The organism is Agrobacterium sp. MS2, from assembly GCF_003261015.1.
Lineage (GTDB): Bacteria > Pseudomonadota > Alphaproteobacteria > Rhizobiales > Rhizobiaceae > Agrobacterium > Agrobacterium pusense.
The window spans coordinates 78359-136029 of record NZ_QLNF01000008.1 but is presented as its reverse complement, the minus strand read 5'-3'; the positions used below and the strand labels follow the sequence as shown (position 1 = coordinate 136029).

At 60.0% G+C, this 57671-nt stretch carries 49 protein-coding genes and 2 pseudogenes (1 of these 51 cut by a window edge); 14 read left to right on the top strand and 37 right to left on the bottom strand.

From position 1 onward, the window contains the following. The 3 genes in view from DOU54_RS03605 to DOU54_RS03595 are tightly spaced (at most 18 nt apart) and all read right to left on the bottom strand, a layout consistent with a single transcriptional unit that may run on beyond the window. Window positions 1-376, bottom strand: partial view of a cytochrome c oxidase subunit II gene (locus DOU54_RS03605; protein ID WP_193603291.1) — the 5' portion only. It extends 227 nt beyond the left edge of the window; only the first 376 of its 603 coding nucleotides appear in the window; it begins with the start codon at window positions 374-376; its stop codon lies beyond the left edge, outside the window. Further along, window positions 373-975, bottom strand: coding sequence for a c-type cytochrome (locus DOU54_RS03600; protein WP_193603290.1), 603 nt, complete (start codon window positions 973-975; stop codon window positions 373-375). The genes DOU54_RS03605 and DOU54_RS03600 overlap by 4 nt, the downstream gene beginning before the upstream one ends. An 18-nt stretch (window positions 976-993) precedes the next feature. Next, a complete protein-coding gene (locus DOU54_RS03595) occupies window positions 994-3396 on the bottom strand; it encodes an FdhF/YdeP family oxidoreductase (RefSeq protein ID WP_113730682.1) in 2403 nt (800 codons plus the stop codon). A gap of 204 nt (window positions 3397-3600) precedes the next feature. On the opposite strand from DOU54_RS03595, the gene DOU54_RS03590 reads away from it, so the two are divergent. Together DOU54_RS03590 and DOU54_RS03585 are read left to right on the top strand one after the other, a co-directional pair. Beyond that, a complete protein-coding gene (locus DOU54_RS03590) occupies window positions 3601-4770 on the top strand; it encodes a zinc-dependent alcohol dehydrogenase (protein WP_113730750.1) in 1170 nt (389 codons plus the stop codon). Between the two features lie 9 nt (window positions 4771-4779). Beyond that, on the top strand, window positions 4780-5574 hold the full coding sequence (locus DOU54_RS03585) for an SDR family NAD(P)-dependent oxidoreductase (protein WP_113730680.1): 795 nt from the start codon (window positions 4780-4782) through the stop codon (window positions 5572-5574). A 54-nt stretch (window positions 5575-5628) separates the two neighbouring features. Here the strand turns inward: DOU54_RS03585 and DOU54_RS27835 are convergent, their stop codons facing one another. The 6 genes and pseudogenes from DOU54_RS27835 to DOU54_RS03560 all read right to left on the bottom strand — a co-directional run bounded on the left by DOU54_RS27835 (window position 5629) and on the right by DOU54_RS03560 (window position 10386). Continuing rightward, window positions 5629-5760: a hypothetical protein gene (locus tag DOU54_RS27835; RefSeq protein ID WP_286079852.1), complete on the bottom strand. Its 132-nt coding sequence runs from the start codon at window positions 5758-5760 to the stop codon at window positions 5629-5631. Window positions 5761-5898: 138 nt separating this feature from the next. Continuing rightward, complete coding sequence (gene katE, locus DOU54_RS03580) at window positions 5899-8052, bottom strand: catalase (RefSeq protein ID WP_072493731.1); 2154 nt, start codon at window positions 8050-8052, stop codon at window positions 5899-5901. Window positions 8053-8124: 72 nt separating this feature from the next. Continuing rightward, the gene (locus DOU54_RS03575; protein ID WP_006700454.1) at window positions 8125-8727 is read right to left on the bottom strand and encodes a general stress protein; all 603 of its coding nucleotides are present in this window, start codon (window positions 8725-8727) and stop codon (window positions 8125-8127) included. A gap of 39 nt (window positions 8728-8766) precedes the next feature. Beyond that, complete coding sequence (locus DOU54_RS03570; RefSeq protein ID WP_113730678.1) at window positions 8767-9084, bottom strand: PepSY domain-containing protein; 318 nt, start codon at window positions 9082-9084, stop codon at window positions 8767-8769. Window positions 9085-9278: 194 nt separating this feature from the next. Continuing rightward, window positions 9279-9895: pseudogene (locus tag DOU54_RS03565) on the bottom strand (flavodoxin family protein). 83 nt (window positions 9896-9978) lie between these two features. Continuing rightward, window positions 9979-10386 carry a low affinity iron permease family protein gene (locus tag DOU54_RS03560; RefSeq protein WP_113730676.1) on the bottom strand — a complete coding sequence of 136 codons (408 nt, stop codon included), beginning with the start codon at window positions 10384-10386 and terminating at the stop codon, window positions 9979-9981. Window positions 10387-10630: 244 nt separating this feature from the next. Here DOU54_RS03560 and DOU54_RS03555 point away from each other — a divergent pair, with 244 nt between their 5' ends. From DOU54_RS03555 to DOU54_RS03525, 7 genes are all read left to right on the top strand, one after another. Continuing rightward, a complete protein-coding gene (locus DOU54_RS03555) occupies window positions 10631-10834 on the top strand; it encodes a CsbD family protein (RefSeq protein WP_004444538.1) in 204 nt (67 codons plus the stop codon). Between the two features lie 234 nt (window positions 10835-11068). After that, window positions 11069-12220, top strand: a complete 1152-nt coding sequence (locus tag DOU54_RS03550) for an extracellular solute-binding protein (RefSeq protein WP_034497849.1) — start codon at window positions 11069-11071, stop codon at window positions 12218-12220. 32 nt (window positions 12221-12252) lie between these two features. Further along, window positions 12253-13101, top strand: coding sequence for an ABC transporter permease (locus DOU54_RS03545; RefSeq protein WP_210274067.1), 849 nt, complete (start codon window positions 12253-12255; stop codon window positions 13099-13101). A 1-nt stretch (window position 13102) separates the two neighbouring features. Next, window positions 13103-13927: an ABC transporter permease gene (locus DOU54_RS03540; RefSeq protein WP_004444541.1), complete on the top strand. Its 825-nt coding sequence runs from the start codon at window positions 13103-13105 to the stop codon at window positions 13925-13927. Between the two features lie 9 nt (window positions 13928-13936). Next, the gene (locus tag DOU54_RS03535) at window positions 13937-14971 is read left to right on the top strand and encodes an ABC transporter ATP-binding protein (protein WP_113730674.1); all 1035 of its coding nucleotides are present in this window, start codon (window positions 13937-13939) and stop codon (window positions 14969-14971) included. 1 nt (window position 14972) lies between these two features. Next, on the top strand, window positions 14973-15809 hold the full coding sequence (locus tag DOU54_RS03530) for a glycerophosphodiester phosphodiesterase (protein ID WP_113730672.1): 837 nt from the start codon (window positions 14973-14975) through the stop codon (window positions 15807-15809). Next, window positions 15806-16615: an inositol monophosphatase family protein gene (locus DOU54_RS03525; RefSeq protein WP_113730670.1), complete on the top strand. Its 810-nt coding sequence runs from the start codon at window positions 15806-15808 to the stop codon at window positions 16613-16615. Before DOU54_RS03530 ends, DOU54_RS03525 begins: the two co-directional genes overlap by 4 nt. 39 nt (window positions 16616-16654) lie before the next feature. Here the strand turns inward: DOU54_RS03525 and DOU54_RS03520 are convergent, their stop codons facing one another. From DOU54_RS03520 to DOU54_RS03465, 12 genes are all read right to left on the bottom strand, one after another. Further along, on the bottom strand, window positions 16655-18466 hold the full coding sequence (locus tag DOU54_RS03520) for an ABC transporter ATP-binding protein (RefSeq protein ID WP_113730748.1): 1812 nt from the start codon (window positions 18464-18466) through the stop codon (window positions 16655-16657). 4 nt (window positions 18467-18470) lie between these two features. After that, a complete protein-coding gene (locus tag DOU54_RS03515) occupies window positions 18471-20255 on the bottom strand; it encodes a gamma-glutamyltransferase family protein (protein WP_113730668.1) in 1785 nt (594 codons plus the stop codon). A 21-nt stretch (window positions 20256-20276) separates the two neighbouring features. Beyond that, window positions 20277-21149, bottom strand: coding sequence for an ABC transporter permease (locus tag DOU54_RS03510; RefSeq protein ID WP_169692170.1), 873 nt, complete (start codon window positions 21147-21149; stop codon window positions 20277-20279). A gap of 12 nt (window positions 21150-21161) precedes the next feature. Further along, window positions 21162-22109, bottom strand: a complete 948-nt coding sequence (locus DOU54_RS03505) for an ABC transporter permease (protein ID WP_044458894.1) — start codon at window positions 22107-22109, stop codon at window positions 21162-21164. A 67-nt stretch (window positions 22110-22176) separates the two neighbouring features. Continuing rightward, complete coding sequence (locus tag DOU54_RS03500; protein ID WP_113730746.1) at window positions 22177-23685, bottom strand: ABC transporter substrate-binding protein; 1509 nt, start codon at window positions 23683-23685, stop codon at window positions 22177-22179. 78 nt (window positions 23686-23763) lie between these two features. Continuing rightward, window positions 23764-24525: a FadR/GntR family transcriptional regulator gene (locus tag DOU54_RS03495; RefSeq protein ID WP_113730666.1), complete on the bottom strand. Its 762-nt coding sequence runs from the start codon at window positions 24523-24525 to the stop codon at window positions 23764-23766. Window positions 24526-24671: 146 nt separating this feature from the next. After that, window positions 24672-25559 carry an aldose 1-epimerase gene (locus DOU54_RS03490; RefSeq protein ID WP_113730664.1) on the bottom strand — a complete coding sequence of 296 codons (888 nt, stop codon included), beginning with the start codon at window positions 25557-25559 and terminating at the stop codon, window positions 24672-24674. Then, window positions 25546-26733 (bottom strand): galactarate dehydratase, encoded by a 1188-nt coding sequence (locus DOU54_RS03485; protein ID WP_113730662.1) that lies wholly within the window; start codon window positions 26731-26733, stop codon window positions 25546-25548. The genes DOU54_RS03490 and DOU54_RS03485 overlap by 14 nt, the downstream gene beginning before the upstream one ends. 42 nt (window positions 26734-26775) lie before the next feature. Continuing rightward, entirely contained in the window at window positions 26776-28500 is a 1725-nt protein-coding gene (locus DOU54_RS03480) for an ABC transporter ATP-binding protein (protein ID WP_193603289.1), read from the bottom strand. A gap of 8 nt (window positions 28501-28508) precedes the next feature. Continuing rightward, a complete protein-coding gene (locus tag DOU54_RS03475; RefSeq protein WP_072493744.1) occupies window positions 28509-29633 on the bottom strand; it encodes an ABC transporter permease in 1125 nt (374 codons plus the stop codon). A 9-nt stretch (window positions 29634-29642) separates the two neighbouring features. Further along, window positions 29643-30629, bottom strand: coding sequence for an ABC transporter permease (locus DOU54_RS03470; protein WP_003521681.1), 987 nt, complete (start codon window positions 30627-30629; stop codon window positions 29643-29645). A gap of 121 nt (window positions 30630-30750) precedes the next feature. Further along, window positions 30751-32700: an ABC transporter substrate-binding protein gene (locus DOU54_RS03465; RefSeq protein ID WP_080823406.1), complete on the bottom strand. Its 1950-nt coding sequence runs from the start codon at window positions 32698-32700 to the stop codon at window positions 30751-30753. 302 nt (window positions 32701-33002) lie between these two features. Here DOU54_RS03465 and DOU54_RS03460 point away from each other — a divergent pair, with 302 nt between their 5' ends. Genes DOU54_RS03460 through DOU54_RS03450 form a run of 3 tightly spaced genes read left to right on the top strand, consistent with a single transcriptional unit; the run spans window position 33003 to window position 35590 of the window. Beyond that, window positions 33003-33722, top strand: coding sequence for a FadR/GntR family transcriptional regulator (locus DOU54_RS03460; protein WP_003521683.1), 720 nt, complete (start codon window positions 33003-33005; stop codon window positions 33720-33722). Between the two features lie 58 nt (window positions 33723-33780). Then, complete coding sequence (locus DOU54_RS03455) at window positions 33781-34662, top strand: SMP-30/gluconolactonase/LRE family protein (RefSeq protein ID WP_113730660.1); 882 nt, start codon at window positions 33781-33783, stop codon at window positions 34660-34662. Window positions 34663-34693: 31 nt separating this feature from the next. Beyond that, window positions 34694-35590, top strand: coding sequence for a dihydrodipicolinate synthase family protein (locus DOU54_RS03450; RefSeq protein ID WP_072493746.1), 897 nt, complete (start codon window positions 34694-34696; stop codon window positions 35588-35590). Window positions 35591-35725: 135 nt separating this feature from the next. Here DOU54_RS03450 and DOU54_RS03445 read toward each other — a convergent pair whose 3' ends face one another. The 8 genes from DOU54_RS03445 to DOU54_RS03410 form a co-directional block, all read right to left on the bottom strand. After that, a complete protein-coding gene (locus DOU54_RS03445) occupies window positions 35726-37378 on the bottom strand; it encodes an OFA family MFS transporter (protein ID WP_113730658.1) in 1653 nt (550 codons plus the stop codon). A gap of 115 nt (window positions 37379-37493) precedes the next feature. Continuing rightward, a complete protein-coding gene (locus tag DOU54_RS03440) occupies window positions 37494-37838 on the bottom strand; it encodes a formate dehydrogenase subunit delta (protein WP_004444566.1) in 345 nt (114 codons plus the stop codon). A gap of 71 nt (window positions 37839-37909) precedes the next feature. Continuing rightward, entirely contained in the window at window positions 37910-40792 is a 2883-nt protein-coding gene (gene fdhF / locus DOU54_RS03435) for a formate dehydrogenase subunit alpha (protein WP_113730656.1), read from the bottom strand. Between the two features lie 4 nt (window positions 40793-40796). After that, entirely contained in the window at window positions 40797-42353 is a 1557-nt protein-coding gene (locus tag DOU54_RS03430; protein ID WP_113730654.1) for a formate dehydrogenase beta subunit, read from the bottom strand. Further along, window positions 42350-42829 carry a formate dehydrogenase subunit gamma gene (locus DOU54_RS03425; RefSeq protein WP_037092937.1) on the bottom strand — a complete coding sequence of 160 codons (480 nt, stop codon included), beginning with the start codon at window positions 42827-42829 and terminating at the stop codon, window positions 42350-42352. The genes DOU54_RS03430 and DOU54_RS03425 overlap by 4 nt, the downstream gene beginning before the upstream one ends. Window positions 42830-42943: 114 nt before the next feature. Further along, window positions 42944-43867, bottom strand: a complete 924-nt coding sequence (locus DOU54_RS03420) for a LysR family transcriptional regulator (RefSeq protein ID WP_006700319.1) — start codon at window positions 43865-43867, stop codon at window positions 42944-42946. Between the two features lie 100 nt (window positions 43868-43967). After that, window positions 43968-44690, bottom strand: a complete 723-nt coding sequence (locus DOU54_RS03415) for an aspartate/glutamate racemase family protein (protein WP_113730652.1) — start codon at window positions 44688-44690, stop codon at window positions 43968-43970. Window positions 44691-44711: 21 nt separating this feature from the next. Then, complete coding sequence (locus tag DOU54_RS03410) at window positions 44712-45341, bottom strand: flavin reductase family protein (protein WP_113730742.1); 630 nt, start codon at window positions 45339-45341, stop codon at window positions 44712-44714. A gap of 129 nt (window positions 45342-45470) precedes the next feature. Here DOU54_RS03410 and DOU54_RS03405 point away from each other — a divergent pair, with 129 nt between their 5' ends. Further along, window positions 45471-46148 carry a GntR family transcriptional regulator gene (locus tag DOU54_RS03405; RefSeq protein ID WP_113730650.1) on the top strand — a complete coding sequence of 226 codons (678 nt, stop codon included), beginning with the start codon at window positions 45471-45473 and terminating at the stop codon, window positions 46146-46148. An 8-nt stretch (window positions 46149-46156) separates the two neighbouring features. Here the strand turns inward: DOU54_RS03405 and DOU54_RS03400 are convergent, their stop codons facing one another. From DOU54_RS03400 to DOU54_RS03370, 7 genes and pseudogenes are all read right to left on the bottom strand, one after another. Then, window positions 46157-47179, bottom strand: a complete 1023-nt coding sequence (locus DOU54_RS03400; RefSeq protein ID WP_113730648.1) for an ABC transporter ATP-binding protein — start codon at window positions 47177-47179, stop codon at window positions 46157-46159. Continuing rightward, window positions 47176-48159 carry an ABC transporter ATP-binding protein gene (locus DOU54_RS03395; protein ID WP_112552810.1) on the bottom strand — a complete coding sequence of 328 codons (984 nt, stop codon included), beginning with the start codon at window positions 48157-48159 and terminating at the stop codon, window positions 47176-47178. Before DOU54_RS03395 ends, DOU54_RS03400 begins: the two co-directional genes overlap by 4 nt. Then, on the bottom strand, window positions 48152-49645 hold the full coding sequence (locus DOU54_RS03390; RefSeq protein WP_113730646.1) for an amidohydrolase family protein: 1494 nt from the start codon (window positions 49643-49645) through the stop codon (window positions 48152-48154). The genes DOU54_RS03395 and DOU54_RS03390 overlap by 8 nt, the downstream gene beginning before the upstream one ends. Further along, complete coding sequence (locus DOU54_RS03385; protein WP_113730644.1) at window positions 49645-50838, bottom strand: amidohydrolase family protein; 1194 nt, start codon at window positions 50836-50838, stop codon at window positions 49645-49647. The genes DOU54_RS03390 and DOU54_RS03385 overlap by 1 nt, the downstream gene beginning before the upstream one ends. 5 nt (window positions 50839-50843) lie before the next feature. Beyond that, window positions 50844-51791, bottom strand: coding sequence for an ABC transporter permease (locus DOU54_RS03380; protein ID WP_113730642.1), 948 nt, complete (start codon window positions 51789-51791; stop codon window positions 50844-50846). A gap of 18 nt (window positions 51792-51809) precedes the next feature. Further along, on the bottom strand, window positions 51810-52778 hold the full coding sequence (locus DOU54_RS03375) for an ABC transporter permease (protein WP_004444583.1): 969 nt from the start codon (window positions 52776-52778) through the stop codon (window positions 51810-51812). A 241-nt stretch (window positions 52779-53019) separates the two neighbouring features. After that, window positions 53020-54573 (bottom strand): annotated as a pseudogene (locus tag DOU54_RS03370) (ABC transporter substrate-binding protein). A 160-nt stretch (window positions 54574-54733) separates the two neighbouring features. Here DOU54_RS03370 and DOU54_RS03365 point away from each other — a divergent pair. Then, the gene (locus tag DOU54_RS03365) at window positions 54734-56269 is read left to right on the top strand and encodes an amidohydrolase family protein (RefSeq protein ID WP_113730640.1); all 1536 of its coding nucleotides are present in this window, start codon (window positions 54734-54736) and stop codon (window positions 56267-56269) included. A 189-nt stretch (window positions 56270-56458) separates the two neighbouring features. Here the strand turns inward: DOU54_RS03365 and DOU54_RS03360 are convergent, their stop codons facing one another. Further along, window positions 56459-57523 (bottom strand): porin, encoded by a 1065-nt coding sequence (locus DOU54_RS03360; RefSeq protein ID WP_113730638.1) that lies wholly within the window; start codon window positions 57521-57523, stop codon window positions 56459-56461. Window positions 57524-57671 lie beyond the last annotated feature (148 nt).

Sequence of the window (57671 nt, the reverse complement as noted above, 5' to 3'; positions counted from 1 at the left end):
GCCACCACCATTGCTGGGCGCGAACACGTATCGTCAAGTCTGCCTCGCCGGTGAAGTTTATGGCCCGCGTTGCAAGAAAGCTCGCAAGCGTCAGGCCGGCGACAATGAAAACCGTCATCATCACCGCGCCCGTGACGAAAAGCTGCAATCGCTTGCCGCTTGCCGTCTCGTCCTGCGCCACCCGCCGGCTTCTGACGAGAGACAGGATCAGGATCGCGATCACTGCCAGCCACACGACGAGGCTCACCGCCACGATGAAGAGGATCAGATTCTTCAACATCGACGCTGACGGCCCCGCAGCGTTCAGCACCGACTGAACGTCGCCGCACCCCGAAAGCAGGGTAAGGACAGCAAGGAGAGCGGCGACGATCTTCAAGGCACCGGCTCCTCCGGTCTTTTCCACGCTGACCCTTCGTTGAAGAGGATGGCAGCAGGCGCCCGGTTCTCAGCCGGACGGGTCTGACGGTCGTCATTACGGGCCGGGGCCGCCACCGATGGCGAATAGGCCCCGATGGTTCTCACATATCCCGCAAGCTGCCAGATCTCTTCAGTCGTCATCCTGGCGCGGAAAGGCGGCATGCCGTGCGGCCGGCCATCCCTGATCGACGCCGCGACAGAGACCATGGATGGTCCATAAATCCATTGACCGTCGAGAAACGATGGACCTTTGCCGCCTTCGCCTTCACCGTGGCAAGCCGGGCATCCGAACCATGAATAGAGGCGTTTTCCCTGGGAAAGATCATAAGCACCGTTTTCGAACGGCCTGCCGAGAGCAAAATAAACTTCCGGCGGCGCGCCGGCCACAGGAACGGGCATGAAGCGCAATCGCTCAAGCGCTGCCGTTACGGGAGGGTCGCTGCGGAATGTTCGCGGTTCACGCCAGTAACCCATGATCGCCGCTGCCCCGATTAAAGAACCGCATAGAGCGGACCATAGAAGTGTCGCTGAACGATTGGCCTTTTCCCTCCTCCGCATCCCGCACCTCGAGCATCCTCAGTTGGAAGGAACCGTGGTTGACGGCGTCAATCGGACGGGCAGCAGCTTGTATGATGGCGTCTTCGCTTTCGGACTATGATGGCTCAGCGGAAACAACGGGTTGGTTTCCGGAAAATAGCCAGCACAACAGCCATGGGGAATATCATAGGCAACGATCCTGAACCCGCGGACCGCCCTTGGCGTCTGCGGCTCGATTGCCGTAACGATATCGACGATATCGCCGTCGGCAAACCCAAGCAGGGCGATGTCATCGACATTCATGAACAGAACCTGCCGCGTTCCTTCCACGCCGCGAAAACGGTCACTATAGCCGTAGACGGTCGTGTTGAACTGGTCGTTGGATCGCAACGTCGACAGGTGCAGGACGTCCGGACCCGACGCCTCAGGCGGGAATTCGGGGAACAGGCGGCCGGGGGTCAGGAAATTCGCCTTGCCGCTTGAGGTTACCCATTTTCGCTCCCTTGCGGGCAATGGGCGCGGGATGCCCCCGGGTTTGAAAAGCCGTTCGTTGAAGTTCCTGAAGGTTTCCGGATAGGTTTGCTCTATGGCGTCGCGAATGCGCGAATAATCGTGAACCCATTGCTGCCAAGGAACGTTGCCGCGCGTCAACGTCGCCACGGCCATGCCCGCAATGATCGCCGGTTCCGAGAGCAACTCCCGGCTGGCCGGCTTTGCCCTGCCACGCGAACCATGGAAATGCGCAACGGAACTTTCCATGGAGACGGCCTGGGGCCCTGTCGCCTGTTCATCGATTTCGATGCGTCCGAGACAGGGAAGCAGAAAGGCGATCTCGCCGTGGATGACGTGGCTGCGATTGAGTTTCGTTGCGATCTGGACCGTCAGCCGCAGCTTGCGCCACGCGGCTTCCATCGCCTCGGTTTCCGGCGCTGCCCGCAAAAAATTGCCGCCGAGGCTGATGAAAGCCTTTGTTTCCCCGGCGAGAATGGATTTGCAGCTGTCGACCGTCGAGTGGCCTTCCCACGCGGGCGGCTGGAACTGGTATAGGTCGGCGAGCTTGTCCAGCGGCACGAGGCCGGGTTTTTCCGTAATGCCGACTGTACGCTGGCCCTGCACATTCGAATGGCCCCTGACGGCACAGATATTTGCACCCGGCTTGCCGATATTGCCGCGCAGCAGCGCGAGGTTGGCAACCATGTGAACGTTCTCCACGCCCATCACATGCTGGGTGAGGCCCATGCCATAGACCATCATCACCGCGTCGGAATCCGCATATATGGCGGCGGCTTCCATCATCTCCTCGCGGGTCAGGCCTGAAACGCGCTCCAGCTCCTCCCATTCATGGCGGCGGGCTGCAGCGGCGAAATCGTCAAAACCCGCCGTGTGCTCGGCAAGAAAATCATGATCGAGCACATGCTTCTTGTCAGCCGCGGCAATGGCAGCGGCAAATGCGACCGCCGCCGCATTGGCCGGATCGCGCGGCTGCCCATCCGAGCCGGAAACCTTGCTTGCGGCACTCGCATGCAGCACGTCGTCTGCCTCGACAAGCGCCTTGCAGATACCGAAAAGGGCAGCGATATCGCCGCCATTCTTCACCTGGTAATACTTCGTCGAGATCGGCGTCGCGGGGGTCGCCAGCATCTGGCCGGGCGACTGCGGGTTGACGAAGCGCTCCAGCCCCGCCTCCCGCAGCATGTTGAATGTCAGTATCTTCACGCCGCGGTCGACCGCATCCTGCAGATCGTGCAGCAGTCGCGGCGAGGATGTTCCGACATTCTGCGCCATATAGAAAATGCAGTCGCAATTCTGGAAATCCGAAAGGATCGCCGTTCCCACGGAAGCGCCGATGCTTTCGGGCAGGCCGACGGACGAGCTTTCATGGCACATGTTGGATGAGTCCGGCAGATTGTTACTGCCATAGATGCGGGCAAAGAGCTGGTACATGTAAGATGCTTCCAGCGAGGCGCGGCCTGAGGTGTAAAACTCCGCCTGCTGCGGCGCGATAGCGCGCAGCTCCCGGCCGATCTCCTCGAATGCGGCCTGCCAGCTGACCGGCAGATATCTGTCCGTGGCCGCGTCCCAACGCATCGGCTGCGTCAGCCTGCCCTGCTCTTCCAGATCGTAGTCGCGCCAGCCCTCCAGTTCGGCAAGGGTGTGTCTGGCGAAAAACGCACTGTCGGCGCGTCGGTTCGTTATTTCCCACGCGGTGGCTTTCGCGCCATTTTCGCAAAATTCCAGGGGATGGATCTTGGCCGGTTTCGCCCAGGCGCAGCTGACGCACATGTACCCCTGCGGCTTGTTCTGGTGTTTCAGCAATGTCGGACCGGACAGGGGAACATGTTCCCTCAACAGCACCTCTCCCACCGACTTGGCCGATCCCCAGCCGCCGGCCGGACCGGGCTTAAACCCGATATCGGGAGCTGCCTTGCGTCGTGATGTCATGAGCGATGAACTCCCGAATTGCTGAGTAACCGAACCTCTGAAAGCGCGGCGGGTTTCCATTCTCTAGAAAAAATTCCGCCCTGCCTTGCCGCCGGGAGCGAGAAGGTCCCGGTGCCGCGGGGAACTTTCGCGCGGACGCCCGGTTAGGCACCCGCTCGACAAAGGGCGCTTCTGACAACCCAGCAGACAATGAAGGTGAGCGACATGAAGGCACTGACCTGGCACGGCAAACACGACATTCGCTGCGAAAGCGTTCCCGATCCGAAAATCGAGCATGGCCGCGATGCGATCATCAGGGTCACGGCCTGCGCGATCTGCGGCTCAGACCTCCACCTCTATAATGGCATCATGCCGGACATGCACAGCGGCGACATCATGGGCCACGAAACCATGGGCGAGGTGGTTGAGGTCGGTAAGGACAATACCGCGCTCAAGGTCGGAGACCGCGTGGTCGTCCCCTTCACCATCGCCTGCGGCGAGTGCTTCTTCTGCAAGCGTGGCTATTATTCCGGCTGCGAACGCAGCAATCCCGATCCGCACAAGGTGCGGAAGATGTGGGGCAATTCGCCCGCCGGCCTGTTCGGTTACACCCATCTTCTCGGTGGCTTCAGCGGCGGCCAGGCGGAATATATGCGAGTGCCTTACGCCGATGTCGGGCCGATAAAGGTTCCGGACGGTCTGACCGACGAGCAGGTCCTCTTCCTGTCCGATATCTTTCCGACCGGCTATATGGCCGCGGACTTCTGCAACATCCAGCCGGGCGATACGATTGCCATCTGGGGCTGCGGTCCGGTGGGTCAGATGGCGATCCGTTCCGCCTTTCTCCTCGGTGCGGAACGGGTCATCGCCATCGACGCCGTGCAGGAGAGGCTCGATCTCGCGGCGAAAGCCGGCGCGATGACGCTCAATTACCTCGACGAGGACATTTACGACCGCATCATGGAACTGACCCATGGTCGCGGCGCGGATGCCTGTATCGATGCGGTAGGAACGGAGCCCGATCCCGCGGCAGGATGGGATTCGAGGATCGACCGCATCAAGGTCGCCACCTTCATGGGGACCGACCGGCCGCATGTACTTCGTCAGGCAATCTATTGCTGCCGCAATTCCGGTACGGTCTCGCTGGTCGGCGTCTATGGCGGTCTTCTTGACAAAATTCCCATGGGTTCCGCCATCAATCGCGGCCTGACGTTCAAGATGGCGCAGACGCCCGTTCAGGCCTACCTACCCAACCTCATGGGCCGCATCGAAAGAGGCGAAATCGACCCGTCCTTCGTCATTACCCATCGCGCCACCCTCGATGAAGGACCCGACCTCTACAACACCTTCAGCCACCGCGACGATGGCTGCATCAAAGTCGTCCTGAAGCCGTAGGAGGTGATCATGAGCAGGGAAGAATCCACCAAGGGCCTTGCAGTCGTCACCGGCGCTTCGTCCGGCATCGGTTATGAGCTCGCCCGGTGCGCCGCGCAGGATGGTTACGACCTCATCATCGTGGCCGATGAAAATGACATCGATGCCGCGGCCACCCGGCTGCGCGCGGCCGGCACGCAGGTAGAGGCGGTGCGGGCCGATCTTTCGACACAGGCGGGCGTGGAGGAGCTTCTCACCCGCATCACCGCCTCGTCGCGGCCCGTCGATCTTCTGTTCGCCAACGCAGGACAGGGCCTGGGCGATGGCTTTCTCGATCAGAGAATGGAGGACATCCAGCGGGTCATCGCCACCAATATCAGCGGCACGATTGCGCTGGTTCATGCCCTTGCAGGCGGAATGCGCCAGCGTGGCAATGGACGTATCCTGTTTACGGGTTCCATCGCCGGTTTCATGCCGGGCACGTTTCAGGCGGTCTATAACGCTACCAAAGCGTTCATCAATTCCTTTTCCTTCGCGCTGCGCGAAGAGCTTGATGGCACGGGTGTCACGGTAACCTGCCTGATGCCGGGCGCGACGGACACGGAGTTCTTCGAGCGTGCGGACATGCTCGACACCCCCGTTGGCAGACAGAAGAAGGATGATCCCGGTTTCGTGGCCAAGGCCGGCTATGAGGCGATGATGAATGGTGAGGGCGATGTCGTGTCCGGCTGGAAAAACAAGCTGATGTCGGCGATGGCCAATGTAACGCCGGCGGAAACGCTCGCCAGACAACACCGCAAGATGGCAGAGCCGGATGGGAAATAGCCTCGCAGCACTTCCGGCGCCACGAAGCCACATCCGGCACGGCCGGACTCCACCTCAATCATCCGTGCCGCGCTTGTGGTGCGGGCTTTCCTCAACGACCCAGCCTGTGGCGAACATGCCGCCGATCGTCAGCAGTGATGCAAGGACAAGGACGATGGTCAATCCGTTGTCGCGGACAAGCTTCATAATCAGACCTCGCTCTGGACAAGACCTCCGGGTGAGAAGTGCCGCCAAATGTGGCGGCACTTTCGTCTGCCGGTGCTGCGGCGCACTGGCCGCGGGCGCGGCGCTCCCTCAAACGATGAGGGCACGCCGCCGGTTGCGTTATCCGTTAGCGACAGGGACTGATGCCTTCCCAAGCTTGACCGACGGTTCGCGCGCCCAAACGCGCAACTTGCCGAGTTCGGAAACAAAGGCTGCCAACCCGTCTTCTCCCGGCAGAGGCAAGACGCCTTCATCCATGGCATCGGCAATTCCGGCCTTTTCCAGCAATGGCAGGGCCGACTGGTCATAACCGATAAACTTGCAGTGCTGGAACGCATCCGCGACAAAATCCCGGGCCGTTGCTTCCTTGACGAGATCGTCGATGGCCTCTGCCGATGTCAACAAGGCCACCGCATCAAAGAGAACCGAAGGACCGCCATCGATCATGTAATGCGCTTTAATGAGAGTGCCGTCCGAAGCCACGGCGCCCCCGACTTTAGGCGCGATCAACTCGAAGACGGCCTTCTCGGCCGTAACAGCCTCGGTCAGCCCCTGCAGCAATTTTGCGTCGACGCCATCCGTAATGAGAATGCCGAGCTTGCGCCCTTCGAAACGTTGCGGCCCTCGATTGACGATGCTGAGGGCGGGTGAAGGCTCCAGGTCCTGTCGGGTCGGCACTGCCGCCTCCGCCGGTTTAGGCATCGACTGGAAACCAAGCTTCTGGGCAACTGTCGACGCAAGCGTTTCATCGATGTTGAGGAGGTGTGACACCATCCGTTCACGTATGGCGACCGTCTCCACCCTGCTCAGCTCGAAAGTGAGGGCGGAGGCGATATGGCGCTGTTCGGGAGGAGTCTGGCTGAGATAGAATTGCCTCGCCTGACTATAGTGATCTGCGAAGCTCTCCGGCCGCAATCTCGCCTTGGCGCCCTGCTCTTCGCCTGCAAAATGTGTAAAGCCGCGCGCTGGCGATTCTCGCGGGCCTTCGCCAAAGGAGTTGGGCTGATAATTGGCGCGCCCCGTTGGATTGCGCATCGCCATGTGGCCGTCCTGCTGGAAATGCGCGAAGGGACATTTGGGCGCATTGATGGGCAGGTGCGTGAAGTTCGGCCCGCCGAGACGCTTCAATTGTGTATCGAGATAGGAGAAATTTCTTCCCTGCAGCAGCGGGTCGTTACTGAAATCGATCCCCGGCGGCACGTTCTGCGTCATGAACGCCACCTGTTCGGTTTCGGCAAAGAAGTTGTCCGGCATGCGGTCGAGAACCAGCCTGCCGACCGGCTGCGGCGGCAATATCTCCTCGGGAATGATTTTGGTGGGATCGAGGACATCGAAATCGAAGCTGTCGGCGAAATCCTGGTCGAAAAGCTGGACCTGCAACTCCCATTCCGGAAAATTGCCGGACTGGATGGCCGCCCAGAGATCGCGACGGTGGAAATCGGGATCGGCACCATTGATCTTCACCGCCTCGTTCCACGCCACGGATTGGAGACCCAGCTTCGGCTTCCAGTGAAACTTCACGAAAGTCGACTGGTTTTTCGCGTTGATGAAACGGAAGGTGTGCACGCCGAACCCTTCCATGAACCGGAACGACCGCGGAATGGTGCGGTCGGACATGATCCACATGACCATGTTCATGCTTTCGGGCGTGAGGCTGATGAAATCCCAGAACGTATCATGAGCCGTTTGCGCCTGCGGAAAGTCGCGGTCTGGCTCCTGTTTTGCGGCATGGATGAGGTCGGGAAATTTGATGGCGTCCTGGATGAAGAATACCGGGATATTGTTGCCGACGAGATCCCAGTTGCCTTCCTGCGTATAAAGCTTGACGGCGAAGCCGCGCACGTCGCGCGCAAGATCGAAAGAGCCCTTATTGCCGGCCACGGTCGAAAAACGCACGAAAGCCGGGGTTTTTTCGCCCGCACGCTGGAAGAGATCCGCTTTCGTGTAGGCGGCTAGGGAATCGTAGGTCTCGAAATAGCCATGGGCCCCATAACCGCGGGCATGAACGACACGTTCTGGAATTCGCTCATGATCGAAATGAAAGAGCTTTTCCCTGAAATGGAAATCGTCCATGACAAGCGGGCCACGAGGACCGACGCGAAGCGTATTCTGGTCGTCGGCGACTGGCCCGCCCTGCGCTGTCGTCAAGACGGGTGCGTCGCCTTCGGCGGTCTGGTGCAACTCGCCGCCCTCGCCGCGGGAAAGTTTCTGGTCGTGGATCGTAACAACGTCGCTTTTTCCCGCCGATGCGGTGGTGTCCGGTTTTTTGGCCATGGTAACTCCTGAAAGCTTTTCGCAAGGGCGTGGCAGGACGCCACGCCCGGTGGGCGGTGAGGAATGCTCCTGTCAAAGCGCCGAGCGGCGATATCGGTTCCGCTCCTGCTCAACATCTTCAGCGGCGTAGGGCCTCGACGTTTCGTCAAAACGCGTCCAGCCCTCCTGACCATAGGCCGAACGCCGTTCGAAGGGATCGACCCAGTTCGAGCGTCGGAGGATAGCCTCCGCCTCAGGCACAAAATCGTCTTCAACCCGCGCAGTGACGAGAGTTCCGCCTCTGCGCACGCCCTCCGCATAGACATTGGCGTCCTCTTCCGAAACGCCTGAGCGGGTCATGGCTCCGATCAATCCGCCAGTGGCTCCTCCGGCAACAGCACCGCCTGCCGCACCGACGGCGGTGGCGGCCAGCCAGCCAGCGGCGACGACGGGTCCGACACCGGGTATAGCCATCATGCCGAGGCCCGTCAGCAGGCCGCCGGCGCCGCCGACAATGGCCCCGATGCCGGCACCGGTGCCGGCACCTTCAGCGGCTTTGCTGTCCTCGCCGTGGCGTCTGTCGGCGTTACTGGCCACAATGCTGATGTCGCTTGAGGGGATGCCCGCGCGCTCGAGTTCGCTGACGGCGTTACTTGCATCATCATAATCATCAAAAAGTGCAGTTACGGTTCTCATCATGTTTCTCCCAAAAGTCCGTGCGCTTAAGTCCTGCCCTCACCTGGCGACGACGTTGCCCTGGTAATCGAGTGCTATGGCCACGGTTTTTCCGTCTTTCATTCCCGATGCCATCCACACGCCCTTGTCATTCTTGGTGAGGCCTGTGATCCCGGTGTAACCGGACTCCTCCATCCGCTTCTTCGCCTGCACCTCCGTAAAGCTGTTGGCGCCTTCCACCGGAGCCGTCGGATTTTTCGTATCCGGCGTCACAACCGCCGGCGTATCACCACCGGGATTTGCTGTCGGAGCCTGCTGGGCAAAGGCCGAAACAGCCCCGGCTCCAACAAACAACGCCATGAAAAAAGTCTTCTTCATTTGGGTCTTCCTCCCTTTTCACCATCAGCCATACTTCCCGTCGGAGACGGTGCCTTTCCGGCCCGGGAAAGGCACCTTCCGAACAAAGCGGGAGGCGGAGAGTTCCAAAAAATAATGAGGGGGTGCCGCTTGAACCGTCGCCTCCGCGCGGCGACCGAGGCGGTGCCTGTTCACCAGCCGGAACAAAATCCGCGCTACTGATCGCTGCCGGGATACGGGGAATTCCTGAGAAGAGCCGCCAGGTGCGCGGTATTGCGCACCAGCATGCTGACCATGGTTTTGACGGCATCGGGCGTCTTGTCCAGATCCACGAAATTCGTCGACCCCATCGCTTCCCCGACCCAATAGGCAACAGCATTGGCAGGGATGGTGAAGCCGACGTCATTCAGCGCCTGAAAGAGCTCCGCCGAGACATGATGGGCGCCGTCTTCATTTCCGACAACCGCGACAGCCGCAACCGGCCATAAGAAACCATCCGACCCTCATCATCGGTTTCCTCCAGGAATGCATCCATGCGCTCCAGCGCTCTCTTGCAAACGCTCGAAGGTTGGCCAAGCCAGATCGGTGTTCCCATGAGCAGGATATCGGCCTTCAGTATTTTTTCCCGAATGGCCGGCCAGGCATCGCCTTCGCCCTCGTCTGAACTGACGCCCGGCTTGATATCGTGATCGGCGAGCCTGATCGTCTCGGCCTTGATATCCTGGCGGGCGAATTCCCGTAATATGAGGTCCAGCAGCTTCTCGGTGGAGGATGGTTCAGACGTGGCCGACGGTTTGAGCGTCGCGTTCAGAGCAAGAACGGTGAGTGACATGGTAACTCCTTCTGCCATACGGTCTTTCCAGGGTTTGGAAAGTGTTGTGAACAATGATCGGCCATCGGTCAGGAGGCCGGTGACTAACGCCGGGAAAGCAGACGATCCATGGCGTGATGGGGCGGCGGCTTGTTGCTTTCCCGCCCGTTTTCTTTTTCGAGACGGGTCCGGATCTCCTCGATCTCGTCCTCCGTCAGATGCTCGATGCCGATGAAGTCGGCGCGCGCCTGCTCTACGGCCCGCAGCAACTCGTCCAGTTTCGCCTCCATCGCGGCGGAATCCCTGTTCTGGGAATTCTGTACGAGAAAAATCATCAGGAAGGTGACGATCGTTGTGCCGGTGTTGATGACGAGTTGCCAGACCTCCGAAAAATCAAACAGGGGTCCGCTGATGCCCCAGATGAGGACGGTGGCGAGCGCTACGACAAAGGCGCTGGGCGAACCTGAGAAAGATGCGATACGGCTCGCAAAGCGAGTGAAGATCTTGTTCATGACACGCTGAACCCTGCGGCTCTACACGAAAGCAAAGCCCGCTAAGGACCGTGGCTTTCCAGTGAAGCTAACAATCGAGGGCAGCGATTGTTCCGTCATGCAGAAACGCACACGGAAAGGAATTCTGTGCCGCGCTTTATCTTCGCCCAATGTTTCAAGCCCGGGTGCGATGTTCGCGTTTTGCCGGAACCCGATCTGCCTTCGCACATTTACAGGTGCAGACCAAAAACAGTGGGAGGATCCAATGGATTGGAATCGTGTTGAAGGTAACTGGAAGCAGATGAAGGGCAAGGTCAAGGAGCAGTGGGGCAAACTCACCGACGATGACCTTGACGTCATCAACGGCAAGCGCGAACAGCTGGAAGGCAAGATTCAGGAGCGCTATGGTTACGAGAAGGACCGCACCCGAAAAGACATTGACGACTGGTATGGTCGCCAGACCTGGTAACGGAAACCCCGCTTCGGCGGGGTTTTTCTTTATGCTCCGTCGCGAATAAGCGCGATATGAGCGCGCGGCTCCGAGGCGTCGCGGGCGGACTGTCACGAAAGCGTTATGGAAAGACATTAGAACCGCCGCCGGCTGGTCCAAAAATGCACGGCTGTGCAACGACTGGCCTGCGCCTACCAGCCCCTCGGGCAGCGCTCGACAGTTCCACTCGCGCCGACAATATCGGAGACATAGATGAAACGCCGCACCTTTATGATGTCCGCCGCAGGCGCCGCCGCCGGTCTCGCCCTTGCACCGCGCATGAGCTTCGCCGCTGCAGGCACGATCGACTGGTACACCAGTTCGGATACAAACATCCTCGATTTCTGGTCCAACACGATCAAGCCCGCCTTTGAAGCCGCCAATCCTGGCCTGAAGCTCAATCTGGTCGACGCCGGCGACGGCGCCGGTATTATCGCCATCGGCGAGCGCGCCGTTGCCGCGAAGCAGACCGGTACCGATCCGCAGGCCGATTATTTCGAAACGGCCGATCCACTGCTGCCTGCCGGCGCCATCGAAGCCGGTATCTATGTGAACATGGCGAAGGCCGGGCTTTCCAACTATTCGCGTGTCAACCCGCTCGCTATCCAGAGCGAGTACAGCCTGCCCTATCGCGGCAGCCAGGTCCTGCTCGCCTATGACACGAGCAAGCTGAAGCCGGCGGATGCGCCGAAGACATGGGATCAGCTCGTCAGCTGGATCAAGGCCAATCCGGGTCAATTCGTTTACAACCGCCCCGACAAGGGCGGTTCGGGCGGCAATTTTGTTCGTCGCGCCATCCATCAGGCGAACGGCCTTGATCCCAAGGCATTCACTGTCGACAATTACACGCCGGAAGCAGGCGACAAGGCGCTCGGCAAGGCATGGGAACTGCTCAAGGACATCGCACCGTCGCTTTACGACAAGGGCGCCTACTCGTCCGGCAACACCCAGTCGTTGCAGCTTCTTTCCCAAGGCGTCGTCACCATGACCCCGGTCTGGTCCGACCAGGTGCTTCAGGCCATCGACCAGGGCGTTCTGCCGAAGGAAACCGGTCTGGTGCAGCTTCAGGATCTCGCGCTGTGCGGCAATTTTTCGCGTGCCGTCGTACTGGCGAACGGCGCCAATCGCGATGCGGCCCTGAAGCTCGCGAATTTCGTGCTGTCGGAAGAAATCCAGGGGGCAATCCTCACCGAACTTGGCGGCTTCCCCGGCGTTTCCTGGGACTTTGTGCCGGCAGAACTGCGCAAGCGTTTCGCCGACATCATCCCCCAGACTATTCCAACCTTCCCAGCCGGTAAATGGGAAACCGCCATTAATGATGGCTGGTATCGCAACGTCGCTCCCAACGTTGACCGCAAGTCGTGACCGAAGTCGCAGAAGGAGTGGCTCGCCCGCTCATGGACAATACGTCAGGCAGGAGGCCAAGCGGCCTCCTGCTCGTTGCCATACCCGTATTCCTGATGATCTGGCTCGTTATATGGCCAGCGATCAACGCCATCGGCCGCACTGTCTGGCGCATCGACGCGAATGGTGAAACGCGTTTCGACCTTTCCAGCTACGACTTTTTCTTCTCGGACCGCTACAGTCTCGACAATCTTGCCGTGACGTTGTGGACGACGATGGTCTGCGCGATCCTCCTGCTGGTCATCTGCCTGCCGATCGCGCTTTACCTGCGCTTTTCGCAGGGCCGCCTCTCGGCCTACGTGCAGGCGCTGGCCATATTCCCGATGTTCGTGCCCTCCATCATCCTCGCCTTCGCCTTCATCCGCGTTCTCGGTCCGAACGGCATGGTTGACATATTGCTCAACGCCGTCGACCTGCCGAAAATCCGCACGCCCTATCTCACGCCCTGGGGACCCGTCATCGGTCTTGTCTGGGACAATATTCCGCTGACCGTGCTTATCCTGCTCGCGGGGCTTGGAAGCGTTGCCAACCAGTCGGTAGAGGCGGCGCGGGATGTCGGCGCAAACGCGCTGCAGGTTTTCTGTCACATCATCCTGCCACGCATTACCAATTCCATTCTCGTGGCGCTTTCCTTTTCGGTGCTCGGCATTTTTTCCTCCTTCACCCTTCCATATCTTCTCGGACCGGCCTCTCCCGAAATGCTTGGCCCTTTCATGCAGCGCACGCTGCGCGAAGTGCAGGATCCCATCGGCGCCATGACACAGGCCGTCATCGCTTTCGGTTTCTGCATTGCTTTCGGCCTGTTTTATGTGCGTTCGGTCGCGCGCAACCAGGGGAAATGACATGACGACGATGACGCGGGCTCGGGCCCGCATGGACTGGCCCGGCATTTTTTTTGCTACGCTTCTCACCATCGCCATCGTCGGGCCGCTGCTTGTTGTGGGCACATGGGCATTCACCGAGGTCTGGCGTTTCCCCAATGTCATCCCACAACAGTTCGGTTTCCGGTTCTGGGGCCAGACACTGGGCCGCGCTGACGTGTGGAACGCTTTGATGCTGAGCCTGCGGCTGACGACGGTTGTGACGCTGCTTTCGGCGGTGATCTGCCTTCCTGCTGCATACGCCTTCGCGCGTATGAGCTTTCCCGGCCGTAACCTCCTGTTCTTCTCCTTCCTCGCCGGCCACGCCTTCCCGAAATTCGGCCTTCTGGTGGCAATTGCCGCCATTTTCCTGCAGCTCAACCTCATCGGTACCTTCTGGGGCGTCGTTCTCATCCAGCTGGTCGGCACGCTGATGTTCATGATCTGGATTCCCGTGGCGGCCTTCCAGGCCGTCGATCGGCGCATGGAAGAAGCCGCCCGGGATGTCGGCGCCAGCCCGCTCAGGGTCTTCTGGTCAATTACCCTGCCACAGGCGGGACCGACTATTGCCGCCGCCGTTATGCTGAGCTTCGTTGGTACTTTTTATGAGACCGAAGGTGCATGGCTGATCGGGGCGCCCGGCATTCGTACGATGCCGGTTTTGATGATCAGCTACATCAACAATCAGATGGTCATCCAGTATGGTGCAGTTCTGTCCGTCCTGCTCTGGGTGCCGTCCTTCATTGCCCTCATGTTCGCCCGCCGCGTCATCGGAGGCGGCGCATTTGCCCGCGGTTTCGGCGGTTAGGAAATCTACATGTCCGTACTCCACATTCGCCAGGTCACGAAAAGCTTTTCCGGTGGTACCAAGGCAGTCGACAGTTTCTCGCTCGATGTCGCTGATGGCGAACTCGTCTGCCTTCTCGGCCCCTCCGGTTCGGGGAAATCGACATTGCTGCGCATGGTTGGCGGGTTCGAGCAACCGACAGGCGGGCAAATCACCATAGATGGCGAAGACGTCACCCGCCTGCCTCCGGAGCGGCGACCGACCGGCATGGTATTCCAGAGTCACGCGCTCTGGAGCCACATGAATGTGTTCAAAAACCTTGCTTTCGGCCTCAAACTGCGCCGCATGCCGGCTGCCGTGATCAGGGAGAAAGTGGAGGCCGTGCTCGAACTCGTCGGTCTCTCCGGTTATGGCGAGCGAGCCACGAGCCAGCTTTCGGGCGGCCAGCAGCAGCGTGTGGCGCTTGCCCGCTCGCTGGTTCTGGAGCCGAAAATCCTGCTTCTTGACGAGCCCTTCGCTAGTCTCGACCAGCATCTGCGCGAAAGGCTGCGGGAAGAGGTTCGGGATATCCAGCAGCGTCTCGGCATCACCACGCTGTTCGTCACTCACGGTCAGGACGAGGCGCTTTCCATGGCAGACCGCATCGTCGTGATGGCGAATGGCAAGACCGAACAGATCGACCGGCCGAATGTGATCTACCGGGAGCCGCAGACCCCTTTCGTCGCCGGCTTCATCGGCACCATGAACCTGATTGAGGGCACGGTTTCAAATGGGAACTTCATGCGCGCTGGTTTCACCTTTCCGCTTCCCATCTCTGATGGCCCGGCCATTCTCGCCATTCGCCCGGAAGCCATCGATCTGGCGACCTCCGAAACACCGGAGGGGAGTGTGCACCGGGTGACGGATTATGGCACCCATGGCCTTGTCGACCTTGATCTGACCGATGGTACCAGGATCAAATCCATGGTCTCCCATCCGGATATGTTCCGGGCGGGACAGGGGGTACGGATTTCGCCCCGTTCCATCACGGCCTATCGCGACAACCGCCCGATCTACCGGAGCTGACATGACCCATCCGATACTCATCGACCGCAACGGCCACAAAACCTGGCTCAAATGGCACCGCGGCCGCCGCCGTGCTTCCGATCCGGTCTTTACGGGGGAGCGTATCATCGAAGCGATGCGGCTCGGTGCAAGCATCGAAGTCGATCTCGTCATTCATGGCGATCACGGTTGCGCCGTTTTGCATGACCGGACGCTGGAGCGGGAAACCACTGGCACCGGCCGGGTACGCGATACATCCGCCGCAACCCTGCGACAGCTTCACCTGCGCGATAATGACGGCCAGCCAATCGCTTCGAAAGTGATGCTGCTCGAAGACCTTTGCGCCCTGCTTGCGGACGACACCGTTCATCCCGACGCCCTGCTACAGCTCGATTTCAAGGAAAACCGGCAGGCGCTTGCCCCACAGGTGGTCGCCGGCTTCGGGATAAGCGTTTCACCCATCGCAAAGTCGGTGATCCTGTCAGGCGGCGATTTCGACGCTATTACCGCGCTGGCTGGCTCGGCCCCCGGCCTTCGCACTGGCTATGACCCCTGCCATCGCGGCACCCTTGCAGAGTTGAAGGCAAGCGGAAACTATCTGGGCTTCATCGAAGACGCACTTGCCACAGCACCCGATGCGGACATGATCTACCTCGCGTACGAGATCGTGCTTGCAGCTGCGGATGCTGGTGTCGATATCATCGCCCCGATCCATGCCGCGGGCCGCCGTGTGGATGCTTGGACGATCAACAGCGTCACGCCGCAATCCATCGAGCAAGTGACGCGCCTTTTAGGGCTCAAGGTGGACCAGATCACCACCGATGATCCAGAAGGGCTGGCGGAGGTTTTCAGCAAATGACAGTCAATTACAGCGCCATCCTCGAGCACATGGTCGCCACCGCCCGCGAAGCCGGCGCATTGACGCTCGACCATTTCCGGCGCTTTCGCGACATCGAGATCGGCGTCAAGGGGCCGGGAGACTTCGTTTCCGACGCCGATAGGGATTCAGAGACGCTGATCCGAAAGCGTCTGCTCGGCCGATATCCCTGGGGACTGACCGGCGAGGAATTTGCGCCTGTGGAAGGAGCCGATCAGGATCATCGCTGGCTGGTCGATCCAATCGACGGCACCACCAATTTCCTCTTCGGCCAACATTACACGATCACCATCGCGCTCAGGCGCGGCGACGAGACCATATGCGGACTGGTCTACAATCCCGTCTCCGGCGAGATGTTTACGACGATCAAGGGGGAAGGCGCCTATCTCAACGACGAGCGCCTGCAGGTCAATGCCAGCACCGATGTTGCCTTGATGTGCGTCGGCACCGGCCTGCCGACGCCCAATCTCCAGCTTTATCAAGGCGCCTATCAGCGCCTCGACGCAATCCGCGCCCCTATCGGCGCGGTCCGTGTGGTCGGTAGCGCCGCCAATTCATGCGCTTACGTGGCCTGCGGCCGGCTGACCGGTTATTATGAGGAAACCGGTTTCGTCGACACCGCAGCCGGCATCCTGCTGGTGCAGGAGGCGGGCGGAATCGTGACTGACTGGTGGGGTCGCGGTCCGGAATTCTACGAAAAGACGGGCACGCTGATCGTCGCCAATCCCGCGACCCATGCTTACCTGATGGACCACCTGCGAGGCGTTCCGCTCAAAAACCCGGCATAACGGCTTCTTCTTCGAAGCACTGATACCGCAGCACCCGCCTCAGGCCACCTGCACCAGATGGCCGGGCGATACCGTCCTGTAGTTTCGCGCAGGTGTTTCATATCCAATAGCCCGTATCGGGCTCTTCAGCTCGTCATTGGATATGCCACGCCTTATCCCCCGCCTTGCCGGATCGGGCACTGGCACAGCCGCCATCAGCTTTTTTGTGTAGGGATGCTGCGGATTGTCGAAAACAGCCGCCCGCGGGCCTATCTCGACGATCTCCCCCAGATACATCACCGCGACACGATGGCTGACACGCTCCACCACTGCCATGTCATGCGAGATGAACAGAAAGGCGAGGTTGAGGCTATGTTGCAGGTCGAGCAGCAGATTGCACACCTGCGCCTTGATCGAGACATCGAGCGCCGACACACTCTCATCGGCGACGATAACCTTCGGATCGAGGGCGAGCGCACGGGCAATGGCGATACGCTGGCGCTGGCCGCCCGAAAATTCATGGGGGTAGCGATTGGCCATGTCGGCTGAAAGGCCGACCTTTTCGAGAAGATCGGCGGTCTTTTCCTTCGCCTGTTTCGTGGTGCCCAATTTATGCTTGATGAAGGGTTCGGAAATTGCCGTACCCACCGTCATGCGCGGATTGAGCGAGGAGAACGGGTCCTGAAAGATCATCTGCACGGATTTGCGCATGTTGCGGAGCCCGACCGTATCGAGACGCATCACATCATAACCATCGAGTGACACATCGCCGGACGACGGCTCAACAAGCCGCATGATCGAGCGGCCGGTGGTGGATTTGCCGCAGCCGGATTCGCCCACAAGCGACAGCGTTTCACCCTGACAGAGATCGAAGGAGACGTTTTCAACGGCGTGAACCGCACCCGTCTGGCGCGCCAGCAGGCCGGACCGGATGGGAAAACGCGTCACAAGGTTCTTCACCGACAGGACCGGCGTCTGACCGCTCGCAACGGTCTCGGCCACCTCCTGAGGCTCAGTCGAAAGACCGGTCTTCATATCGAGCACGGGAAAACGCGTCGGCCATTGCCGGTCACGCATCGAGCCGAGCTTCGGCACCGCCGAAAGCAGCGCCCGTGTATAGGGATGCTTGCCGCGTTTGAATATCTCCTCGGTCGGCCCGGTCTCGACCTCGTCGCCGCGATACATCACGATCGTCCGGTCGGCGATTTCGGCCACGACGCCCATGTCATGCGTGATGAAGAGCACCGACATGCCCTCCTCTTCCTGCAGCAGTTTGATCAGGTCGAGGATCTGGCCCTGAATGGTCACGTCGAGCGCCGTCGTCGGCTCGTCGGCGATCAGCAGTTTCGGTCGTGAGGCGAGCGCCATGGCGATCATCACGCGCTGGCGCATGCCGCCTGAGAACTGGTGCGGATACTCGTCGAAACGGCCCGCCGCGTTGGGAATTCGGACCTTTTCCAGAAGCCGCACCGTCTCGGCCCGCGCCTCGTGTTTCGAAAGCCCCTTATGGCGAATGAGAACTTCCGAAATCTGGCGGCCGATGGTGAAGATCGGATTGAGCGACGTCATCGGCTCCTGAAAGATCATCGAGATATCGTTGCCGCGTACACCGCGCATTTCCTTTTCGGAAAGCGAAAGCAGATCGCGGCCGTTAAGCAGCACCTCGCCTTCTATCCGGCTGGAGGCCGGGGCAAGCAGGCGCATCAGCGACAGCGACGTCACGGATTTGCCGGAACCGGATTCCCCGACAATGGCGACGGTTTCACCGGGCGCGACATCAAAGGAGACATCACGCACGACACTCTTCCATGCGCCATCGACAAGGAAGGAGGTGGTGAGGTTGCGGACCGAGAGGACTGGTTTTGTCTCCATGGTCTCACCGCCCCACCGCATAGGCCTGCATCAACCGCGGTGTTGCGGCGGCCCGCAGCAGGCCGTCCGCATCGCGGCGCGCCGCGGTGAGCCGCCCGACCGACCAGGCATCGGCAACGGTAACCCGGTGGCCACGACGGCGAAGCTCGGCAAGCGTCGCCTCACCCACCGTGCCCTCCACCATGATTTCACCCGGTGAACTGGTGCGCGGATAAAACGAACCCGGAAAATGCGAGGTATGGAACAAGGGCATATCGATCGACGCCTGCAGGTTCTTGCCGTGGTGGGCATAACGCAGGAAGAAGGGCAGCTGCCACTGGTCCTGCTGGTCGCCGCCCGGCGTACCGAAGACCATGGAAGGCCGGCCCTGATGCAGCGCAAGCGAGGGCGTCAATGTGGTGCGCGGGCGTTTACCCGGTGCAAGCGAGGTCGGCAGGCCTTCCTTCAGCCAGAACATCTGGGCGCGGGAATTGAGCGCGAAACCGAGGACCGGCACGATGGGAGACGACTGCAGCCAGCCGCCCGACGGGGTGGTGGACACCATGTTGCCCCAGCGGTCGATGACATCGATATGCACGGTGTCACCGCGCTTTTCGGTCAGATGCGACATGGTCGGCTCGTAGACGGTGCCCTTGCCGCTCATTTCCGCCAGCATCGCCATTGTCGCGTCCACCTGCTTTTCGTAACCCGGCACGATGCCTGGGCGCAGCTCCAGCGAGGCCTCGCTGCCAATCAGCGCGCGACGTCCGGCATTATAGCCTTCCGACAGGAGATATTCCGTCGGAATCTGCCCGAATTCCGGATCGCCGTAATAGACGTCGCGGTCAGCAAAGGCGAGCTTCATGGCTTCGACGATGGTGTGGATGAAATCGGGACCGGACGGGTCCATGGCCGCAATGTCGAAGCCCTTCAGCAGCGCAAGCGATTGCAGCAGAACCGGACCCTGGCCCCAGGCTGGCGTCTTGGCAATCGTCCAGTCGTGGTAATCGAGCGTCTGCGGCGCTTCAACGGTAGCGCTCCACCCGGCCATATCCTGCGCCGTCAGCACACCCTTGTGCCTTGTGCCGCTGGCATCCATCACCTCTGAAGTGCTGACGTAACTGTCGATGGCTTCCGCAACGAAACCCCGGTAGAAGGCATCGCGCGCCGCCTCGATCTGGTTTTCGCGGCCAGAACGCGCTTCAGCTTCAGTGATGATCCGCTGATAGGTCGCCGCCAGAACAGGATTACGAAAATTGGCGTGAGGCTCCGGTGCGGCACCGCCCGGCAGCCATGTTTCGTAGGAAGTCGGCCATTCCTTCTCGAAGAAATGGGCTAGCCCCTTGATGGTGGCAGAGACACGCGGCAGCGTCGGATGCCCATGTTGGGCATAATAGATGGCCGGTTCCAGCACCTCACGAACGGTCATCGTGCCATAGTCGCGCAGCATCAGCATCCAGCCATCGAAGGCGCCGGGAATGACGGTGGCGAGCAGCCCATCGCCCGGGATGAGCTTCAGACCTTCCGAAGTATAATGTTCAATCGTCGCACCGCTCGGAGCCGGGCCCTGGGCACAGATGACCTCCACCTTGTCCTTCTGCTTCGAATAAAACACGGCGGGCATATCACCGCCCGGACCGCACAGATGCGGCTCGACGATCTGCAGCACGAAGCCGGTGGCGACGGCGGCGTCGAAGGCATTGCCGCCCTTCTCGAGGATTGCCATGCCAACTGCCGAGGCGATCCAGTGGGTTGAGGTGACGACGCCGAAGGTGCCGAGGATTTCAGGGCGTGTGGTGAAATCAGTCATTCCGATATTCCTTGTAAAAAATCATGCTTCGCGCGGATCGAGCGCATCGCGCAGGCCATCGCCCAGAAGATTGAAACCGATGACGACGAGGAAGATGGCAATGCCGGGCCACATCGTCATCCATGGCGCCTGGCTCAAGAAGTTCTTGGCGGTGTTCAGCATTGAACCCCAGGAAGGTGCGGGCGCCTGCTGGCCAAGGCCGAGGAAGGAAAGGCTCGCCTCCGCGATGATCGCGGTCGCCACCGTCAGCGTCGCCTGCACGATGATCGGGGCAAAGACATTCGGCAGGATGTAGCGGGTCATGATGTCGATGTGGTTGAGGCCGATAGACCTTGCACCCTCGACATAATCCTCCATCTTGACGGCCAGCACCTGCCCGCGCGTCAGCCGCACGAAGATCGGCATGGCGGAAAGGCCGATGGCGATCATCGCATTGGTAAGGCTCGGGCCGAGGAAGGCGGCAAGCGCAATCGCCATGATCAGGAACGGCATGGCCAGCAGCGCTTCGGTAATGCGGGAGATGACCATATCCACCCAGCCGCCGAAATAGCCGGAGATCAACCCGAAGGGGACGCCGATTACCACGGCGATCATGACGGAGACGACGCCGGCCATCAGCGAAGCGCGGGCGCCATAGATCATGCGCGAGAGAATATCGCGGCCGAGATCATCCGTGCCGAGCCAATGGGCCGCCGACGGCGCCTTGCGGATGGCCGACCAGCTGGTCGCGACGGGGTCGGCAATCGGCAGTATCGGCGCGGCAATCGCCAGCACGGCGAAAAACACGACGATGATCAAGCCGGCGAGCGCCGACTTGTTGCGCTTCATTTTTTTCCAGGCGCGGCTTTCCTGCTGCGTCGCCGGTATCGAAAGGTTTTGATCCAAAACGGTCATGATATCAGGGCCTTAGATTGTCGCCCTGAGGCGGGGGTTGAGCAGGACATAGGCAATGTCGGCCAGCAGGTTCATGAGGATGAAGCCGACGGCGGTGCAGAGCACGATGCCCTGCACGACGGCATAATCACGCGTGAAGACCGCATCCACGGTCATCTTGCCGAAACCGGGAATGGTGAAAATCTGCTCCGTCAGAACCGCACCGGCCAGCAGTTCGCCGAAGAGCAGCGCCAAGAGCGTGATAACGGGCAGAAGCGCGTTGCGGAAACTGTGAGACAGGATGATTTCGCGCGGGGAAAGCCCCTTGGCGCGGGCGGTGCGGATGTAATCGGAGCTGAGCACCGCCACCATCGCCGAACGTGTATGGCGCATCAGCGTCGCCGCCAGTGCATTGCCCAGCACGAAGGCGGGCATGATCATGGTTTCGATGGAGCGGACAGGGTCTACGAAGATCGATTCATAACCCGATGCCGGCAGCCAGCCGAGTTTCACCGATACCAGCAGAATGAGCATGATGCCGAGCCAGAAATTCGGGATGGACAGGCCAGAAAGCGCAACGATATTGGCCGTGTAGTCAATCCACGTATTCTTCTTGACGGCGGCCAGAATGCCGATGGGAATGCCGATGATCATGGCAAAAAACATCGCCATGACAGCCAGCTGAATGGTTACCGGCAGCTTCTGGGCAATCAGTTCCAGAACCGGCTGGTTCGTGCGCAACGAAATGCCGAAATCACCCGTCACCACGCCGCCGAGCCAGTTGAGATATTGCATCGGCACGGGGTCGTTGAGGCGATATTTTTCCCGCAGGAATTCGATCGTGGCGGGGTCGCGCTCTTCGCCAGCCATCGCGAGGATGGGATCGCCCGGCAGGAGTTTCTGCAGGGAAAAAACGAAAATGGAAATGATCAGAAGCGTCGGGATCGCGACCAGCAGTCGCTTGCCGATATAAACAGGCATGGCATTGCCCCCGTTTTGGTCCGGTCTTGGCGGCCGCACGGCAACCCGTGCGGCCTATGCGAAGGGATCAGTCCTTGGAAACGCCGAGAAGGCGGATCATGCCGTCAGGCGAAGGCGCCCAGCCCTTGACCTTTTTGGAGATGGCATAGGCATAAGGCTGGTGGCCGAGATAGATGATCGGCATGTCATCGTTGAGGATGACACTTGCGGCGTCGTATTTTTCCTTGCGGACTGCGTCGTCGGTCGAAGCGCGGGCCTCGTTCAGCAGCTTGTCCACTTCAGGATTGCAATATTTCACATCGTTGATGCCGCCCTTGCAGGTGACGAACTGGTGCAGGTTGCCATCGGGATCGATACGTCCCGACCAGTCGGAGCGGCTGAGCTGATAATTGCCGGCGGTCTGTTCGGAAAGAAGCGTCGCGAATTCCGTGGCCTTCAGGGTGACGTTGAAGCCGGCCTCCGCCACCATGGACTGGATGACCTGCATCATCTGCGTCTGCGTTGTGTTGTTGGCGTGCTGAAGCTCGACGTCCAGCGTCTCGTAACCCGCCTCCTTCATCAACTGCTTGGCCTTGTCGATATCACGCGGCGGAACCGGCAGGTTCTGGTTGAACCAGGGGCTTGTGGGCGGATATGCCTGATTGCCGGCCTTGGAGGTGCCTTCAAAAACGATCTGGCCGATCGCTTCGCGGTCGATCGCGTAGGAAAAGGCCTGACGCAGGCGCTTGTCCTTGCCGAGCGGATTATCCGCGCGCGCGCCATTGTTGATGTTGACATACATGGCCATGTAGCCCGGTCCGATGACATCGGCATAGTTCAATTTGGGATCATTCTTGACGGATTCCGCATCGGAAGCCGAGATGCGCTCGGCGATATCGAGATCGCCGGCACGAAGGTTCGCAAGCTTCACGGTCGTATCGGGGATCGGCAGATAGACGACCTTGTCGACGAGGATTTTGTCCTTGTCCCAATAGTCAGCAAATTTTTCGAGCACGATGCGATCCTGCTGGATGCGCTCGACAAATTTGAACGGTCCGGCGCAGACTGGCTTGGAACCGAAATTGGCGCCCAGTTCCTTGGCCGCTTTCGGTGCGACGATCATGCCGGCGCGGTCGGAAAGCTGTGCCAGAAGGGTAACGTCAGGCGTCTTCAAGGTGAATTTGACTTCCAGCGGTGCTGTCGCCTCAACCTTCTCGACAGAGGACAACTCGCTCTTGCGGCGGGATTCCGGCAGCGTCATGTTGCGCTCGATGGTGGCGACGACGGCCGCCGCGTCAAGCGTTTCGCCATCGTGGAACTTGACGCCATCGCGGATTTTCATGGTCAGCACCTTGCCGCCTTCGGACCAGGCCCATTCGGTGGCAAGCTGGGGCACGATCTTCATGTCCTGGGAGATATCCACCAGCTTGTCGCACATGGCGGTGTAAACGATGCGGCCGACGAAGGTGCGCGATTGCGCGGGGTCGAGCACATCGGCATCGTCATTGAGGCCGATGCGCAATACGGACGAGAGCGCCGGCGAGGCCAGAAATACGCTTGCCAACAGCGCCGCAGTCAATGTCTGGATTTTCTTCATGTTCGTTTCTCTGGTCAGGTTATTTTGACTTTTTGTCATTGGCCGCCCCGTGAGGGGCGACAGTTTTCATCTGTGGCCTCAAGAGGCCTCAGTCATCGAACTAACAGCTTCGGCCGCATCGCCCTTCCCGACGCCTTCCTCCAGAAAGCCGAGAGACGTGGCGCGGATCAGCCTTTCCTGATGCATGAGAAGATGCTGACGCATGGCTTCACCGGCTCTGGCGGGATCACGGTCGGCGATGGCATCGACAATGGCCATATGCTGGTCGAAAGACGCCCTGCCGTTTGCGCCGCTGCGCCGGGCAAGCTCCCGTATCGACTGCCAGGCATCATCCTGACGCACGCGGTTGATGACATCGAAGATGGACAGGAAAAGCTTGTTGCCAGCGCTCTGGGCAATCTGGCGATGGAGCGAGCCATCCCATAATTCCTTGGCATCGGCATCCGTGCTCTGGCCGGTTTTTTCGACAAGGGCGCGCATGCGCTCCACCTCGTCCGGCTTGGCGCGCATGGCCGCGAGCTGCGCCAGCTGCGGCTCGATGCGCAGGCGCACTTCCATGATTTCCATGAAATCCGTCCCGGCGACCAGTTCCGTGACCTGGGCGGACCAATCATCCGGTTTTTCACCCACAAAGGTTCCGGCCCCCTGCCGCCGCCATATGAGGCCTTCGGCTTCCAGAACCTCAAGGGCGCGACGAACCGCACGACGGCCGACATTGAAGGTTTCCGCGAAGGCTCGCTCCGTGGGCAGGCGACGGTCTTTCGCAAGATCCTGCGTCTGAACGTACTCCCGCAACTTCGCAACCGCGTAGTTGGAGTTGTCGTTGGGGTTCACCGTCACGTCGCACCATTTACCGAACCAATCTTACATTGGTTCATTTGGTGAGAAATTTTCGCTGTCGTCAAGCTTATTTTTAAGCGGCAATAACTGGCGCTCAAAATATAGGCATGTGGCGTTTTTAAAGGTGAACGGTGGGAGATTGGGCGCTATAGACGCACCCGGCCCTCCTGGAGATCGATGGAGAGCCTGACGCGCCCCGACAGGCGCTCGCCGGGGCCAACCGTCATCAGACCCTGCCCTTCCCGCTGCGCCTGAGGCAGGCCAAGCGCTCCGGCGGCCATGGAAACGGGCTCAAGACAGAGATAACGTTCCATGCGGTGTACGGCGAGATGGCCGAAAACCGCATCGGCTTCGAGCCGTAGTGAAAACCTGTCGAAGTCGACCTGCGCGCTCGACCAATCGGTGAAATGCAATGTGTAGCCCGTTGCAGCGGGAATGGCGGGTTTCGGGCGAGGTGCCGGCGGATGGCCGGTTGGCACGTTCTGTGCGTCCAGCGGATATTGCAGTTTGGCGTCCGTCCACGCATCGCAACCGAGCCCGGCCGCCAGATAGGGATGCCAGCCCAGCGACACCGGCGCTGGCACATTCGCGCGATTTGTTATCGACAATTCCACGGTCATGCTGTCGTCTTCCAGCAGGAAAGACTGCTCGGCGCGGAAGGAAAACGGCCACTCTCCGTCAGCCTCGTAGTCCAGTGCCAATGCGACCCGATCCGACGACAGGTCCGAAATCTCCCACGGCCGGCGGTGAGCCGGGCCATGCATGGCGTCAGGCGCAAGCGCCGGATGCGGCAGCAGGTCATGGCGGATACCCGTATGGACGAAGGACCCGCGATAGAGCCGGTTGTGATAGGGAAACAGCGGGTATGCGCCGGCCCTCGGCCAGTTGAACGGCTCGAAATCCTGCTCCGTTGTCGGCACCAGAATATCACCGTAGTCCGCGTGCCACAGATGGGTCATCCTACCACCCCAAGCAGGGCGCAGGCGGGCATAGAGCCGCCCGCAGGCAAGCGTAACCATTTCAGGCGAAGGCATAGGAGCCGTCAGGCCGTTTCGGCACCCGTCTTTGCCAATGAACATAGCCATCTTCCTGCATGGCTTTTTCATCCATCTCGACACCCCAGCCCGGGCGGTCGGGCCTCAGCTCCAGATATCCGTCCTTCGGCAGATAGGGGTCGACGACATAGCGGGTTTCGTCCTCGCGTTTTTCGAGATCGGTGCCGCCATAGACGTAGCATTGCCCTTTCGGCAGCCGGTATTCGAGAATCCGGAAATTCTGCTGGGCAGCGGAAAAATGCACGTTGACGGCGGTGGCGAGCGGTCCCATCGGGTTATGCGGCGCGATGCTGACGAAGTGGGCTTCCGCGAGCGTGGCGATGCGGCGCATCTCCGAAATGCCGCCGACGACGCAGATATCGGGCTGGATGATATCCGCACCCTTTACCTGAAGAAGACGCAGGAACTCATTGCGATTATAAAGGCTTTCACCGGTTGCCAACGTGCAGTTCAGCCCCTGTTTCAGGTCTCCCCACATCTCGATGTTTTCCGGGCGCAAAGGCTCTTCGAAGAAAAGCGGATCGTAAGGGGCAAGCGCATTGCCAAGCTGGCGGGCGGCCGCTGGCTCGAAAATCTTGGCATGGGCGTCAAAGGCGATGTCGTAGTCCGGCCGCACCGTTTCGCGAAGCGAACGGAAATACTCGGCGGAACTGCGCACCACCTCGCCCCAGCGATGGGCGTGGATATCGAGGCGCCACGGGCTGAGCTTGAAGGCCGTGAAGCCCCAATCCTCGTTGAGACGGTCGAATTCCTCCTTTGCCGCCGGCGCATCCGGAGCGGTGTAGACACCGGCATAGACCTTGATACGGTCGCGCACTTCGCCGCCCAGCAGCTTGTAGACCGGCACGCCCGCCGCCTTGGCCGCTAGGTCCCAGAGGCAATGATCGAGCGCCGAGATCGCCGACAGACCGAGCGCTCCAGGCGGGAACCGGTTCTGCTGGAGCAGAAGATTATAGAGATACTCCACCCGAGTCGGATCCTGACCGGCGACGAATCCGTAGAGGTAATCCAGCACCGGCGGCAGGGCGAGATCCGGGCCATGATTGTAACATTCACCCCAGCCGGTCAAACCGTCATCGGTATCGAGAGCGACGATGACACGGGGGCGGTCCTTGTCGCGGGTGACGAATACCCGCATGCGATCGATTTTCATGCTTCAGTCTTCCTCATGAATTGCAGCGTGCGAGGCCCGGCATCATCGCGCGACGGCCCCGTTCTTGACTTCGGATGGTTCGACGTAGCGGAATCTGCGGGTACGGTCCCGGTCGCGTGGGTCCGGGCGCGGAATGGCGGAAAGAAGCGCCTGCGTATAGGGATGATCCGGCGCGTTGCAGACCTTTTCGGCGTCTCCCACTTCCACCAGCTTGCCGCGATACATCACACCTACGCGGTCGCACATATAGCGGATGACGCCGATATCATGACTGATGAAGATATAGGCGAGCCCCAGCTCGTCCTGCAGCCGCATCAAAAGATCCAGCACCTGGAACCGCACCGAAACATCGAGCGCGGAGGTCGCCTCATCCGCCACAATGATACGCGGCTTCAGGGTTATGGCGCGGGCGATGCCGATGCGCTGGCGCTGGCCACCGGAAAAAGCGTGCGGGTAACGCTCACGTCCGGCCGGATCGAGACCCACCTGCTCCATCAGCGCGCAGACACGCTCATCCAACTCCCTGCCCCTGGCAATGCCGTTGACCAGCAACGGCTCGCCGATGACCTGTGCCACGGTCATGCGCGGATTGAGCGAGCCGAACGGATCCTGGAAAACCATGCGCAGCTCACGCCGTGCGGCTTTCAGCTCGGGACCTTCTATCCTGGCCAGATCGACCACGCTGCCATCTGCCCGGCGATAGAGCATCGCGCCGCCGGTCGGATCGTAAAGGCGCATGATGGAGCGGCCCATCGTGGTCTTGCCGGAACCGCTTTCGCCGACGATGCCGAGCGTCTCTCCCGGCAATAGCTTGATCGACACGCCATCCAGCGCCTTCATCTCGCCGAAATGCATGGAAAGGTCATTCACTTCGAGCACCGGCGCGGCCGTGAGATCGAGCGGAGGTCGCGCAAGCCGGATTTCAGCCTTCTGCTCCAGCTTCAGCACGGAGCCGATCAACATGCGGGTATAGGGGTCTTGCGGGCTGTGGAATATCTCATCCACGGTTCCATATTCCTTGGCGACCCCACGGTGCATGACCAGCACGTCGTCGGCAATCTGCGCCACCACACCCATATCGTGGGTGATGAACAGCACCGCCATGCCATGCGCCTTTTGCAGCCGCGATATCAGGTCGAGGATTTCGGCCTGTGTCGTCACATCGAGCGCCGTCGTCGGTTCGTCGGCGATCAGAAGCTGCGGTTTGCAGGCCAGCGCCATGGCGATCATCGCACGCTGGCGCATGCCGCCCGAATATTGGAAGGCGTAGCGATCCAGCGCCTTTTCGGGGTTGGGGATTTCCACCTGCCGCAACAGTTCGATGGCCTCGGCGCGCGCCTCGGCCTTGCTCATCTTGAGGTGCAGCCGCAGGACCTCGGTGATCTGGTCACCAACGGTATGCACGGGTGAAAGCGACGACATCGGCTCCTGAAAGATCATCGCGATATCAGCGCCGCGCACCGAGCGGATGGCACGGCTGCGCGGATCGAGCTTTGCCAGATCCAGAGAGGTGCCGTCGGCGCGGTTGAGGATGATCGACCCGGACGCAATGCGACCGGGACTGTCGATGATCTGCAGGATGGAGCGGGCGGTGACGGATTTGCCGGATCCGCTTTCGCCAACGACGCAGAGGGTCTTGCCGGGATCGATTGAGAAAGACAGATCGTTGACGGCCCGGAAAACGCCGTTTCTGACCGGAAATTCAGTGACCAGATTGCGGACTTCGAGCAGCGGTTTGGCTGGCTTCATGGAAAGAATGTCGCTCATCCGGGGCCTCACTTGTTATAGGGGTCGGCTGCGTCGCGCAGGCCGTCGCCGAGCAGATTGAGAGCCATGACGGCAATAACGACAGCCACACCGGGCAGGAACAGCCAGGGTGCGGTTGCAATCGAGCGGATATTCTGCGCCTCGCGAAGCAAAACGCCCCAGGAAATCGTCGGCGGCTGCAGACCGAGACCGAGGAAGGACAGCGATGTTTCCGCAAGGATCATTGCCGGAACCGCAAGCGTGACCGAAGCGATGATATGGCTCGAAAAGCTCGGCAGCATATGGCGGAAGATGATGCGCCCTTCCGGCACGCCATCCAGCCGGGCCGCGGCCACGAACTCTTCGGTCCTGAGCGACAGGAACCGGCCGCGCACGACACGGGCGAGCTGCGCCCAACCGGTCAGGGACAGGATAATGGTGATCATCATATATTGCAGCGTGGCAGGCCAGCCCTGCGGCAGGGCGGCGGCCAGCGCCAGCCAGATGGGAATGGTGGGGAGCGACAGCACGAAGTCGATCACGCGCTGCATGACGAAATCGATGCGGCCGCCGTAATAACCGGATATGCCACCGAGAACGACGCCGAGCAGCAGCGAGAAGAACACGCCGACAAGACCGATCGACAGGGAGATCTGCGCGCCCTGCACAACGCGACTGAAGACATCGCGGCCGAGACGATCCGCGCCGAAGAGGAACAACGGCCGCGTTTTGTCGGTGGATGCCAGCAGATGGAGGTCCGTGGTGAACAGGCCGAACACGGAATATTCGTAACCGCGACCGAAAAGCTGAACCGGAATTTTCTTCGCCGTATCCTCGACGAAGACCGCCGCAAGCGTCTCCGGATTGCGGGTCAGCTTCAGCGGATAATAGTGCAGCCCGAGCGAGAAACCCTCGGTCGTATCGATGAAGTGGACGCGCTGCGGCGGATGGAAGGTGGCGCGGGCATTCTGAAGCACCGGATCGTTAATGGCGAAGAAGCCCGGCACCAGCGCGACGATATACATGGCGATGGTGATGAACAGGGCGGCCATGGCCAGCTTGTGGCGTTTGAACGCCCACCAGATGAGCTGCCACTGCGAAGCGACGGCGGCGCGGTCCTGCCGGGCATTGGTGGTCATGGTGATATCGCTCATGGCGCCCTCCTATTCGAGCCGGATGCGCGGATCGACCAGCGCAAGCAGGATGTCGCTGATAAGCGAACCGATCAGCGTCAGCGCGCAGATCAACAGCACGAAAGCGCCGGCGAGATACATGTCCTGCGCCATCAGCGACTGCAAAAGCAGCGGCGCGGCCGTCGGCAGATTGAGCACGATGGCGACGACCACGGAGCCCGAAATGAGATTGGGCAGCAGCCATGCGATGGTGGAGATGAACGGATTGAGCGCAATTCTGAGCGGATATTTCGTCAGCAGCTTAAACTCGGACAATCCTTTCGCCCGCGCCGTGGTTACATAGGGCTTGGGCAATTCATCCAGCATATTGGCGCGCATGACGCGGATGAGGCTTGCGGTGGAAGACACGGCAAGGATGGCGACCGGCAGCCAGATATGGGCCATCAGGTCCATCATCTTGGCGATGCTCCACGAGGCGGTCTCATATTCCGCGGAAAACAGCCCGCCGACATCGGCCCCGAACTCTACCGCCGCGACATACATCAGCACCAGCGCCAGCAGGAACGAGGGTATGGAAAGGCCGAAAAAAGAAAAGGCAGTGAAGAGATAGTCTCCTATCGAATATTTGCGCACGGCGGAGAAGACGCCGATGGGAAGCGCGATGGCCCAGGTTGCAAGAAGGCTTGCGATGGCCAGAACCAGCGTCAGCGCCATGCGCTCCCAGATGAGGCCTGAAACCGGCTGCTGCCACTCGAACGAAATGCCGAAATCGCCGCGACTGACGATGCCCCATATCCATTTCAGATATTGGACGATCATCGGGTCATCGAGGCCGAAACGTTCGCGCAGCTGCGCCGCCGTATTGTGGTCGATGACCTCGTTGGAGGCGGCCAGTGTGGCGATATAGGTCGTCACATAGTCGCCGGGCGGCAGCTGGATCAGGACAAAGGCAAGGAAACTGACGGCAAACAGGGACGGTATCATCCACAGCAGGCGTTTTACGATGAAAAGCAGCATGTCGTTCTCGCAATCACATTGTGCCGCACGCGCCGCCTTCCACTCAGGAGACGGGCTGTGGGTGGTCGAAACAACCTGAGAGGCGTCGCCGCGTTGCTGCAGCGACGCCCATGTGGCGTTATCAGCTTGTGAAGGTGAACTGTTGCGGCAGCGCCGGGCCAGGATTGGGCCAGGTCCAGCTGTCGGGTTCCGTTTCCGGCACGTTGCGCAGATTGTTGCGGATGATGCCGAAACCGCCCACCGCAAGGCAGAGGCCGATCGTTTCGAACTCTTCCGCCGCAATGTCGAAGATCTGCTTCATCTTCTCGCCGCGCTTGGCAAGGTCGGCCGTGGAGCGCGCCTCATCGAAAAGCTTGAAGCGCTTCTTCTGGCTTTCCGGCGGCTCCTCGCCCTTCTGGCCGTTGGATGTATACCAGAGCGCCCACGGAATGGCGTAACGCGACCCCTGCGGATGGAAGGCGAAGAAATCGCGCGGGTCGAGCATCGGATCGAGACCGCCGGGACCGGGCCAGACGGCCGCATCATGGGCGTTGTCATCGCCGCGTGTATAATAGAGCGCGCGTTCGATGGTATTGACCTTGATGTCGACGCCGATCTGCGCCCATTGCGCCTTCACCAGCTCCAGCGCATCGACCAGATCGGGATAGAGCGTCGGGATAACATCGATGGAGAAGAAGATCGGCTGGCCGTCGGGACGAAGCCGCATGCCGTTGCCGTTCTTCTTGTCGTAACCGGCCTTGTCGAGAAGCTCGTTCGCCTTGTCGGCGTCATATTCGGTGAATTGCCGCGCGAGCTTTTCATTGTACCAGGGATGTGTCGGGCGTGGCCCGGCCTGATACCCTTCGCTTTGGCCGAAATAAACGATGTCGATGATTTCCTGCCGGTTGAGCGCAATAGACAATGCCTGACGGAAAGACTTGTCTGCAAACATCTTGCGCATTGCCGGGTCTTTGTGGGTGATGTTCAGGTAAATCTGGCACTGCTGCGCGGCAGACGGCACCAAAGTCAGCAGGCGGTAGTCACCCTTTTTCATGTTCTGCGACAGGGTCGGCTTGTTAGCGAGAACGCTGATATGGCGCTCCTGAATGTCGATCTTGCCGGAAATGACGTTCAGCATCAGCGATTCCACATCCTGCGAAATGCCGAAATTGATTTCGTCGATATAGGGTAACTGGTTACCTTCGGTATCCACCTGCCAGAAGTATGGGTTGCGGGTCATGACCACCCGTGTCGCACCGCCGGAGTAAGGCTCCTTCACCACCCATGGATCAAGCGTCGGCTTGTCGACATTCGACCAGCGGGAGGGAATTTCGATATCCCCGCATTTGGCGCGGAACAGTTCGGTCCAGCTGGAGACGCCCGCCGCCTTCACATCGGCATCGAGCGCCGTGTTGTATTTCGGCAGGAACTTGCTGCAATAGTGTTTGGGAAACAGCGTCGGATGCTGGCCGAGCGGCGTGGCGAGGTTTTCGAGATAAAGCGCATTCGGCGCGGCGAATTTGAACTTTACCGTGAAATCGTCGACTTTTTCGACATCGACCGCCTTGCCGGCCACGGAGAGTTGCGCCGGCGTGGCGCTGTAAAGCTCCTTGTTCTTGATGCAGTCCTCGATGGCGAACACCACGTCATCTGCGGTGAAGGGGTGGCCGTCCGACCATTTTGCGCCCTCCAGCAAATGGAAGGTGAATTGCGAGGCATCGTCGTTGACCTCCCATTTCACCGCAAGGTTCGGAAGAACCTCGGTGAAATCCATGTTCCAGCGAACAAGGCCCTGATTGCCGACCATGCGCAGGATGCCGTTATGGTCCGACGAACCGCGCAGGCCACGGCGCAATGTGCCGCCATAGGTGCCGATTTTCTCGTGCGGCGTCACCACCATCGGATTTTTCGGCAGGCGTTCGGCCAAGGGCGGCAATTTGCCGTCCTTTACCAGCGCCTCCAGTTCCGGCGCCTGCTTGCCGGCAGCAGCCCGCGCCGAGGCTCCCATGACGGAAAGTGCGGCCACGCCGCCAACACCCGCCATAAAGGTTCGGCGCGTTACGCCCAGTGAAAATGCTTCGCCATCGCGCATCGACAATCCTCCCAAAAAATCACCGGCAGCGAGACGGCTTTCACCGAACCGCGACGGCCCTCCCGGCCAGCCAGCAAGCCGATCCTCCATCGGCAGGGGCAGACCATATGGGCGTTTTCAGATGATTACAAGTATTGACAGATTTTTACATCTTTTTTATCTGTAGGCCGGCTTTCAGGATCAAGCTTGAAGAAAAAAATCGGTAGGACAGCCCCCTCGCGCACAAAAACTCCGGTATTTCTGTTGCGATTGAAATGCAGGAAACCCATTAACTTCAGCGATTTGCAACGAAAGGGCTGCTGATGGACAATCACACTGCATCTGCCGCCGCTCGAGGCGAAACTCGGCTGAGCGACATCATCTACGAAAAAATCGTCGGCATGATTTCGGACGGGCGGTTTCCTGTGAACGAGCGGCTGCCATCGGAACAGAATCTGGCGTCGCTGTTCGGTGCATCGCGACCGGTTGTGCGGGAAGCGCTGGAGCGGCTTCGGAACGACGAGCTTATCGTTTCGCAAAAGGGATCCGGCTCCTATGTACGTCAGCAGCCGGATTCTTCCGTGTTGCAACAGGTGCCGGTCGGCTCGCTGGCCGACGTGCAGCGTTTTTTTGAGTTCAGGGCCGGATTGGAGGCTTCCGCGGCTGAGCTTGCGGCGCGCAACTGGCAGGCCGCTGACAGGGTGCGGATCGAGCAGGCGATTGCCGCGCTGGAACAATGTCTCGAGCGCAACGATCTCGGTGCTGAGGAAGATTTCGCCCTGCACGAAGCCATCGCGAAGGCGAGCCACAACCAGTTCCACATCACGGTGCGGATCTGGTTCAAGCCGCATTTCGCAATCGGCCAGTCGGTGACACGCAGCCTCAGCCTCAAGCGGACGCCGCAGCATGTGCGCGAAGTCCAGAACGAGCACACGGCAATCGTGGAAGCGATTTTTGCGCGACGGGAGCAGGCTGCGCATGACGCGATGAAAGACCACATATTGAAGGCGCGCGCCCGCATGTTTCAGGGCGTTGGCAGTTAGGCCGCATCCTGCACTGTCGAAAATAGAATCATAAAGGGCGGATGAGGGAGAGGAACCAGTGAGCCAGCCGCATATCATAGAACCGAAGCTCCGTTCCTTGATCGATACCCCGTTGAAGGTCGGCGAATCGCCTGCCTGGGACGAGCGAACCGGCGATCTGTGGTTCGTCGATATTCTCGCGCCCGCCATTTTCCGCCTGCATCCCGGCGGAAAACTCGACAGATACGACATGCCCGCCCAGGTCGGCTGTCTCGGCCTTTGCGACAATGGCTTGATCGTGGCGGGCCTCAGGACCGGCGTGCATCTTCTTAATCCCGCGAGCGGCAAGCTCGATCTTCTCTGCGATCCGGACGGCGGGCGGCCCGACAGCCGCCTCAACGACGGAAAAGTCGGCCCGGATGGCCATTTCTGGGTGGGGACCCGCGATGAGGCCGCGATACAGACGGGCAATGCACGCCTCTATCGCGTTGCCCCGGATGGCGGCATCGAACGCATCATCGATGGCGACATGTTCACTTCGAACGGACTTGCCTGGAGCCCGGACGGCAGACGCATGTACCATTCCGACAGCAGCGGCCTCATGCTTCAGGCGTTCGATTTCGACGCTGCGACCGGCAGGATCGGCCTGGCCGAACGTCTGCACGATTTCGCGCCGGATGAAGGCAGGCCGGACGGTGCGGCGACCGATTGCGAAGGCTGTTACTGGAGCGCCGGCGTTCAGGCGGGACGTCTCAACCGCTTTTCACCGGACGGCGAATTGTTCGAGGTCTACAGGCTGCCGTTCAAGGGGCCGACCATGCCCTGTTTCGGCGGTCCCGACCTCAAGACGATCTACCTTACAAGTCTCGTCACCGAGACGGACGGAATAACCACAGCAGGTACGGTTGTTGCATTCGATGCCCCGGTCGCCGGCACGCCCGTTCACAAATTCTCCATCTGAAGATGACTTTTGATCTTAAGGAACACAGTTGATGACGACATTCGATTTTCGCCAGGCCCTGAAGGGCATCTCCGGCGTTCCGGTAACGGCTTACGATGCAAGCGGCGAAGTGGAGACCGGTGTTACCGCCGAGGTTTACGCACGCGTTGCAAAGGCTGGAATCCATAATATCGTCGCGGCAGGCAATACCGGCGAATTCTACGCCTTGACGCCTGCAGAAATTCTGAAGGTCTATGAGGCCGCGATAGAAGGTGTCGGCGGGAAAGCCCCGGTCACGGCGGCTATTGGACGCTCTCAGCGCGAAGCGCTCTCCTTGGCGCGTCAGGCAAAAGAAATGGGCGCATCCGCCGTCATGTCGCATCAGCCAGTCGATCCTTTCGCGGCCCCGCAATCGCAAATCGACTACTTTACCGGCCTCGCTGAAGGCAGCGAACTGCCGCTGGTCGCTTATGTCCGGGCGGACGGCTTTTCGGTCGATGACATGGTACGGCTTGCGAGCCACCCGAATGTCGCCGGCATCAAGTTCGCGACGACCGACATCATGCTTCTGTCCCGCGCGATTGCCGCTTCCGATCCGGACGGCGCTCTATATGTCTGCGGACTGGCTGAAAGCTGGGCGGCTGCCTTCGCGGCGGTTGGTGCGCGCGGCTTCACCTCCGGCCTCGTTAACGTGGCGCCGCAATTTTCGCTGCAGGTTCATGAGGCACTGATGTCAGGCGATTTTACGGCTGCACGGAAGATTGTTCAAAAGATCGAATTGTTCGAGCGGCTGCGCACACGATATCGCAACGGCGCCAATGTGACCGTTGTGAAGGAAGCCATGGACATACTCGGGTTCAAAGTTGGCCCGGTGCGCGCACCGGGATTGGCGCGTCTGGATAAAGAGGACCGTGCGACCCTTGAGGGACTGCTTGCCAGCTGGTCTTGATGGCGCCGCACCGTCCAGCTGCAAATTACGCAAGTAACGGGGCGCGGTTCATCTGACGTGATCCGAACCGCGCCGCCTTGCCTTGATCGATCATGTGCCGGCCAAGAGCCGGCACATGAGTTTTTGGCGGAGCGCCTAGCCGAATAGCGCCAGACTGCTTTTTACCGTGACCCACACGCCCCAGAGAAGCGGAATACCAACCGCAGCCCAGGCAAGAGCGGCCTTGGCGTCCAGTCCACCGCGACCGATCCCGAAGGAGCCTGTCGGCCCGGCATTCGCGGCCGCGCTCTTCGCCTGAAGCGCCGCCACCTCCGAATCCGACATGAACCATTTGTCCGAGAGCGGCCGCACGAAGGCGTTGGCCACGAGGCCGATCGCCAGCATGCCTGCCAGAATATACATGGTGCTTGTGTACAGTGCGGGTCCGGGTGCCACGCCCGCCGCGATCTGCGCCTCGCGGATGTAATTGACGACGACGGGACCGGCGATGCCGGCAGTCGCCCATGCCGTTAGGAGACGGCCGTGGATTGCGCCGACGAACTGCGTGCCAAAGATGTCCGCAAGATAGGCAGGGATGGTGGCGAAACCGCCGCCATACATGGACAGGATGATACCGAAGGCGAGAACGAAAAGCGCCTTGTTGCCCATCATCGCGAGCGTCGGCGCCAGCGCGTAAAGAATGATGCCGAGAATGAAGAAGCAGAAATAAGTGTTCTTGCGGCCGATCTTGTCTGACATGGAGGCCCAGAAGAAACGGCCGCCAATGTTAAAGAGCGAAAGAAGGCCGGTGAAGCCAGCAGCAATCGCCGCAATCTGCGCCTTCTGGCCGGCATCGAGATCAGCAAAACCGACACCCGGAAGGCCGATCAGAGAACCCGCAAAGATTTCCTGCAGCATTGGAGAGGCCATGCCGATGACACCGATGCCGGCCGAAACATTCAGGCAGAGCACCGCCCAGATCAGCCAGAACTGTTTCGTCTTATGCGCGTCGCGCAGATGGACGTGTCGCGTGGTGATCATCGCGCTTTTGGCCGCAGGTGCCGTCCATCCTTCCGGACGCCAGCCCGCAGGCGGAATGCGATATCCGAAGGCGCCCGCCATCATGAAGACGAAGTATATTAACGCCATGACGACGAAGGTCTGCCAGACGCCGACAAAGGTTTCAGTCTTGAAGGTATTCATCAGCAGGTTGGCAAGTGGCGCGCCAATCATGGCACCGCCGCCAAACCCCATGATGGCCATGCCCGTGGCCATGCCGCGACGATCCGGGAACCATTTGATCAGAGTCGAGACCGGCGAAATATAACCGAGGCCAAGGCCAACGCCGCCAATGACGCCGGCACCCAGCCACATCAGCCACAATTGGTGGGTCATGACGCCAACGGCTGCCACCAGAATGCCGCCGCACCAGCAGCAGGCGGAAACGAAGCCCGCCTTGCGGGGTCCCACCTGTTCCAGCCAGCCGCCCCAGATAGCCGCCGAGCAGCCGAGAAGCACGAAGAAAAGCGTATAGATCCATCCAAGATCAGCCACACGCCAATTGCATTCGGTGGTAAACAGTGCGCCGACCAGCGTGAGGCTGGAGCAGCTCGGATCGGTCGCAGGCAACGCTTTCGACAGCGGCAGCCAAAATACGCTAAAGCCATAGGCCATGCCTATGCACAAATGAATGGCAAGCGCTGCCGGCGGCACCAGCCAGCGATTGAAACCCGGTCTTGCGATTATTCGTTCGCGGTCCAAAAACCCGGCTTGCGCCGCCTCTCCCGCCGTTGCGCCTGCTACTGCCATTGACACTACCTCCCTCGTGAATGTCTTGACATTTTTCATTCGCCCCGCCAGGCGAATAGCGATGCCGCCGAACGTCCTCCCATGCGGCGGCAAGCTTCATTCATTTCCGCACGGGTCAGACGCGCGTTGTTTCGGGCACGCTCGGCTCCGAAAGGGATTCTCCCGCAATCGGCCCCTTGCCGCCCGGTGCGCCCTTTGCGTCTTCGCCGAGCCCTACGGCATCGGCCGCTGGCGCGTCTGGCCGCCTGATCTCTCTGGATGCGGCAATCACGAGCGGTAGAAAATCACCGGCACCGGCGTCCACCATCTCAAAGAAGCGCCGCCGCATGCGCGGTTCCCAGAACTTGTTGATATGGGTGGCAACACCATCGATACGGATATCTTCCGGCTGTGACAGAAAAAACGTCGCAATCTGGTTCGCCATCCTCACCAGCTTTTCGTCCGTGTGATTGAGTAACATGATCTACTCCCCGCGCCAGTTCACGCCCCGACGCCACATGATGAGAAGGCCGGGACAAGCCCGGCCCCCGATTATTCCGCAGCTTCCAGCTTGCCCGCGATGCGGCGGGACTGACGCGAAAGCGCATCATATTCTTCCTGCCATTCCGTCGGCCCGTTGGAGGGAGAGACCTGAACCGCCGTTACCTTGTATTCCGGGCAGTTGGTCGCCCAGTCGGAGAAATCGGTCGTGATGACGTTCGCCTGCGTGCCGGGATGGTGGAAGGTCGTATAGACCACGCCCGGCGCCACACGATCCGTAATCAGCGCTCGCAGCGTCGTATCGCCCGAGCGGCTCGCAAGCTTGATCCAGTCGCCGTCCTTTACGCCGCGCTGTTCGGCGTCATGGGGATGGATTTCCAGACGATCCTCCTCGTGCCAGACGACGTTTTCCGTGCGCCGTGTCTGTGCGCCGACATTGTATTGCGACAGGATGCGGCCGGTGGTGAGCAGCAGCGGGAAACGCGGACCGGTGCGCTCATCCGTCGCCACATATTCCGTGCGGATGAACTTGCCCTTGCCGCGCACGAAGCCGTCCACATGCATGATCGGCGAACCCTCTGGGAATTTTTCGTTGCAGGGCCACTGCACCGAGCCCTTCTCTTCGAGGTAAGCATAGGAAACGCTGGCAAAACTTGGCGTCGTTGCCGCTATTTCGTCCATGATCTCGGAGGGATGGGTGTAGTTCCACGAAAGACCCATGGCCTGCGCCAGCTTCTGGGTTACCTCCCAGTCGGCATAACCGTTCTTCGGCGACATGACCTTGCGCACGCGGTTAATGCGGCGCTCGGCATTGGTAAAGGTGCCGTCCTTTTCGAGGAAGGTGGAACCCGGCAGGAACACATGCGCGTAATTTGCCGTCTCGTTCAGGAAGAGATCGTGCACCACGACACATTCCATGGCGGCAAGGCCGGCGGAAACGTGCTTGGTATCGGGGTCCGACTGGAGAATGTCCTCGCCCTGAATATAGATGCCCTTGAAGCTGCCATCAACAGCGGCATCCAGCATGTTGGGGATACGTAGGCCCGGTTCGTTGTTGAGCTTCACGCCCCAGAGTTTCTCGAACACATCGCGTGTCGCATCATCGGAGATATGGCGATAGCCCGGTAGCTCGTGCGGGAAAGACCCCATATCGCAGGAGCCCTGCACATTGTTCTGACCGCGCAGCGGATTGACGCCCACCCCGGGACGGCCGATGTTGCCGGTCGCCATGGCAAGATTGGCAATCGCCATGACGGTCGTTGAACCCTGGCTGTGTTCGGTAACGCCAAGACCATAATAGATCGCGCCATTGCCGCCCTTGGCATAAAGCCGGGCCGCCCCGCGCAGATCTTCCGCGGAAACACCGGTGAAAGGTTCCGTCTCTTCCGGGCTGTGCTGCGGCTCGGCTACAAAAGCAGCCCAGTCCTCGAATTCCGACCAGTCGCAGCGCTCGCGAATGAATGCCTCGTTGAACAGCCCTTCGGTGACGATCACATGCGCCAGTGCCGTGAGCACCGCAACGTTGGTGCCCGGCAGCAGCGGCAGGTGGAAAGCGGCCTCCACGTGCGGCGTGCGCACAAGATCGATACGGCGCGGATCGATGACGATCAGCTTTGCGCCCTGACGTAGCCGCTTCTTCAGCCGGGATCCGAAAACGGGATGGCCGTCGGTCGGATTGGCGCCGATGACAAGCACGACATCGGAATGCTCCACGCTGTCGAAATTCTGCGTGCCGGCAGATGTGCCGAAGGCCTGGCCAAGACCATAACCCGTGGGCGAATGGCAGACGCGGGCGCAGGTATCAACGTTATTGTTGCCGAAACCGGCGCGAATGAGTTTCTGGACGAGGAATGTTTCCTCATTCGTACAGCGGGACGAGGTGATGCCGCCAATGGACTCTATCCCATAGGTGCCCTGGATGCGCCGGAACTCGGACGCAACGTGGGAGAAGGCTTCCTCCCAGGTGACTTCCCGCCACGGATCGCTGATTTTTTCGCGAATCATCGGGTTGAGGATACGATCTCTGTGGGTCGCATATCCGTAAGCGAAGCGGCCCTTGACGCAGGAATGGCCACGGTTTGCCTGTCCGTCCTTCCACGGCACCATGCGCACCAGCTCTTCACCGCGCATTTCCGCCTTGAAGGAGCAACCGACGCCGCAATAGGCGCAGGTGGTCACCATCGAATGTTCCGGCTGGCCAATCTCGATCACCGATTTTTCGGTGAGCGTCGCAGTCGGACAGGCCTGTACGCAGGCACCGCAGGACACGCAGTCGGAATCGAGGAATGCCTCGTGCGCGCCGGGCGATACCCTGCTTTCAAAACCGCGGCCTTCGATCGTGAGCGCGAAGGTGCCCTGCACTTCCTCGCAGGCGCGCACGCAACGGGAACAGACGATGCATTTGGAAGGATCATAGGTGAAATAGGGATTGCTTTCGTCCTTCGGCATAAAGCGGACATTAAGATCGCCCTCCCCGGTGCGGGCCTTGACGTGATTGTCGCCCTCGTAACCATAACGCACATCGCGAAGGCCCACCGCGCCCGCCATATCCTGCAATTCACAATCGCCATTGGCGGCGCAGGTCAGGCAGTCGAGCGGGTGATCGGAGATGTAAAGCTCCATCACGCCCTTGCGGATCTGCTTCAGCCGCTCTGTCTGCGTATGCACGACGAGACCGGCGGCAACAGGCGTGGTGCAGGAGGCAGGGGTGCCATTGCGGCCCTCCACCTCAATCAGACAGAGCCGACAGGAGCCAAAGGCATCCACCATGTCGGTGGCACAGAGTTTCGGCACATCGATGCCCGCTTCGCGCGAGGCGCGCATGATCGAGGTTCCAGCGGGAACAGTCACCTGGCGACCGTCGATTGTGAGCGTTACCATGTCCGTAGCGTTGGACTTGGGGGTGCCGTAGTCGAATTCAGTTACAAGGGCCATGGTCTTACTCCGCCGCTTCAACACGTGGGATGGGGGCAAAATCAGCAGGGAAATGCCGGAGCGCGCTCATGACGGGATAGGGCGTGAAACCGCCGAGCGCACAGAGCGAGCCGAATTTCATGGTTTCGCAGAGGTCTTCCAGCAACGCCGTGTTTTTCTCCCGCTCGATTCCGAGCGCGATCTTGTCCACCGTCTCGACACCGCGTGTCGAGCCGATGCGACAGGGTGTGCACTTGCCGCAACTTTCGACGGCGCAGAACTCCAGCGCAAACCGGGCCTGATGCAGCATGTCTGCCGTATCATCGAACACCACGATGCCCGCATGGCCTATCAGGCCACCAGCCGCCGTAAACGCTTCGTAGTCAAAGACCGTGTCGAACAGCGACACCGGGAAATAAGCGCCGAGCGGACCTCCCACCTGCACCGCCTTGACGGGACGGCCGGTGATCGTGCCGCCACCGATATCGTTCACCAGTTGCCCGAGCGTCAAACCGAAGGCGGTTTCGTAAAGCCCGCCATGCTTGAGGTTGCCAGCAAGCTGGATCGGGATGGTGCCGTGCGAACGGCCGACACCGAAATCGCGATAAAACGCCGCGCCACGATCCATGATGACCGGAATGGAAGCGAGCGAAATCACATTGTTGACGACCGTCGGCTTACCGAACAGGCCCTGCAGGGCGGGTAGCGGCGGCTTGGCGCGCACCGTGCCGCGTTTGCCTTCAAGGCTGTTCAGGAGTGAGGTCTCCTCGCCGCAGACATAGGCGCCGGCGCCCATGCGCACTTCCATGTCGAACGCACGGCCTGACCCGAGGACGGAGGACCCAAGAATACCCTCACGCCTTGCGATCTCGATCGCCTTTTCCATGACCCTGATGGCGTAGGGATATTCCGAGCGGGTATAGATGAAGCCCTTGGACGCACCGACGGCGAGGCCGGCAATCGCCATGCCTTCGATCAGCACGAAGGGGTCACCCTCCATGATCATCCGGTCGGCGAAAGTACCGCTGTCGCCCTCATCCGCATTGCAGACGATGTATTTCTGGTCCGCCATCGCATCGGCAACGGTCTTCCATTTGATGCCGGTGGGGAAACCAGCGCCACCGCGTCCGCGCAGGCCGCTCTGGGTCACCTCCGCGACGATATCCAGCGGGGCCATCGTCACAGCTTTTTCAAGACCCTTCATGCCCTGATAGGTGCGGTAATCCTCCAGCGACAATGGATCGGTGACGCCACATCGGGCAAATGTCAGACGCGTCTGGCTCTTCAGGAACGGAATGTCCTTTGTCAGCCCGAGACAGAGGCGATGGTCGCCACCAGTCAGAAAATCCGCGTCAAAAAGCGAGGCGACGTCGCTCGCCTTGACGGGGCCATAGGCGATACGGCCATGCTCGGTGCGCACTTCAACCAGCACTTCAAGCCAGAGCATGCCGCGCGAGCCGTTGCGGACAATCTCGACCTCAAGGTTACGGCCAGCGGCCTCGCGGGCGATGGCATCGGCAACGCGGTTTGCGCCAACGGCAAGAGCGGCGGAATCGCCGGGAACAAAAACGGTGACACTCATCGGCGTGCCTCCGCCAGAATCTCGACAAGACAGTCCTCATCAAGACGGGCATGGACTTCGCCATCCAGCATCAGGGCCGGTGCCTGAGCGCAGAGCCCAAGACAAAAGACCGGCTCAAGCGTGACGGAACCGTCGGGCGCGGTTTCGTGCCAGTCGAGGCCGAGGCGGCTCTTGATGGTTTGCGCAAGAGGCTCGCCACCCATCGACTGGCAAGCCTCGGCGCGACAGAGCTTTAAGACATGGCGACCATGCGGATGATCCCGGAAATCGGGGTAGAAGGTGACGACGCCATGAACCTCGGCGCGCGATATGTTCAGCGCGGATGCGATGATCTGCTTGGCGCTTTCCGGGATATAGCCGAATTCTTCCTGCATTGCGTGCAGGATGGGCAGCAAAGGCCCCTCCAGATGGAGAAATTCATCAATGATGGCGGAAACACGCGCCGCCTCATCTACGGCAACCGCTCGAATATTCATAAGCCAGTCCTCCCAAACCGACAGGGGCAGGGATAACGAGCGGGATATAGTCAATCCTTTCGAAGCCCTGCGGTGCTTGAAAGAATGTCGAGATCGGCGGGATTAGGTCAATAATCAGTTTCCGTCATTTGATAGGAAATTCCTATCAAATGCCTTCTCGGCGGCCCTTTGGCGAGCCTCGTGAAGCAGCGCGGAGACAAGCGGAGTGTGTGGTTCCCGGTGGGTGGCAATCAGGCCCACGAGGTGTTCGGGGTCCGGATCGGTAATCGGGATTATCCTGATTTGCTTAGGAAAACCGAACGATTCCGCTAGGTTGCGCGGCATTATTGAAGCCCATTGTCCGGTGCGGATATGAGAAAAAAGCACGATCATCGAGTTGGATTCGAGAGTCGGCTTGGCCTCCACGCCAGCCTCGGCCATGTGCCGGTTGATGATGCGCCTGTTCTGCATGTCCGGTGTCAATAGACAAAGCCTAAGACTAGAAACCTGTTGCCAAGTAACGCTTTCCTGATCGGCAAGTGGCGTTCCGGCAGCCGCGATGAGGTGATAACGCTCGGAATAGAGCGGCACGGTGGTCACGCGTCCGAGCGGCTCATTGTCGAGGTAACTGATTCCCGCGTCGATCTCGAGGTTTTCAATCTGGCTCAAAACCTGCAGCGAGGTGCGGGACGTGACGGAAAAAGTCACATCGGGATGGCGCGCCTGGAAGGATTCGGTCAATCGCGGCACCATGGCAAGCGCGGTCGGAATGACGGCCAGACGTATATGTCCGGCAAGGCCCCTACGGGCGGCGCGCATTTCCTCACGCATGGTGCGTGTATCGCCAACGATACGACGCGCCCATTCAAGCACACGCTGGCCTTCCGGCGTCAGCCCCTGATACCGCGCTGAACGCACCACGAGAACGACGCCCAACTGATCCTCCAACTGCCGGATTGCCGCCGACAGGCTGGGCTGGGAGACACCACATTCCTCCGCCGCCCGGCCGAAATGTTCAGCCCGCGCCAATGCAATGAAAAATTCCAGCTTGTCGATCATACGCTCTCCCCCGCGGCGCCCCCGCTTGACCGGTGTGCGCGGGAGAACACTAGAACGTGGCGCAAGCGCCCGCAAATGGCCGCGGGCATTTTCCTGCAGACTAGGCGCAGGCGACGAGGGCCGGCCCCTTCACCCGCGGATAGTCGTAAGCATTGACCTTCGAGGTATTGTAACCGGCGCCAACGAGAGCTTCGGCAAGCTTGATCGCTGCCGTCACGCCATCGATGACCGGAACACCTGTGGCGTCGCGCAGCCGGTCGCAGAGCGAGGACATGCCCGCGCAGCCGAGAATGATCGCTTCTGCCGCATCCTCCCGCTTGGCGGCCTCGATCTCGCGACGAAGCAGGGCTTCCGCGACCTCCGGGTCTTCTTCAAGGCCAAGAACCGGCAGGTTGATGGCCCGGACCTTCCGGCAATGCCGTTGCGCGCCGTAATCCTCCACCAGATCTTCGATGATCGCGATGGAACGCGGCAGCGTCGTGATGATCGAGAAGCGGCGGCTGATCGTCATCGCCACCTGCACGGCGGCCTGGCAGATGCCGATGACGGGTCCACGCGCCACTTCGCGTGCGGCGTGAAGTCCGGGATCGTCGAAACAGGCGATCACATAGGCATCCACGCCCAGCGCCTCGCCCTTGCGGAATTCCGCGAGCAGCCCGGGAACGGCCATGGCCTCATCCGCCTGCCCCTCGATGCTGACGGGCGTGTCGACCGGATTGACCGCGGAGACGTGGGTCTCCTTCTGCTTGACCCTTAACGCGCTATCGAGAGCCTGCGCGGTCATGGAGGCGGTGGAATTGGGATTGATCAAACGAATATGCATCGCACGCATCCTGATGAGCTGTCACTTGCCGTCAGGCGCGGTGAAATCGGTGATTGGTGGCGCCTTCAAAACAAACTGGCGGTCCGAGGTGATGTAGTTGTCGGCGTGAAGCCGGGCGATCGGCTGATAGCGATCGGCATCAACATAACGTCCCTCTTCATCGAGGCATTCGTTATGGACATGCATATGAACCACTTCGCCCAACACCAGCGTGCGGCGGGGGTAATCGATCAGTCGCTCCACCCGGCACTCGAAGGCGCAGGGCGATTGCGCGGCATAACTCGCATCGATCTTGCTGCAGGGCATGGCCGTAAGCTTGGCCATCGACATCTCGTCAATTTCATTGTCGAAGCCGAGACCGCAGATCAGCATCTGCTCCGAAAGCGACATATCGACCATATTGACCGCGAACTCGCCAGTGCGGCGGATATTCACCATCGTATCCTTTTCCTCGCCGCTCACCTTCGGCTGGATGCCGAGGACCACGATGGGAGGATCATGCGAAAAGACGTTGAAGAAGCTCATCGGCGCTGCATTGTTATGGCCCGCTTCCGAGCGGGTCGTCACGAGTGCGATCGGCCGCGGACCGATAAAATTCGTCAGAAGGCGGTAGCGGCTCTGGGGCTCAAGCGCGCTGAAATCGAATTCCATGATCGGCATCCTAATTTAGTCTACAATTATCTCTCATATTGTTGACAATGTTGCAACCAAAATCCCGTTGATACAGTTGACTTTTTCATTCACATCACGCTTCTCTAGGACGATTGGGGAGTATGTCGAATGAGCGAGCAGGCCGGCCCGTCCACGCAGCAGATTGTCGAGAAAGTATGGCTTTCGATCGCCGAACGCCGGCTGCGTCCGGGGGTGCAGCTGAAAGAAGAGCAACTAGCGACAATCTTTGGAGTCAGCCGTGCCAGAATCCGCCAGGCCTTGTCCGTTCTCGAACGTGACGGACTGGTGACCATCGTTCCCAATCGCGGTGCTTTCGTCTCCAAACCGTCGGTCGAGGAAGCCCGCGACGTCTTCTTCGTGCGCCGTATCGTCGAGCAATGCGTTGTCGAAAGACTTTGCAAATCCGCCACCAAGACCGATCTCAAAAAGCTACGCGACCACGTGGCCAAAGAGCGCGTGGCCAATGCCAAAAACGTCACGACCGACATCATCAAGCTTTCCGGCGGGTTCCACCTTCTGCTTGCGGAAACGCTCGGTTCTGATTTCCTCTTTACCACCATGCGCGACCTCATTTCCCGCTCGTCGCTGATAACAGCCGTTTACCGTAACACGGATCGCTTCAACTGCGGCCCGGACGAACATGCAGAAATCGTCGATGCGATCGCCAACAATGATCCGTCGCGGGCCATCCACCTGATGACCCACCACCTCGAGCATGTGGAAGCGGAGCTCGATCTCAGCGAAATCCGCGACCTTTCCCACGACCTGCGCGCCGCGCTCGGCTGATCCCCCGCTCAGGCGCGCTGTCGCTCGCCTGCCCATTGCGTGTCATCTTCGACCAGATGACAGGCAACCCGCGTGCCGTTGGCAAGGCTCTTCACCTTAGGCACTTCTGCCGAACATTGCGCCGTTGCGAGCGGACAACGCGGGTGAAACGCGCAACCCGAAGGCGGCTTCAGAGGGCTTGGCACTTCACCGGCAACAATCTCCCGGTCCCGCTGCGGCGCCTTGATATTGGGGATCGTTTGGAGAAGCAGCCGTGTATAGGGATGGCGCGGATTGGCGAAAAGCTCTTCCGTATCCCCCTCCTCCACAATCCGGCCGAGATACATCACCGCGATACGGTCTGACATGTGACGAACAACGCTCATGTCGTGGCTGATGAAGAGATAGGTGAGGCCGAGTTCATCCTGCAGGCGGCGCATGAGGTTCAGCACCTGCGCCTGCACCGAAACGTCGAGCGCCGATGTCGGCTCATCGCAGACGAGGAATTCCGGTTCGCTTGCCAATGCACGGGCAATGGAGATGCGCTGGCGTTGACCGCCGGAAAATTCATGCGGAAACTTTTCGCCGTCAGAGGCTGAAAGACCCACGGTTTTGAGAAGCTCCTCCACCCGCTCCATCGTTTCAGCCTTGGTCGCGCGCAGCTTCAATTCGCGGATCGGTTCGGCGATGATGTTCTTCACCCGCCAGCGCGGATTGAGCGAGGCATAGGGATCCTGAAAGATCATCTGTGCCGACAGCGGTTTACCCTTGCCGCCTGCCGCGAAACGAAACTCGCCGGCACTTGGCCGAAAAAGTCCCGTTACCAGGCGGGCAACAGTAGATTTGCCACAACCGCTTTCACCGACGATACTGAGACAGCCGCCGGCCGGAACGGAAAAATCGATATCGTTGACGGCCTGCACGAACTGCCGTGGTTTGCGCTCGATGATGCGATTGAGCAGCGGGGCCGAAACGTCGAAGGTTTTCGTCAGGCCCTTCACCGTCAAGGCCGGCTTGCTCAATGCTGCCTTTTGAGATGCGGATTGTGTCATGCTGTGCCTCCTGCATTCAGCCAGCACGCACTGGCGCCGTTGCCGACGGTTTCGAGTTCAGGCCTTTCCCGCCGACAGCGTGGCCCGGCGAGTCCACAGCGTGGATTAAACGCGCATCCGGGCGGGATCGCGTCGAGACGCGGCATTGCGCCGTCGATCTGGTTCAGCCGCTCCACCCGTGCGCCAAGTGACGGGATGGAGGCCATCAGGCCCTGCGTATAGGGGTGGCGCGGTTCGTGCAGCACCTGCTCGACCGGGCCCACCTCGATCAGCCGGCCGGCATAAAGCACCGCCACACGGTCGGCAGCCTCGGCAATGACGCCCATGTCGTGGGTGACGAGCATGACCGCCGTCTGCTTTTCCTTGCACAGCCGCCGCAGCAGGGAGATGATCTGCGCCTGGATCGAGACATCGAGCGCCGTCGTCGGCTCATCGGCAATGATGAGTTTCGGAGAGGCGGCGAGCGCCAGCGCAATGACGACACGCTGGCGCATGCCGCCAGAAAATTGGTGCGGATAATGATCGACACGATCCGCAGGTGATGGAATACCGACATCCTTCAACAGTTGAACGGCCCGTGCGCGTGCATCCGCTTTCGACAGCGGCAGGTGCTGGCGGATCGTCTCGACAAGCTGCGCACCGACCGTAAAGAGTGGATTGAGCGAGGTTAGCGGGTCCTGAAAGATCGCGCCGATCTCACGACCGCGAATGCTTTCCATCGCCCGGTCATCCAGTTGATCGATACGGCGCGACCCTAGCCATATTTCGCCATCGGCAATGTGGCCGGGTTTCTCGAGCAGGCCCTGTATGGCAAGGCCCGTCATGGATTTGCCGGCACCGGATTCACCGACAACACCCAGGATTTCACCGGGCCGGATCGAAAGGCTGATATCGGAAAGCGCAGTAACGGTGCCTCGACGGCCGGGAAACTCGACCTTGAGATTGCGGACATCGATAACCGATTGGTTCATGTCAACCATGCTGGGCGACCTCCACCGGATAGCTCGGAGGGAAGATTTCGGAGACGGGCGGATTTGCCCAGCTCCGTTCGGGATATTTTGCAATCAGGCGATCGAACTGCGCCTGCGCCTGTTCACGGGCACGCCGCATGTCGATACGGGCAACCTGCCTTTCACGCATGGAAAGACGGCCGTCGACAAAAACGGCCCGCGTGACCTTGCCCGAACCACCGGTCACCAGCGTGGTGATCGGATCGATGCTCGGCGCCATGACGGTATCGTCGAGATCGAAGACAGCAATGTCTGCCCTTGCGCCCGGGGAAAGATGGCCAAGGTCAGATCGTCCAAGAGCCCGCGCGCCGCCAAGTGTGGCCGCATCGAAGAGATCGGCACAGCGGATCTGGTCCGGAGCACCGTCATTGATGCGGCAGGTGATCAGCCCTACGAGCAAATTCATCAGCATGTCCGCCGGGGCCGTATCCGTTCCCATCGCGATATTGATGCCGCGTTTGCGGCAGGAGGAGAAGGATGAGAGCGTGCTGCCGCCACGGCTCGAAACCAGCGGACAGTGGACGATGGAGACGCCGTTTTCCGCATAAAGCGCCAGATCTTCTTCCGTCGCATTGGTGGCGTGCGGGGCGATCAGCCTTTCGCTGAGCAGCCCGGCCTTGGCGAGCCAGACTGGCGCGGTCGAACCGTGGAGCTTGCGAACCGTATCGACCTCCATGACGCCCTGCGCCATATGGAGACGGAACTTGCAGCCGAGTTCGCGGGCCGCTGCGTCGGTGCGCTCAATGAGCGCCAGGGTGGAGGTTTCCACGCGGTCCGGCGCCAGCATGCCGCGCACCAGATCGCCGTGCCTTCCACTCTGCTTTTCGATGAAGGCGATTGCGTCGGCGAGGCCCTGAAAACCGCGCTCCTCATCAAAAACAGGCACCATGCGGCCCGGTTCTTCCAGCACCATGCCGCCTGAACGGAAGGCGGGGCTGAGATAAACGCGCAAACCAAGTTCCCCGGCGGCATCGGCGGCCGCCTCGAATTCCGCCACGGTCTCCCCCCATTCGCGATAAAACAGCGATGCGATGGGGGCTGCCGTGGTGATGCCATTGAGGAGCAACTGCCCGAAGGCGAAACGCTTCTGGAAGGCAAGCTCTTCCGGGGAATACATTTCGTAGGGACCAGCCTCGACATAGGAGCGCGGCCAGACACGACCCTTCGCCCAGCCCGGATGATGATCAATGCCGAGGATCGTCGTATCGAGATCGGAAAGCGCATCGAGATCGATCAGGCCGGGGCTGACGAGCGCATTGCCGAAATCAATACGCCGGGCGACCTCTCCCGGAAACCGATGCCCGACAAAGACGATTTCGCCGTCTTTGAAGACAACCTCGCCGTTTTTCAGAAGGCGGTGCGATCCGTCCTTGTGCCCGACAACCCAGCTGGCTGTGAGCAACGTCCGCCCTTGCGGCCTTTCGCCAAGTTGCAACGCATTGAGAACGTCGCTCATCACGGCGCCTCCACAATGGCTTTGCCATCTCTCGCCGTAACCCGGCCGCCTTTGACGACCAGCGGCCGAGGCGCGATATCGATAACGGCTTGCGCCAGCGTTTCGCCGGTCAGCAGCGTGAAGTCGGCAGCACAGCCGATCTCCATGCCGTAATCCTCAAGACCCATGACATCGGCGCCACCCTTGGAAACGACATGGAGCACATGCGCAAGTTCGATATCCGAGCGCAGACCGTTTTTCATACCGATGATCTTGGGGCGATCCAGCATGTCCGGCTGTCCCCACGGACCCCATGTGTCGCGGATGCCATCACAGCCGCCGCCAACGCGCACACCCGCCTCCTTGAGGCGCATGATCGACGGCACGCTTGCCGATGGCGCACCGGTTGTCAGGATGGCGACATCAAGCCGCGCAATCTCGTCGATCAGCCTGCCGACGTGCAGATAGTCGTTCATGCCAAGGGCAAAGGCGTGGCTGATGGCGACGTTGCCCTGCATGCCGTTTGCCCGGATGCGCTCGAAGATGAGCTCCATCGTGAAGGCGCCGAGGTCGGCGGCTTCGTGCAGATGAATATCGATCGGCACGCCGTGTTTTGTCGCCAGTTGAAAAAGAATGTCCAGCTGGCCCTTCGGATCGCGGTCAATTCCGCAGGGATCGATGCCGCCGAGCACCTCGCAGCCTTGCTTCAACGCCTCATCGAGAAGCTCCACCGTGCCGGGCATGACCATGACGCCGGATTGCGGGAAGGCGACGACCTCGATGTCGATGATGCCATTAAGCTTCTCACGGGTTTCCCATATGCCCTCTACCAGTTTCAGGCCATGGGTGGGGTCGATATCGACATGGCTGCGAATATGGGTGCCGCCATTGGCCGCAAGGCCGATGGCATGGCGCATGGACTGGCGATACGGATCGATGCCGATCTGAACGCGGTTTTCCCGCTCGAAATCGATCCGCTCGCGCAGGATGGCAGCACGGTTGTTGACGTGCCAGGGCATGCCCCACGTCGTCTTGTCCAGATGCGTATGGGCATCGATAAGACCGGGAACGGCAATTGCTCCCTTGCCATCCTCAACCGGCATGCCGGGTTCGGCGTCAAATGTTCCGAAACCTGAAATCTTGCCGTTCCTGATCAAAATATCGCAGGCTTCGCCCGCCATGGGCCGTACGTTGCGCAGAAGAAGATCGTGCATGGAGTTCACCTCAGTTTCGGATTGAGCGCATCGCGCAGCCAGTCACCCAGAAGGTTGACGGTGACGACGAGCAGGCAGAGTTGGAAGACAGGGAACAGCACGATCCACCAGGAGCCGGAGAACAGAAACTGGTTGCCGATACGGATCAGCGTGCCGAGCGACGGCTGGCTTGGTGGCATGCCAATGCCAAGGAAGGACAGCGTCGCTTCCGTCAGGATCGCCATGCCGAAATTCAGCGTGGCGGCAACCATGATCGGCGTTAACGTATTGGGCAGGATATGCGCCGCTATGATGCGGCGGGCGGGCACGCCGATCAGCTTAGCGGCCTGAACATAGTCCTTGCCGGTTTCCACAATCGCCTGTGCACGGACCGTTCGCGCATATTGCACCCAGGCGGAGAGCGCGATGGCGAGAATGAGCACGGCGGATGCGCCGACCTCGCGCAGATTGTCGGGCAGCATTTGCCGCACGACTGTCGATACGAGGATGGCAACCAGAATGGTCGGGATCGAGAGCGTGATGTCACCGATGCGCATCAGGAGGCCATCGGCAAAACCGCCGAAGTACCCCGCCACCAGACCTGCCGTCATGCCGATGACGAGCGAAAGCAGCACGGAGGCGACACCGATGACGATGGAGATGCGTGTGCCGTAAAGAATGGCGGAGAGCATGTCGCGTCCCTGCGTATCCGTTCCAAGCAGAAACGGCCATTCGCCGCCCTCCTGCCAGATCGGCGGCAGCTCGGCCTTCCACATGTCCAGCGATGCACCGTCATAGGGATTCTGGGGCGCAATCCACGGCGCGAAGACAGCTGCGAGGATGAGGATTGTCAGGATGAGCGCGCTGATCTTGGCCGATTTACTGCGGCTGAACGACCAGTAGAGATCGCTATCGCGCATGCGGCTGAAAAGTGACCGACGGGCGGGTTTTTCCGTTTGCGAAAGGTCTGTCATGAAACTGGCTCCCTTCGGTCAGCGCGCGGTGCGCAGACGCGGATCGATGACCGCATAGGCGATATCGACGAACGTGTTGAGGACAACGAAGATGAAGGAGATGATGCAGAGATAGGCCGCCATGACGGGGATATCGAGGAAGGTGACCGCCTGAATGAACAGCATGCCCATGCCCGGCCACTGAAACACCGTTTCCGTGATGAGCGCGAAGGCGATGAGGGAACCCACATTCATTGTCGTCAGTGTCACCACCGGCATCAGACAGTTGCGCAGCGCATGACGGAAGTAGATCCGCCAGCGCGGAATGCCACGTGCCCGTGCGAACTTCACGAAATCGGACCGCAGAACTTCAAGCATTTCAGCCCGCACCAGACGCATGACGAGGGTGATCTGATAAAGCGAAAGCGCGATAGCCGGAAGAATGAGCGCAGCACGCCCGGACGAGGTCAAAAGCCCGGTTGACCACCACCCGAGCTGAACGACATCGCCACGGCCGAAGGCCGGTGCCCAGCCGAGGGAAACGGAAAAGACAAGAATGAGAAGAATGCCGACAACGAAGCTTGGCAGGGAAACCCCGACGATCGACAGGAACTGCAGACCTTCCGTGTACCACTTCCCGCGCCGGATCGCCGTCAGAACACCCAGAGGCAGGCCGACGACCAGAGAGATCACGGTGGCAACCAGCACCAGCTCCAGCGTTGCGGGGAACCTTTCCGCGATCAGCGGCAGCACCTGCTGGCCGTTGCGGTAGGAAACGCCGAAATTGCCCTCCGCCGCGTCTTTGACGAACCGCAGATATTGGGTCGGCAGGCTGTCATTGAGGCCGAGCCTCTCACGCAGGGCTGCACGATCCTCCTGCGACGTCTGTTCGCCGACCATCAGCTCGACGGGATCACCCGCCAGCCGAAAGATGAGAAAGGCGATAAGCGCAACGGAAAGCATGACCAGCACGGCATTTCCCAAACGCTTGATGATGAATACCAGCATTGTTACCTCTCGGACGCGAGCCTGAGCCGCGTAGGCTTTCAGGTTCGATCATTCTCTTCCAGAGATGGGGCAAAGGTTGCGCGGGCTGCAAGAACCACGAACACGATGCAACTTTGTCGACAATTTTGACGCAGCTTCGTTCGGCTTCACATCCAGTCAAACGAACTGGCGCGCACTCGAATATCTGCTGAAACAGTCAAGGCGCTCGGTCCAGTGACCGGCGCCTCGCTTGCTGTCCGTCTTATTTGTCGAGCTGGGTCAGCCAATGGCGTGGCTTGTTGTCAGCGCGGAAGTCGACGCTTTTGACCTTGGCCAGCATAGCCCACGCAATCGGCTGCTGATGCAGCGGAACGAGCATGGTCTCGTCCTTGGCGATTTTCAGGGCAGCTTCTTCGAGCGCCAGACGCTTCGTATTGTCCTGCTCCTGCGCCGCCTGCGCAACAAGCTTGTCGATCTCGGGATTGGACCAGCCGCCATAGTTGGAGACGCCCATCGCGCCCTTGCGGGTCGAGAGGATCTGCGACAGCATTGAGAAGGCGTCGAGGGTCGGTTCGTTTGCCCAGCTGAGGTTGAAGACGTCAGCCTTGCCGCCATTGCGCTTGGGCGATTGCACGGAACGTGGCGCAATATCGATGGTCGGCTGGAAACCGCCACGCTTCAACATGTTGGCAACGCCCGAGCAGATATCCTCTTCGTTGACGCTCTCGTCATTCATGCACGTATAGGTGAAGGCAAGGTTCTTCATGCCCGCATCGGCAAGCAGCTTCTGCGCCTTGGCCGGATCGGCCGGCTCGAACGTGTCCAGCGATTTGGCATAACCAGCGATCTCAGGTGCGATCAGCGAGCCGGACGGTCTTGCAAGACCACGCATGACTTTTTTGTTGATCAGGTCACGATCGATGGAGGCTTCGAAGGCCTGACGAACGCGCAGATCATTTAAGGGGTTCGGCTGACCGTTTTCCAGTTTTTCGCGGCGGTTGAAGCCAATGAAAAGCGTGCGAAGCTCGGTGCGCTTCTTGACCGTGATATTGGGCGAGGATTCCAGGCGCGGCAAATCCTGGATCGGGGCGGAGTCGATCAGGTCGATTTCACCTGACAGCAGTGCCGCGACGCGTGTTGCCGCAGATGCGATCGGCACGAATTCGATGCGGTCGAGATTGTGCTTCTTCTGGTCCCACCAGCCTTCATTGGCAACGAGAACAGTCTTGCTGTCGGGAACGCGGCTTTCGAGCTTGAACGGGCCTGTGCCATTGGTGTGCATGGTGGTGTAGCCATCGACCTTCGACGCGAAGTCGGTAGGCTTCTCGCTATTGTTATCTTTCAACCACTTGGCGTCAAAATGAAGATATTGGTTATGTCGTTCAGAAAGAGAGAAGTCGGTGCGTTGACATCGAGGTCCACCGTGTAGTCGTCAACTTTTTTGACGCCAGCGTAAATCGGGATATTGCCCCGCAGCGGCGACGTTGCGTCCGACGCGCGCGTGAAGGATGCGACGACATCATCGGCGGTGAAGTCTGCACCGTCATGAAATTTCACGCCCTTGCGAAGGGTAAAGCGCCAGGTCTTTCCATCAATCAGCTTCCACTCGGTGGCGAGTGCCGGCTCGATCTGGAAGTCCGGTCCGTAGCGGACGAGACCCTCGTAGATATGATTGAGAAAAGCGAGGTTGGATGTGGACGGGATCGAGCGAATAGAGATCGGCGCGACCGCCCCAGCGAAGGGTCTCCGCGCTGGCGGGAACGGCAATGGCGGCAGCAGCCATGGCCGCCAGGACAAAACTTCTGATACGGGACATTTGATCCCCCCTTTTTATTGATCGTTGGAAACCGGCATGGGTCCGGTCAGGCAGAAGGAGTATTGTTTCGCTGAGGCTTATTGTCAATAATATTGTTGACAATTATCGTACTCAAAATCGCAAGTTTTTGAATACGAGTTTAAGCGAGGGAGGAGAGAATATGACAGGCTTTCTGCTGCGGCACGGAACGATCGTTACGGTCGACAAGGAGCGGCGTATTATTGAGAACGGGGCACTGGCGATAGAAGGCGACAGGATTGTCGACATCGGCACTGTGGATGAACTTGACCACCGCCACAGTGATAAGGCGGTTATCGACTGCAGGGGAAAGCTTCTCATTCCTGGCCTGATCGATGCCCATGGCCACGCGGGCCACGCCCTTCTTCGCAGCATTGCAGCGGACACCAATGCGATGTGGATGAAAATCATCACCCCGACCTATTATCACTACGTCACCCGCGACTACTGGTATGCCGACGGGCTGATTTCCGGCATTGAACGGCTGCGCGCCGGGGTGACGACCGGGGCCAGCATCATCACTTCGATGCCACGCGCGGATGACCCCGTCTTCGCCATCAACCACGCCCGCGCCTATAGCGAACTCGGCCTTCGCGAAATCATCTGCGTTGGGCCGTCAGGCCTCCCATGGCCTCATCCGGTCACACGGTGGGAGAGCGGTCTACCGGAACGTCGCGACGTTAGCTTCGACGAGATGATGGATGGCAGCGAAGCGGTGATCGAAGCATTGCACGGCAGCGCCGATGGCCGCATCAGCGTTTTCCTGACACCTTTCACCATCGCACCGTCGGTCGAACCCTCCAATGCATCTACGCCGGACCAGGCAGTGAAACTGACAGAGGGTGACAGAATGCAGGCCCGCCGGATACGCGAGATGGCGCGCAAGACCGGTGTCAGGCTTCATTCCGACGCCTTTGCCGGGCAAATCCGCATGGCGTTTCAGGACAAGGAAAACGCCCTGCTTGGCCCTGACATTCACCTTCAGCATTGCTGGGGTATCTCCCACGACGAAATAGATATACTGGCCGAGACCGGCACACGCGTGACCCATGCGCCGCCGGGCCGCGCAACTCCCATCATGGAGATGATGTCAAAAGGGATTCGTGTCGCCATCACCACCGATGGCGCAGCTCCAAGCCGCCATTTCGACATGTTGCAGACGGCGCGCCTCGCGCAATTTACGCAGCATCTCCTGCACAATCACGACCGCTACCTGCTTCCGCCGGGCAAGATATTTGAGATGATCACGATCGATGCCGCCCACGCTATCGGCATGGAGGACGAGATCGGTTCGCTCGAGATCGGCAAGAAGGCTGACGTCGTCATCATAGACATCCGCAGGCCGCATCTCATGCCCATGTGGATGCCGGTCCACCGTCTGGTCCATCAGGTTCTTGGCAGCGATGTCGATACCGTCTTCGTGGACGGTAAATTGCTGATGGAAAATGGCCGGGTACTGACATCAGATGTAGACGCCGCCATTTCCTTCGGCCAACAGGAAGCCATGGCACTGGCAGAACGGGCGGGTCTGAAAGCACACATGCACGATCCGGGCTGGGGCCGCCTGTTGCGCACGTTCGACGAACCCGTGCTCCCTCCCCGTCCGCCGGCGGATGCGAGATACCGCGCCGCCGACCAAGGGCCTGTTCAGGATCACCAATCGACGCGGGATCACTAATCGACTGGGGTCAGCAAGGTCCCCTGGCACTTCTTGCCAAGATCACGACAAAGACTCCCCGGCCAGGAGAGGACCGGGGAGCAAACCTGGCATCATGTCAGGAACTTTGACTGGAGCTAGCACTCACCCGTTCAAGAAACGGGGTGGATCTGAGTTGTCTAACCCGGTTATGCTTTTTGTCAGGCTCTGTTAGAACGAACGCTCGAGACGAACGAAACCGGTCCAGCTGTCGCCACCACCGTTTACGCCCTTTTTGCCATCGACGTCCTGATAGGTGACAGCAACCTTGGTGGAGAGACCAGAGGTGACCTTGTAACCGGCAGCAACACCAGCGCGCCATGCATCGCGGCTGCCAACGAAGTCGTTGTTAGCGCCGATGTCGATCGTGCCGAAATACTGGAAGCCGGGGGTGATGGTCAGCTTGTCAGTTGCCTTGATGGCGTATTCAGCAGCAACAGTCCACTCGGACTCTTCGTAGTAGTAGTTGGCGCCGGAAGCCCAAGCACCGGAGATGCCGAGCGTGCCGGGACCGATGTCAGCAGTGATGATTGCACGGATTGCACCGTTTTCCTGGTTCGTGTCGTAACCGCCAAGCAGGTTGGCCTTAACGCCGCCGATCTTTGCGCCGATGATGGCGCTGATGCCAACATCGTTCGTGTTGGTCTGGAACTTGCCGCCCTTCGTAACGCCGAGTTCGGAAGTGCCCTTACGCGAACCTTCGAGCTCTTCAACAGCGGCACCGACGTAGAATGAGCCGGCGTCGTAGGTGTAACGGATAGCGTTCAGACGGGTGCGGTTGGAGCTGAGCTGGTCATACTCACCGGAGAGACCGTCGTCCCACCAGTTGTAGTAGAAACCGACTTTCAGGCCGCTGAGTTCGATGAAAGCCTGATCAAGAACGAAGTTGCGGTCAGTATCGTTGTCGGCCTGACCGCGCAGACCGGTGTAGCCACGCAGGGCACCGAGTTCGGTGTCGGTGCGGGTGTCAATGTTGAACTGGGCGCGGGTGAAAGAGTCCCAGTCAGATGTACCGGACTGGTTGCGACCGAAGTCCGTCTGGAAACGAACGTAACCGTCGAACTTCAGGCAGGTTTCGGTGCCGGGGATGTAAAAGAAGCCGGTGCCGAAAGCATCGCAGACGCGAACATATTCCATGGGCTCGGGCTCGGCGGCGACGATGGCGTCAGCGGCCTGTGCGCCGGATACTGCTGCGAGAGCCGCAGCGGAGCCGATCAAAAGGCTCTTGATGTTCATTTGTAATCTCCAGTCAAAAATTTTTCAACGAATGCGCAAATTTGTGGGCTGGTCTTTTCCCTGCCGCCCGCTTCCCTGCGCTGATCAGCAAATGACAGAAATCGCGGGGGAGTCGCAATTCAAATCTCAGGATTTAAAATACAACACG

Coding starts and splice junctions, on each gene's coding strand:
- DOU54_RS03600 (WP_193603290.1), bottom strand. CDS start 975: ATGCGGAGGAGGGAAAAGGCCAATCGTTCAGCGACACTTCTATGGTCC.
- DOU54_RS03595 (WP_113730682.1), bottom strand. CDS start 3,396: ATGACATCACGACGCAAGGCAGCTCCCGATATCGGGTTTAAGCCCGGT.
- DOU54_RS03590 (WP_113730750.1), top strand. CDS start 3,601: ATGAAGGCACTGACCTGGCACGGCAAACACGACATTCGCTGCGAAAGC.
- DOU54_RS03585 (WP_113730680.1), top strand. CDS start 4,780: ATGAGCAGGGAAGAATCCACCAAGGGCCTTGCAGTCGTCACCGGCGCT.
- DOU54_RS27835 (WP_286079852.1), bottom strand. CDS start 5,760: ATGAAGCTTGTCCGCGACAACGGATTGACCATCGTCCTTGTCCTTGCA.
- katE (WP_072493731.1), bottom strand. CDS start 8,052: ATGGCCAAAAAACCGGACACCACCGCATCGGCGGGAAAAAGCGACGTT.
- DOU54_RS03575 (WP_006700454.1), bottom strand. CDS start 8,727: ATGAGAACCGTAACTGCACTTTTTGATGATTATGATGATGCAAGTAAC.
- DOU54_RS03570 (WP_113730678.1), bottom strand. CDS start 9,084: ATGAAGAAGACTTTTTTCATGGCGTTGTTTGTTGGAGCCGGGGCTGTT.
- DOU54_RS03560 (WP_113730676.1), bottom strand. CDS start 10,386: ATGAACAAGATCTTCACTCGCTTTGCGAGCCGTATCGCATCTTTCTCA.
- DOU54_RS03555 (WP_004444538.1), top strand. CDS start 10,631: ATGGATTGGAATCGTGTTGAAGGTAACTGGAAGCAGATGAAGGGCAAG.
- DOU54_RS03550 (WP_034497849.1), top strand. CDS start 11,069: ATGAAACGCCGCACCTTTATGATGTCCGCCGCAGGCGCCGCCGCCGGT.
- DOU54_RS03545 (WP_210274067.1), top strand. CDS start 12,253: ATGGACAATACGTCAGGCAGGAGGCCAAGCGGCCTCCTGCTCGTTGCC.
- DOU54_RS03540 (WP_004444541.1), top strand. CDS start 13,103: ATGACGACGATGACGCGGGCTCGGGCCCGCATGGACTGGCCCGGCATT.
- DOU54_RS03535 (WP_113730674.1), top strand. CDS start 13,937: ATGTCCGTACTCCACATTCGCCAGGTCACGAAAAGCTTTTCCGGTGGT.
- DOU54_RS03530 (WP_113730672.1), top strand. CDS start 14,973: ATGACCCATCCGATACTCATCGACCGCAACGGCCACAAAACCTGGCTC.
- DOU54_RS03525 (WP_113730670.1), top strand. CDS start 15,806: ATGACAGTCAATTACAGCGCCATCCTCGAGCACATGGTCGCCACCGCC.
- DOU54_RS03520 (WP_113730748.1), bottom strand. CDS start 18,466: ATGGAGACAAAACCAGTCCTCTCGGTCCGCAACCTCACCACCTCCTTC.
- DOU54_RS03515 (WP_113730668.1), bottom strand. CDS start 20,255: ATGACTGATTTCACCACACGCCCTGAAATCCTCGGCACCTTCGGCGTC.
- DOU54_RS03510 (WP_169692170.1), bottom strand. CDS start 21,149: ATGACCGTTTTGGATCAAAACCTTTCGATACCGGCGACGCAGCAGGAA.
- DOU54_RS03505 (WP_044458894.1), bottom strand. CDS start 22,109: ATGCCTGTTTATATCGGCAAGCGACTGCTGGTCGCGATCCCGACGCTT.
- DOU54_RS03500 (WP_113730746.1), bottom strand. CDS start 23,685: ATGAAGAAAATCCAGACATTGACTGCGGCGCTGTTGGCAAGCGTATTT.
- DOU54_RS03490 (WP_113730664.1), bottom strand. CDS start 25,559: ATGCCTTCGCCTGAAATGGTTACGCTTGCCTGCGGGCGGCTCTATGCC.
- DOU54_RS03485 (WP_113730662.1), bottom strand. CDS start 26,733: ATGAAAATCGATCGCATGCGGGTATTCGTCACCCGCGACAAGGACCGC.
- DOU54_RS03480 (WP_193603289.1), bottom strand. CDS start 28,500: ATGAGCGACATTCTTTCCATGAAGCCAGCCAAACCGCTGCTCGAAGTC.
- DOU54_RS03475 (WP_072493744.1), bottom strand. CDS start 29,633: ATGAGCGATATCACCATGACCACCAATGCCCGGCAGGACCGCGCCGCC.
- DOU54_RS03470 (WP_003521681.1), bottom strand. CDS start 30,629: ATGCTGCTTTTCATCGTAAAACGCCTGCTGTGGATGATACCGTCCCTG.
- DOU54_RS03465 (WP_080823406.1), bottom strand. CDS start 32,700: ATGCGCGATGGCGAAGCATTTTCACTGGGCGTAACGCGCCGAACCTTT.
- DOU54_RS03460 (WP_003521683.1), top strand. CDS start 33,003: ATGGACAATCACACTGCATCTGCCGCCGCTCGAGGCGAAACTCGGCTG.
- DOU54_RS03450 (WP_072493746.1), top strand. CDS start 34,694: ATGACGACATTCGATTTTCGCCAGGCCCTGAAGGGCATCTCCGGCGTT.
- DOU54_RS03445 (WP_113730658.1), bottom strand. CDS start 37,378: ATGGCAGTAGCAGGCGCAACGGCGGGAGAGGCGGCGCAAGCCGGGTTT.
- DOU54_RS03440 (WP_004444566.1), bottom strand. CDS start 37,838: ATGTTACTCAATCACACGGACGAAAAGCTGGTGAGGATGGCGAACCAG.
- fdhF (WP_113730656.1), bottom strand. CDS start 40,792: ATGGCCCTTGTAACTGAATTCGACTACGGCACCCCCAAGTCCAACGCT.
- DOU54_RS03430 (WP_113730654.1), bottom strand. CDS start 42,353: ATGAGTGTCACCGTTTTTGTTCCCGGCGATTCCGCCGCTCTTGCCGTT.
- DOU54_RS03425 (WP_037092937.1), bottom strand. CDS start 42,829: ATGAATATTCGAGCGGTTGCCGTAGATGAGGCGGCGCGTGTTTCCGCC.
- DOU54_RS03420 (WP_006700319.1), bottom strand. CDS start 43,867: ATGATCGACAAGCTGGAATTTTTCATTGCATTGGCGCGGGCTGAACAT.
- DOU54_RS03415 (WP_113730652.1), bottom strand. CDS start 44,690: ATGCATATTCGTTTGATCAATCCCAATTCCACCGCCTCCATGACCGCG.
- DOU54_RS03410 (WP_113730742.1), bottom strand. CDS start 45,341: ATGGAATTCGATTTCAGCGCGCTTGAGCCCCAGAGCCGCTACCGCCTT.
- DOU54_RS03405 (WP_113730650.1), top strand. CDS start 45,471: ATGAGCGAGCAGGCCGGCCCGTCCACGCAGCAGATTGTCGAGAAAGTA.
- DOU54_RS03400 (WP_113730648.1), bottom strand. CDS start 47,179: ATGACACAATCCGCATCTCAAAAGGCAGCATTGAGCAAGCCGGCCTTG.
- DOU54_RS03395 (WP_112552810.1), bottom strand. CDS start 48,159: ATGGTTGACATGAACCAATCGGTTATCGATGTCCGCAATCTCAAGGTC.
- DOU54_RS03390 (WP_113730646.1), bottom strand. CDS start 49,645: ATGAGCGACGTTCTCAATGCGTTGCAACTTGGCGAAAGGCCGCAAGGG.
- DOU54_RS03385 (WP_113730644.1), bottom strand. CDS start 50,838: ATGCACGATCTTCTTCTGCGCAACGTACGGCCCATGGCGGGCGAAGCC.
- DOU54_RS03380 (WP_113730642.1), bottom strand. CDS start 51,791: ATGACAGACCTTTCGCAAACGGAAAAACCCGCCCGTCGGTCACTTTTC.
- DOU54_RS03375 (WP_004444583.1), bottom strand. CDS start 52,778: ATGCTGGTATTCATCATCAAGCGTTTGGGAAATGCCGTGCTGGTCATG.
- DOU54_RS03365 (WP_113730640.1), top strand. CDS start 54,734: ATGACAGGCTTTCTGCTGCGGCACGGAACGATCGTTACGGTCGACAAG.
- DOU54_RS03360 (WP_113730638.1), bottom strand. CDS start 57,523: ATGAACATCAAGAGCCTTTTGATCGGCTCCGCTGCGGCTCTCGCAGCA.